The following is a 57,671-nucleotide window of genomic DNA, read 5'->3' as shown; positions in this document are numbered from 1 at the left end:
TGAGAAATAATGCGCTGGCGCCGATATAAAACGCCCAGGTAACCGTAGGAGCGACTTCGCCTTTGGGGGCCGTATTTTCCAGGCCGATAATATTGGTGAGCACAAACGGCAGTATAGAGCCGATTACCGCGCCGATATTAATCAGCAGTGCCTGAATGGAGTAGCCGAGTGTGCGCTGCTCATTGGGTACCATATCCGCAACCAACGCGCGGAAGGGTTGCATGGTCACATTAAATGCGCCGTCCATTAACGCCAGCATCAGTCCACCAAATAACATGGGAGTGATGAATGCAACAAAGAGCGATGCGTTGGGCATTAATAACATGCCGGTTGCGGCAGCAATTGCGCCGCCGAGAATGTAAGGGCGACGACGGCCAACACGGTTCCAGGTGCGATCCGAGGCGGCGCCGACGATGGGTTGTACCAGCAAACCCATAATGGGTGCGGCGAGCCAGAAGAGTGAGAGCGAATGCAAATCAGCACCAAGATCGGAGAGCACGCGGCTGACGTTGGCGTTTTGCAGTGCAAATCCGAGTTGCACCCCTAAGAAGCCGAAACTGACGTTCCAGACTTGCCAGAAAGGAAGGGTAGGTTGTTTCATCGTGTATCGCCTTTGTTAGCGTTAATTTTGTTGTTATTACTGATGTTTATTTTTTTGCGTTGCTATTTTTATTTAAAAGCAAATCCCGTTTTCAATAATATTGAAAACGGGATTCTTGTTTTTACTCATATCCAGGCAGTGCCTGGATATGAGGATAATTGAAGAAATTATTTTACATAGCGCGCTTCAGTGCTCGCATTTCTGTCCCAGACTTTGCCATCGCTATAGCTGCGTAATAATTTCACGTATTCCGCGTGGGTCCAGGCGAGTGGTGTTGCGCCGTTGGTGCCTTCGCCGATTTGATAATTATAGGTGGCATTACTGCCGACACCATCCCAAACTTGCTCAGGTAACATCATGCCTTGGTTGGCAAACAGTTCCATGGCTTTTACATAGGTGTTGCGCAGTTTTTCTATATCGGAGCCGCCTTTGGTTTTTGCCAATTGCAATTCATAGTGACCGCGTTCCCCGGTAAAAATTGGCCATACACGTCCGCGCCCCTGGCTGGAGTTATTAGCTTCCATATAGCCCAAGCCGGTTGCCATATCTTCACCGTAGCCATCGATACCGTAACGGCGCCAGCCGGGAAAACTGCCTTCAATGCCGGGGAAGGTAAATTCGTATTTGGTGCGCAATAAATCCGGCAGTTTTACGTTGTCATATTCAGGCAAGGTTTCGAGAATTTTTGCATCGTTTGCGGCGCGCACACCATAGCGCACCAATTCCAAAAATCCGCCATCGATGACTTGCGATTCATCGGCAATGACTTGTGCGTTACTGGTACCCAGCGCTGAGTGATCATTTGGGTCTTCATTGGCGTTAATGCGCAGATAATAACTGCCATTGCCTTGTTCACCTGTGAGCGAACCTGCGGTAGTGTAAGTGCGGGCTTCCAGATCGCTGGCATATTTATCGGCGGCGGCGAAATATTTTGTTGCGCCTTCGGTGTCACCTGCCTGTGTTGCTATGTCGCCCGCAGAAACCAGCCCGGCAATAACAGCGGCGATAGTGGAGGGCGAATAACCCTGTTGTTCTTCCCAGCGCTCTTGCTGCGTGTAGGGTGGTTTGATGCTGGTATCATTCCACATAATTTTGACGGCACCGCCATTCACCAAAAAATCCGCTGCAGGTTTCAGCATTTTTTGATACCAGCTGGAAATATCCGCATCGCTCAAAATGCCCTCTTTCCATAAACGCCAGCCGAGCATAATGGGCATACCGGTTTGGTCGAGTTGCACACCTACCCATTCCGGCTCGCCATCCACGTGAGTTTTTTGCAAAAACCAACCGGGTGTGCCGCTATAACCGGCAATTTTTTCGCTCGCTTGCACTTGTTGTAAATACTCAAAGGCAATGCGCGGTGATTGGGTGTCGCCCAGTGCGAGCATTGCCATGGCGACTTGATAAAAATCGCGCGGCCATACGGCTTTGTAGCCTGTTGCCGATTTTTCTGCGGGCTTGGTGTCGCCCCAGGGGTTGGAAAGTGATGCGATAAATGCACCAGCGTGGGTTTTATCTTCTTGAGCTTTCAACACCATGGCGCTGGTGTAAAGTAATTTACCGTTATCCGTTGCGGTGGTGGATAATTTTTCCAGCGCGGGGAGTGATTGTAAAAAATCCTGCCAGCCAATCGCAGCGCCCTCGCCGTTGTAATGCGCGAGTACTTTGTCATAGCCGGTGGCGAGGGTTTTCTCGGCAGCGGCGGTACTTTCTGTTGGGCTTTTACCAAAACCCAACACCAAATCCCACTGCGCGTTTTCACCATTTTTTACGGCAGGCATTTGCAATGCAAAGGCGACATTGCCTTTGTCTGCACCAGTCGTCGAATAGGTTTTGGTGAGCTCACCCGTTTGTTTTACTTCGCTAATACCATCGGAAATTCCCTCAAAACCTACTGCGCTTTGCACTGCTGCTACACTGGTTTTTAATGACATGCTGCTATTGCCATCGGTTGCGGTCCACACACCGTCGCTGAAATTGGCGCTGTCATTACTGCCGGTATTGGCGATGGCGGGATTCACATAAATGTAAGGGATTATGCCATCGGTAAATGCGCGGAAAACAACGCGCATCATTAAGCTTTGTGAATCGGGATCAGTAAAAATATGTTTTTCAATTTCATATTTTCCGTCTTTATCTTTATTCACGATTTTGTAGGCGAGGGATTGCGGGCGGCCCAGCGCATCGGTTTTTAAATATTCAATGGTTGAAATAGTGTCTTTCTTTTCTTCATCGAGAAACGTATCGCCCTTGATAAAAAATTGCAGCTCCTGCAATTGCGCTTCGTGAATCAATCCATACATGGTTTCGGTAAGGACACCCTGCGCAACAGAAAACCAGACTTTTGAAATGGCGCCACTTGCGCCCGAGTCACTGTAAGCGCCATTGGTATATTGTTCAAAGGAAGTGCCAATACCGGTCTTGCCAGCATAGGCCCATACCGATGGGGCACCGGGCGCGCCGGGCGCGACTGAATCGGCGGGAGCACTAGAGCTTGTCGATGAGTGATCTGAACAGGCGGATAACAACAGGCTGCTGATAATCAGCGTTAATAGATTTTTTTTCATGACAAGTCTCTCGTGTTTTATGCCGGTGGCGGGTGTTAAGTGACAGCTAGTTGAGTTATTTATATTGTTAACTTACTTGTCATGGCTGTTTGTGCGGCGATGTAGCGCATTGATATAAGCACTAACCGTCATAGCAGAAATGACTATTTCGTCACCTTAGGCCTTGACTAGAATCAACTCAAGTGCGTGCATACGTATTCAGCCTGCATACGTATTCAGCCTGCATACGTATTCAGCCTGCATACGTATGCAGGAAAGAGTAGTTCAGGTTTTTTCAGTCTGCGTGAATAATTGGTGGTTTATGAATACGTATTCTATGGTTTTTGCAATGCAAAAAACTGGCTTGGCGACTTGCATACGTATGTAGTCACTTGGCGAAAAAATATTGCTCGCGTATGTTGTTGCTATGTAAGTTACTACGCAATACGAACATCGCAGTTCTCGTTTTAGTGCTGTAGTTGTTTTTATAGCAACTCCGGTGTTCATGAGATCAATAACAAGAGATTCAATCAGATGACAACAACTCCCTGGTGGCGCGGTGCGGTGGTATATCAGGTATATCCACGCAGTATGATGGACGCCAACAATGATGGCATAGGTGATATCCCCGGTATTATCAGCAAACTCGACTACATCGCGAGCCTTGGGGTGGATGCGATTTGGGTGTCGCCATTTTTTAAATCGCCGATGAAAGATTTTGGTTACGACATCAGTGATTACCGCGATATAGATCCAATTTTTGGCACGCTTGCCGACTTTGATGAATTGATTGCTAAAGCGCATGCGCGTGGTATTAAAATTATTATCGACCAGGTGTTGAGCCACACCTCTGACCAGCACGCCTGGTTTTTGGAAAGCCGTGAATCGCGCGACAATCCTAAATCTGACTGGTATGTGTGGGTTGATCCCAATCCCGATGGCACGCCACCGAATAATTGGCTGTCCATTTTTGGCGGCTCAGCCTGGGAGTGGGAGCCGCGTCGCTGCCAATATTTTTTACATAATTTTTTAAAATCCCAACCCGATGTAAATTTCCACTGTGCCGCTGTGCGCCAGCAAATATTGGATGAAGTGGAATTCTGGTTAAAGCGCGGTGTGGATGGCCTGCGTCTGGACGCAATTAATTTCTGCTTCCACGATAAAGAATTGCGCTCCAACCCGGTAAAACCCGAGGATGAGCGCAAAGGGCGCGGCTTCTCATTGGATAATCCCTACGCCTTCCAAAAACATGTTTACGACAATACCCGCCCGGAAAATATTGCGTTTTTGGAAAATTTACGTGCCTTGATGGATCGCTATCCAGGCACAGTGACCCTCGGTGAAATTTCTGCCGACGACTCGCTCAAAACCATGGCGGAATACACTGCCGGTAATTCGCGTTTGCACATGGCGTATAGTTTTGAATTGTTAGTGGATAAATTATCTGGCTCCTATATTCGCGAAACTGTGGAGACGCTGGAGAAAAATTTATCGGAAGGCTGGCCTTGCTGGGCGATTGGCAACCACGATGTGCGCCGTTTTATGTCGCGCTGGGGCGGAAAAGAACAGTCACCGCAATTAGCTAAAACACTCAATGCACTTTTATTATCACTGCGCGGCAGTGTGTGCAGTTATCAAGGTGAAGAATTGGGTTTAACCGAAGCGGAAATTGCGCAGCATGAATTGCAAGATCCCTACGGCATTACCTTCTGGCCGCGTTTTAAAGGTCGCGATGGCTGCCGTACACCTATGCCATGGAATCACACAGAAGCGCATGCCGGTTTTTCGCAAGCACAAACCTGGCTGCCAATTCCCGCTGCACACAAAGAGCGTGCAGTTAGCCTGCAGGAAGATGATAAGAGTTCAATACTGAATGCGTATCGGACCTTTATGCACTGGCGTAAACAACAACCCTGTTTGCGTTTAGGCGACATTCAGTTCGTTGCGGCAGCGGAGGATTATTTGGTATTTACCCGCAGTTTTGGTAACGAAAAATTGCTTTGTGCATTTAACTTTTCCGCGAATGCACAAACTATTTCACTCGATGGCAGCTACCATTTGGAAAAAATGGAAGGTCACGGTTGCCATTCAGTGGTTACCCAAAGTAACAATTTGTTAGTGCCGGGTTATGCCACAGTAATTTCCCGCGTGGTCTAGTGTTTGTTTTGTCTTTAGTTGTTCTCCTTGTCGTTAGTCTCGCTTGATAGAGGGCTTTATGCCCTCTTTTTTTAATTTCCATTTCAGTTTTTTCGTTCAGCTTCGTTATTGCTATCTGCACTTTAAACATTTTTGTTTATTTGATTTTCGTTTTTGAAACGTTGGATTGAAAAAATTAATCAACTAGGCTTATGCGGGAGGCAGGGAAATAAAGAATCATTGCAGAGTGAAAAGTAAATGCATACGTATGCTGTGTTTTGAATACGTATGCATTCTATTGTGAGAGGTGCTCCCTAAGGCCTACTATCATTTTAGCGACAGAACCCTCTGTACAGCGTATAGATAAGTTGTTGTACGCATAATGTTAAAAATAAAAGATAGCTTCGCGGAGAGAAAATCATGAAGAAACACAAGTTTAACCACATGCTGGCATTAGCGACCACTATGGCGCTGGTGTCTGGCTCGCAGACGGTGTATGCGCAGCAAGCAGCGGCAGAAGTGGAAGAAATTACCGTTACCGGTTATCGTGCTACTGTATTAAATTCTATTGATACCAAGCGCCAATCTGACGTAGTTGCTGACGTTGTTGATGCATCTGCGGTGGGTTCATTGCCACAAGTATCGATTGCTGACGCCTTGGGTCGTATCCCTGGTGTAACTACCGTGCGCGATTCCGGTCAATCATCGCAATTGAATATTCGCGGTATGAATGGCGACTTTATTCAAACTACATTGAATGGCCGCGAGCAAGCGACTACCAGTTCTTACACTGAAAGCTTGCGTTGGATGTCATTCGACCAATATCCCGCTGAATTAATTAGTCAGGCGGCGGTATATAAATCACCTAAAGCATCGCACATTGAAGGCGGTGTTGCGGCAGTTGTTGAACTCAAAACCGTTAACCCATTGCAAGCAGCGAAAGAGCATAACTTCAATGCTGGCGTACGTTTGTCGCATAACGATGATGCGACTGGCGATACCGGTGGTGAGCGTTATAGCCTCTCTTACCAAGGCAAATTTTTGGATGACACTTTCGGTGTGGCGCTGGGTTATTCCAGCCTGACGCAACCGAACAACTTTGACGGTTCGCGCGCCGCAGCCGATGGCCAGATTGGTTATGCTTCGGCCAATTCTGATTTTGCCCGCGCCTATCAATTCCAAACCGGTTACGGCGATGACCAGCGCGATGCATTTATGCTGACCACTGTGTTCCAACCAAACGATTTTTTCAAAGCGCAATTGGATTATTTTAAATCCGAATTTGAATCCGAAGATAAACGCCACGGTGTGACCGTAGGTGGTTTGTCGAATGCCACTGCCACCAATGGTGTGATCAGTATTGGTAATCCGAAAACCACCGGTGATTCTTCCCCCTGGATTGAAGCACGTACCGAAGACCAATCCACCAATGCTGATTCAGACAGCCTGGGCTTGAATCTGGAATTTAATCTTACCGATACCACCACGCTCACACTGGATTACACCGACAGCAAAGGCGATAAAACGCGTAAAGATCGTTTGGCGTCCATGCACGCCTATCAATTCGGTACCGCCACTGGCAACTTGAATGGTGCAAGCGTGACGGGTGCAACTTGGGAAGAGTTGGCTGGCCAAACTATTTCCATCACCGAGAACGGTGAAAAAACGCCGACGATTTCATTCAACAATCCTGACTTGCTGACCAGTTCCAATATGCGTTTGTCGCGCTACGAAGAATATCCACATGTTTACACCGACGAAGTGGAAAGTTTCAAAGCCGATCTGAAACAAGAACTGGAAATGCCGTTGATCAAATCTGTCGAAGCAGGCGTGCGTGTTTCCGAGCGTGTGTTTGATTCACGTCGCGGTACCTTCCTTTACGGTGCGCGCGATGGTCAATTCCGTTATGTCGATGGCAATGGCAACTGGCAATCTTACTGCGCTGACAATATCACCGAACCTTTCCTCGAGTGTCAGCCACAAGAAATTGATGGCTTTGTTTCTGTAGGTTCAGTTGATGGTGCACCAGATCACTTCGTTGTGAACATGCAAGGCTTGGCCGATGATCTTTTTGGCCCGGGTAATTATCAAGGTAAGCAAATATTCAGTCGCGATTGGACGTTTGTAGAGTCAGGTGCACTGGAAGAAAAAACCGAGGCATTCTACTTAATGGCCAATTTGGAAACCGCATTGGGCAGCGTTCCAGTGACCGGTAATATCGGTGTGCGTTATGTGAAATCCGATGTGAAATCCAAAGGTGTACAAAACGTCGGCGCTGGTAATGGCGAGCCAATTACCGATGATGTTGGTGTTACCCAAACCAACTACAAATACGTTGAGTACGGTCCTGAGTTTAGCGATACCCTGCCAAGCTTGAACCTGAATTTTGAATTGAGCGATAACGATGTATTGCGTTTTGCTGCGGCAAAAGTAATGGGCCGTCCGCCTGCTGGTCAATTAAAAGGTGGCGCAGGTTCCTGGAACGGTGGTGATCGCGGCGGCAACCAATACAACGTGTGGACCAAAGGTTCTCCATATCTGGATCCATTCCGCGCTAACCAACTTGATTTGTCTTACGAGCATTATTTTGACAATGGCGGTGCAGTGACTATTGCAGGCTTCTGGAAAGATATCGAAAGTCTGGTAGAAAATATTTCCTACAATCCAGCCATTCAACGCGACAGCAACGGCAACCCGGTGTTGGATGCAAATGGCCAGGTTGTTGTTACCGAAGACACACTGCCGATTTTCCAGGCAAATGGCTTGGAAATTCCAGCGGGTATGGTTGCAGGTACTTACCAAACTGCGGTGAACAACGAGAAGGGCGGTTATATTCGCGGTTTGGAATTGGCCGGTACTTATACCTTCGATACATTGCCCGGAATTTTTTCTGGCTTAGGTACCACAGCAAGCTATTCTTTCACTCAAAGTGAAATGGAAATTACCGGTGGCTCGCTGTTTACCGACAAGCTGTCATTGCCTGGTCTTTCTGAGAATGTGTGGTCGTTGACGGCATTCTGGGACATCGGCCAATTCAGCACTAACCTCAATATGCGTTATCGCGATGAGTATGTGTTGAATATGCCTGTACCCGGCAGTTCTACACCGGTGCTTGGCCAAGCCTACACCACTATGGATTATCAAGCGTCCTACGCGTTCGACAATGGTGTAGATGTGGTGTTTGAAATCACTAACCTGACGGATGAACCAGTGGTGTTGTCCTACGGCCAGGAAGGTCGTTTGGGCGAGTACAAAACCTTTGGTCGTCAGTACTATGTTGGTGTGAACTACAAGTTCTAACAGTCTGCAGTAACACTGGGAATTCCCAGCGGCAATCAGGAACCGCCCGTCGAGCCCACTTGACGGGCGGTTTTTTACTAAATGGCAGTGATGGATAGGTGTTGTTATGAATGGCAAACGTGTGTTGATTTTGGGTGGCGGTACGGCGGGTTGGATTACGGCGAATCTAATGGCGACCCATTGGCAAGACAAAGGCTTTGACATCACGTTGGTGGAATCACCGGACATCGGCATCATCGGTGTGGGCGAAGGCTCAACACCACCGTTAAAACATTTTATGGATGTGATTGGTGTTGATGAGCGCGAGTGGATGGCCGAATGCAAAGCCACTTACAAAACCGGCATCACCTTTAAAGACTGGTCAATCAAACCGGGATTCACCGACTATTTCCATCCGTTTTTATCGCAGCCCGATCAATTTAGCGCCCCCGCTTTTTTTCACAACAGCCATTTGCGTCGCAATGGTGTTGATCTGGAAGGTCATCCCAATCACTTTTTTTTAGCAACAGAATTAGCGCGGCAAAAATTAGCGCCTATTGCACCGCCCAATTTTCCGTTTGAAATTAATTACGGCTACCACTTTGATTCCTCGCTGCTGGGAAAATTTTTAGCCAGAGTCGCTGCGCGTAAAGGCGTGAAATATATTCAAGCGACTTTGCAGGAAGTGGTGTTGGGCGATGATGGCAGCATCAATTCACTTAAGATGCGCGATGGACAACAACTGAGTGCCGATATTTATGTTGACTGCACCGGCTTTAACAGCGAGTTGTTGCAAAAAGCGCTCAAGGTGCCGTTTATCAGTTGTGCTGATATCTTGTTTAATGATTCAGCCGTGGTATTCCCAACGCCCCAACAAGAGCAGATTGAAGTACAAACAATGGCGACTGCGTTGAAATACGGTTGGGCATGGAAAATTCCACTCACACACCGCAATGGTAACGGTTATGTCTATAGCTCGCGTTTTTGCGATAAAGACAAAGCAGAAACTGAATTCCGCACACATTTGAATTTATTGGATTCCGATATAGAAGCGCGGCATTTGAAATTCAAAGTGGGGCGCGTCGCAGAGCAATGGCATAAAAACTGTTTAGCCGTTGGCTTGGCGCAGGGTTTTATTGAGCCACTTGAAGCAACTGCATTGGATATGGTGCAAGAAACCGTTGCGCGTTTTATTGAGGCCTACAACAACGGCAATTACAGCGACCAATATCGTCAGGAGTTTAATAATCGCATTAATTTACGCTTTGATGCAGTGCGCGATTACATCGTCTGCCATTACCGCATTTCTTCGCGCACAGATACGGATTACTGGATTGAAAATGGCCGCAATGAAAAAATTTCCAATTCCTTGCGCTCTATTTTGACGAGTTGGATGCAGGGTAAAAACATTACCGATGAGTTGGAGCGCCAAAAGCTCGATGCCTATTTCCCCAATGTATCCTGGAGCTGCCTGTTAGCGGGCAAAGGTATTTATCCAACCCAGGCGCAATTAAAACCGGGCAACGAATTGGCGCACCAATACGATCTGAACAATATTCATCGCTATATCCAGGGCTGCGCGCTGAATTTCAAGCCGCATATGGAGCAATTGGCCATGCTGGAAAAGGCAGCGATCAAAGCTGCATGATCAAGTAAGAGAAAAGAGCATGAACATAATAATTAAGGACCATTTCCCTATGCATAAACCTTCTCTTTCTGGATTGCTGGTTCTGCTCTGTACATTGCTATTTTCCTATCCGGTAGTGGCGGAGGGCAACAGTGCAGTAGAAGAAAATCGCCATGCGATCAAACATTTCGAACCCGCCAATTGGTGGGTGGGTATGAACTACCATCAGGTAGAGTTGATGGTGCACGGCGATAATATCAGCGCAACGCAACCGCAGATTAATTATCCCGGCGTGCAGATCCTTTCCGTTGTGAAAACGGATAACCCCAATTATTTATTTGTCACTATCGATATTGCCGCGCATACCAAACCTGGAAAATTTCCCATTGAATTTCAGCATGATGGAAAAATCCAAAGCCGTTTTGAATATGAATTACTTGCGCGCGGAAAAAATTCTGCACAGCGACAAGGTTTTTCAGCGAAAGATGCCATTTATTTAATTACCCCGGACCGCTTCGCGAATGGTGATACTAAAAACGATGCCGTTGCCGGATTAACCGAGCAGCCAGATCGGACGTTTAAAGGCGGCCGTCACGGTGGTGATATTGCCGGAATTGCGCAACATCTGGATTACATCGCGAATATGGGTTTTACCCAGATATGGCCCAACCCGCTGACTGAAAATAATCAGCCGCAATATTCCTATCACGGGTATGCCGCGACCAATTTGTATTTAACCGATGCGCGCTACGGCACCAATGAGGAATTCAAGCGCTTTGTCGCCAAGGCCAAACAAAAAGGTATGGGGGTGATCCAGGACATAGTGCTCAACCACATAGGTTCAAAGCATTGGTGGATGAATGATATGCCCGCAAAAGATTGGCTGAATTTTCCCGCTGAGTTTATTGCCACCAATCATCGCCGTACTACAGTGCAAGACCCCTACGCTGACCCTCAGGATAAAGAATTATTTGTCAGTGGTTGGTTTGTGAAGTCTATGCCTGATCTAAACCAGCGCAATCCACAGCTGGCGAATTATTTAATCCAGAATAGTTTGTGGTGGATTGAATACGCAGGTTTGAGCGGCATCCGCGAAGATACTTACGGTTATGCCGATGAACAATTTTTATCGCGCTGGGCAAAAGCGATCATGGATGAATATCCCAATTTTAATATTGTCGGTGAAGAGTGGAGCACCAACCCGGCAGTCGTTGCCCACTGGCAGCGCGGAAAAGAAAACAAAAGCGGCCATGTATCTCATATGCCGAGTGTAATGGATTTTCCAATCCACGAAACTCTACGCCAGGTACTACTGGAAGATGAGTCTTGGGATACGGGTTTTGTTCGGCTGTATGAAATGCTGGCCAATGATTTTGTATATGCCGATCCGTTTAATCTGGTTGTCTTTCCTGAAAATCACGATACCGCGCGCATCTACTCTGTATTAAATGAAGATCTCGACCTGTTCAAAATGGCAATGGTGTATACCGCTACCATGCGCGGGATCCCGCAATTTTATTATGGTTCGGAAGTATTGCTGACCAGCCCTAAAGAACGCGATGACGGTGCCGTGCGCGCGGATATGCCGGGTGGTTGGAAGGGCGATACCAAAAATGCATTTACCGGTACAGGATTAACTGCCAAAGAAAAAGAAAGTCAGCAGTTTATAAAAACACTGCTGAATTGGCGAAAAAATTCCGAGGTTATCCATCGCGGTAAGTTGCGCCACTATGCGCCGCAAAATGGTGTTTATGTATATGTACGCTACGTGGATGATAAAGCAGTAATGGTATTGCTCAATAAAAATAAGCAAGCGGTAACACATCCTTTACTCGCCTATCGAGCATTCCTGGATGGCAAGAAAAAAGCAGTTGATGTGCTCAATAAGCGCGAGGTGGATATTACCAAGCCATTGTCGCTTGCCGAAAAATCGTCGCTGATTATTGAGCTGCAATAGAATTGTTTTTACAACCCGTGGCGGTCAGCGTGCTGGCCGCTCTTAATTCCTCGTTCCCAAGTTCCGCTTGGGGACGCCCATCACTCCAACGCGTGAATATCAAATGAAAATCTTCTTGTTGGTAACCTTGATGTGCGTGGCTGTCATTGGCTGCACGCAAGTCGATAAAAACAAACATGTAAAATCCACTGCATCCGGGCAAGGTAAACCTGTTGTCTACCAAATCTTTACCCGCCTTTATGGCAACACCAATAGCACCAATAAACCCTGGGGCACCATTGAAGAAAATGGGGTGGGGAAATTTAATGATATTAATGAGGACGCGCTTAAATCGATTAAAGAATTAGGCGTAACCCACGTGTGGTACACCGGTGTGCCACACCATGCGGTGATCCGCGATTACACTGCCTACGGTATTAGCAATGATGATCCGGATGTAGTGAAAGGCCGCGCTGGTTCACCTTATGCAGTAAAAGATTATTACAACGTAAATCCCGACCTTGCCGAGAATCCCGCCAATCGTTTGCAAGAATTTGAAGCCTTGATTGCGCGCACCCATGCGCAGGGCATGAAAGTGATTATCGATATAGTGCCCAATCATGTGGCGCGTTCTTACCACTCATTAGGTAAACCTGCCGGTGTCGAAGATTTTGGTGCACGAGATAACACGCGTGTTGAATATGCGCGCGATAATAATTTTTATTATGTGGTGGGGGAGAATTTTAAAGTACCTGCTCCTCAAAATAATTATCGTCCGTTGGGTGGTGAAGTTCATCCACTTAGCGATGGCAAGTTTGTAGAAGCCCCCGCGAAATGGACTGGCAATGGCTCACGTCTCGCTCAGCCGAAATTTGATGACTGGTATGAAACGGTAAAAATTAATTATGGCGTTCGCGCAGATGGCAGCAAAGATTTTCCTGAGCTGCCTGCTGGCTATGCGCAAAAAAGTGTCATTGCCCACGCGCAATTCTGGCAGGGAAAATCGGTGCCGGATTCCTGGATTAAATTCCGCCAGATCGCCGAGTATTGGTTGGCTAAGGGTGTAGATGGTTTTCGCTTTGACATGGCGGAGATGGTACCAGTGGAATTTTGGAGCTATTTAAATTCTTCGATCAAACAAAAGAATCCTAATGCATTTTTATTGGCGGAGGTCTACAACCCGCAGGAATACCGCAATTATATCCGCTTGGGAAAAATGGATTATCTCTACGACAAAGTGGAAATGTACGATAGTTTAAAAGCGATTATGCAAGGTAAAGCCACGACGGATGTGATCGCCAGTGTGCAGGCACGCATGAGTGACATAGATGAACATATGTTGCACTTTTTGGAAAACCACGACGAGCAGCGCATTGCCAGCCCGGAATTTGCCGGTAGCGCTGAAAAAGCCAAACCGGCGATGGTGGTCTCGGCATTAATCAGTCGCTCGCCTACGATGGTGTATTTTGGTCAAGAAGTGGGGGAGGCGGGTGCACTGGAATCCGGTTTTGGCGATCCATCGCGCACTACCATTTTTGATTACGCGGGTGTGCCGGCGCACCAGCGTTTTATGAATGGCGGAAAATTTGATGGCGGTTTGTTATCGGCTAAAGAAAAAGAGCTGCGCGGGTTTTATCAACAACTATTAAACCTCTCACTGCAGCAGTCCGGTTTTGCGGGTAAATATTTGGAATTGCATACTCACAATCTCGCCCGGGCAAAGGGATATGATGACAAGGTGTTTTCTTTTGCCCGTTGGGATAAGCAACAGCGATGGCTAATTGTCAGCAACTTCAGCGCAATCGAGGCGCGCCAATTTGAGCTGCAGCTGCCTGTAGCACTGATGAAAGCCTGGGGCCTGCAACAGGGCAATTACATGATTGAGTCTCGCTTGGGCAAGCAAGCGAAACAGTTCAGTTTGCAGGTCAAGGGTGCTGCGGCCAGTGTAAGTTTAGGCTTGGCTCCTTTGGAGTCTCTGGTGCTGCAGTTAGCGGTTGACTAGCGGGTATTGCAGCGGATAAAAAATTTATTTTTTTAATAACATTGAATTCATAGCACGATTTTTTTTATCGTTACATCAACTAGCTTTGCTACATTGTTAATACTAATGAATGCGCCTAAGAGCACATCTTGGCGCATTTTTTTTGCTCTCAATAAAAAAGTGTTACTTTTCTTCATGTTTTTTGCTTTTGCATACGTATGCAATTTGCAGAATTCCCCGCCTGATTTTTTGCATACGTATGTAGTTTGCGAATTGAAAACCCCCTCCATAGACTAAGCTTTGAGCTAGAAATTTTTTAATAGTCATAACAGAAAAATTCTTTTTTTATTTTTTCAGGGTAACTATGCCCCGCATGTTGGCGTGCATTTTTTTGCGGCCAGTACGCTGTTTTCCATTCAGGTTCCTGCTTTCACATTGTAAAAATAATTAATTGGGAGATAGTCAAGATGTTCAACTCACGAACTTTCAGTGCACGGCAAAGGTTGGGGCTAATTGCTCTGGCGTTTGGCGTGTTGTCATTCAGTGGTTGCGGTGGTGGCGGTAGTGGTACAGATAATTCTGTCGCAGAGCTGCCTGCGTGCCGCGATCCATTAGTGATCCGCGCAGATGGCACCTGCGGCGCTGCACTTCCACCCGTGGAATTACCGGCTTGCCCGGATGGCACTGTGCGCAATGCTGCAGGCGAGTGTGTAGTGCCCGATTTTCCATTGCCAACCCGGATGCCGGGCGCCAATGAAGTGGTCATCTACGTTAACAGCGAAGAAAAAGATTTTTCCGGTTACAACCTGCATCTTTGGCAGAGTTGCGGCAATGGCTGGGGTGACAGCATAGTGGATGGTAAGGGCACGACTTACCCGATTCCCACCACTTGGCCGAATGGTCCCCATGTCACCAGTCAGGATTCCGGTAGTGTGGGTATTACACACGACCCCTATTACGGCGCATTCTTTGTCATTCCAACGAGTGCACTGGGTAGCTGTGGTAATTTTATTATCAAAACCCCCGGTGGCGCCGCGCAGACGGGCGACCTGCAAATCAACATCAAGCGCGATGGTTCCGGCCAGTTCGATCGCATGGGTTGGGTGATTATCAACTCGGCCAACATGCGCAACAGCCGCTTCAGCACGCTGCCTATCTGTATCAATGATGTGTGCACCCTGGAGCGCCCACTGCTGAGTATTAGCGATGTGGAGGCTCATTGGATCAGCGCGCGCACCATTATCTGGAACCGCGAATTTTCGGCGAGCAAAAAGGTGGAGCTGTATAACTCTACCGCTGGTGGCATGGCGCCAGCGGCGGACGGCAAATTGACCGGCGGCAGTCTGCTGGCGCAGTTGGGTGCCGGACGCCCTATGACCGATGATGAACGCGCACTGGTGCCGCATCTGGCCAATTACATTGCATACGATCTGCCGACATCCGTCAGCCTGGATGCCATCAAAGCCGCGCTGAAAGATGAGCTGATTATTATTGGCCGCTACGATTCGGTTGAGGAAGCCGGTACTATTGAGCGCGGTCGCGGTACTCGCATCCAGGTTGCCAAAGCGCTGGATGATCTTTACACCAAAGGCAGTAATGACGCTGATGAAGCGAAATTGGGTGTGAGTTACAGCTCAGGTGTGGGCGTGTCTGTGTGGGCGCCAACGGCGCAGGAAGTGGATCTGCGCATTTATTCCGGTGACCCGCTCAAACTGGCTGATTCCAAGCCCATGAACTGGAACGCGGCCACAGGTATTTGGACTTACACCGGCACAGCTACCGAGCTAGACCGCAAGTACTACCGTTTCCGCATCAAGGGTTACAGCCCTGTATCCAAAAAAGTGCAGCGTCTGGAAGTGACTGACCCTTACTCCATCTCCTTGTCTACCAATGGCCGTCATTCGCAGTTCGTCAATCTGAACGATAGTGATCTCAAGCCCGCTGGTTGGGATGGCCACATGGTGCCCACAGTTGCGGCGCCGGAGATGATCAATATCTACGAAACCCATATCCGCGACTTTAGTGCCAACGACCAAAGCACCTCTGCGGTTTACCGCGGCAAGTACATGGCGTTTACCCAATCGGGCACTGCACCGGTTAACCATCTGCAAGAATTGGTGGATGCGGGTATGACCCATATCCACTTCTTGCCGAGCAACGATAGCTCCAGTATCAAAGAGAGCAGCGACGAGCAGGTGAATCTGGATAGCTACATCTTTGAGCTGTGCCAAAAAGTGACTAACCCCGATAGTGTTGATGCCTGTGATGGTTCGGAAAGCAACGCATCAACCCTGCGTGAAGTGTTGGAAAGCTATGACCCTACCAGCGACAAAGCGCGCAAGCTCATGGCTGCCATTGGCGATCTGGATGCGTTCAACTGGGGTTACGACCCGCAGCATTTCAATGCGCCGGAAGGTAGTTATGCGAGCGATCCTATGGGCTTTGCTCGCATCAAAGAAATGCGCGCCATGAACATGGCATTGCACAACATGGGCTTGCGCGTGGTGATGGATGTGGTTTACCCGCACACCATTTCCTCTGGCCTTGATGTTGCCAACTCCGTCTTCGACAAAGTGGTTCCCGGTTACTACTACCGCACTAACCCTGCTACTGCGCTGGCTGAGCAGGGCACAGGTGCAGGCCCTGATACCGCGACCGAAAACCGCATGATGGGCAAGTTCGTGCAGGATTCAGTCGTGCAATGGGCCGAGGCCTACAAGGTCGATGGCTTCCGTTTTGACCAATCCGGTTTTATGCCCAAGTCAGTGCTGGTCGATGCCTACAACGCGGTAAAAGCCGTAGATGAAGACAGCTACTTCTACGCCGAAGCTTGGACACCGGGCGGCGGCACCTCGGGCGACCGAATTGTTGAGCGCTCAACCCAGGAGGCTTTGGCCGGTACCGGCATAGGTACGTTCAATGACCGTATGCGCAACCCATTGCAACAGCTTGCCTTGATCAAAGGTGAAGGGGTGGATGCAGTGCGCGTAGGCCTTGCGGGCAACCTCAAGAACTTCAAACTGAAAACCAAATCCGGCGCTATCGTGAAGGCTGAGGCGGTGGGTGCTTACAACCTCGACCCGCAAGAAGCCATCAACTACGTGGAAAAACACGATAACGAAGCCCTCTGGGATTGGATCCATCGCCCCAATGCGCTGCCTGCTAATACCAGCCGCGAAAATCGGGTGCGTATCCACAACCTGACCCTGAGCCTGCCAGTGCTCAGCCAGGGCGTACCTTTCTTCCAAATGGGTAGCGACCTGCTGCGCTCCAAGTCCATGTCGCCCAACAGCTACAACGCAGGCGATTGGTTCAATGCGGTGGATTTCACTAAACAAAGCAACAACTGGGGTGTGGGTCTGCCGCCAGAACTGCGCGATGGCATCACCGATACCTATGTGCTCAGCCAGTTTGCCGATAGCCAATCCAAGCCGCTGCCAGCTGATATCGCTATGGCCGGTGAGGTATTCCAGGAGTTCCTCAGTATCGCCAGCAGCAGTCCGCTGTTCAGCCTGCAAACCGAGCAAGAAGTTTTGGACCGCGTCGGTTTCCACGATGGTGGCAAAACCCAGGTGGCAGGCTTGATTGTGATGAGTATTGACGATGGCGCAGGCACAGTCGCCGGCACCGATTCAACGGCGCGCGCCGACCTCGATCCTGCCAACGACGCACTGGTAGTCGTGGTTAACGGCAGTAACCAAACCCAGGTAGCGATGGTACCTACCGCGACCGGTTTTAGCCTGCACAGCACCCAGAAAGCCTCGGCCGATGCAACCGTGAAAGCGGCGAGTTTTGCTGAAGCGACCGGTAATGCGACCGGTGGTAGCTTCAGTGTGCCTGCCTATACAACGGCGGTATTTGTGAAAGCCCAAGCGGGCGCGCAAGGTGCTGGTTTGTCTGCCTCGGCTAGTTTGGGAGCAGCAGTTCCTGTGCCTTATGGCGATACCGCAGTCTATGTGCGCGGTGGTGTGTCAGCAGCTGGTTGGGACGCAACGGCCGCTAACCGTATGGCCTACGAAGGCGGCGGTGTCTACTCGGTACTCCTGAATGTGCCCGCGGGCAACCACGAGTTCAAAATTGCCGAGGCTAACTGGAGCAGTCCGAACCTGGGTTCCAATGCGACGTTGGTACCGGGCGGTTCTATCACTCTGACGCAGGGCAGCAACGACAACATCCATCTTAATGTTGCGACAGCCGGTATCTACCGCTTTGAGTTGGATGCTTCGTCCAGCACTACTGCGCCAACCCTCAAGGTGACCAACCCGGATACCTTCGGTGCAGTGCCTGTGTATCTGCGCGGCACCGTGACTGCATCAGGTTGGGATGCCAACGCAGGCAATCAGTTGGTATATCAGGGCAACAGCCTTTATGCGGTGACCTCGGCCATGGTTCCCGGTGACTACATGTTCAAGGTGGCATCGAGCGATTGGAGCACCTTCAACATGGGTAGCAATACCCCGGCGCAGTTGGGCCAGCCCCAGATTCTGACCCAAGGCAGCAATGACAATGTGCCGCTGACCATCACCAAAGCGGCGACCTACCGCTTTGAGGTCAACACGCGCAATGCCGATGCGCCCACCGTGCGGGTGTATGAGGATGACCTGTTCGCCGCAACGCCTATTTACGTGCGGGGCACCATCACCCCGTCCGGTTGGGATGCTAATGCAGGCAACCGCTTGACCTATGCCGGTGCCGGTCTTTACACCCTGACCGTCAACGTGGCTATGGGTAGTTACCAGTTCAAAATCGCCGAAACCAACTGGAGCAACCCGAATCTGGGTGGCACGGGCGCCGCTGTCGGGGAGGCAGCTGCATTAACCCAAGGCTCCAATGACAACCTGGCCATCACCATTCCTGTGACCGGTACTTACCGTTTTACGGTGGATACCACCCAGGCGGACGCCATCACAGTGCGGGTGGATCTGGTCGAGTAATAGCAGTGCCCCCAAGGGCATTTAGGAAGCGCTGCGCCCGGTGTGAGGGCGCAGCCCATAAAAAAACGCTATCCCTAACGGTTGAGAAGAACACGATGAAAACATTTAACGTAAAGCCTATGGCCCTGGTGATATCCAGCCTCGCCGTGGCAGGTATTTCACCCGCGCTGCTGGCGCAAGAGCAGACCAAACCCGAGATCGAAGTGGAAGAGGTGATGGTCACCGGCTACGCCCGTTCGATCCAGAACAGTTTGGATACCAAACGCAACGCCGACACCGTAGTGCAGGCTATCTCCGCTGCTGATCTGGGTGGTCTCCCGGATGTGTCCATCGCCGATGCACTCGGCCGGGTGCCCGGTATTACGGTGACCCGTTCCGGCGGACAAGCGGGCACCATTCAGGTTCGCGGCATGGGTGAAGGCTTTGTCTTTTCCACCCTCAATGGCCGCGAGCAGGTGTCGCCCAACGGTACCCGCGCCATGGAGTTCAGCCAGTTCCCCTCGGAGTTGATCCAGTCGGTAGAAGTGTATATGTCACCCAAAGCATCGCTGATTGAAGGTGGTGTGGCAGGTACAGTGGAATTGAAAACGGCTAACCCGCTGGAAATGACCGAAGACCAGAAACTTGTGGTCGGCGTGCGCGGCAGTTTTAACGATCAGGCGAGTGATATTTACGGCGCCGAGCCTTATGGTTCACGCCTTTCGCTCTCGTTCCAGAAAAAGCTGTTGGACGGCACCCTCGGCGTGGCACTGGGTTACGCCAAGCTCGTACAGCCGCGTGCAGCCGCCCGCTTTGAGCACTACAACTACGAAACCGCCCCCTTCGATCTAATGAGCGAGGACGGTCTGAACACCCAGGTGGTGGATGAAAATTTCAATCCCCAACCAGTGGCGGAGCGTCCATCCAGTGTGCAGATCAGCAACGGTTTTGAACTGCTGCAGACAGGCGGTGAGGAGACCCGCGATGGCTATGTGGCTGCTGTCCAGTTCGAGCCTAATGAAAATCTGACGATCAAGTCCGACCTGTTTTACTCCGAGTTCACCTCCGACAGTTATTCGCGCGGCTTCCGTATTCAGCCGCTGCGCAGTGCCGATGTCAGCAGTGTTGTGCTGTGGAACAACCAGGCTGTAGTTGGCGGTGAATTCAAGATGGCCGACGACAACGCCGATGCTTTCGATTTTCACTTAGTCAGCAACGATGTGACCCAAACCAACGAGCTGCTCTCCGGCGGCTTGAATGTACAGTGGAAGCAAGATGCCTGGACCATCGCCGGTGACCTGTCGCGCTCCGACGCCTCGGGTGTGCAGGCAGATGGCGTAGTGCGTGCGCATCTCTACCGCGCCAAAGAAGATCCGGCACCGGGTTTTGACCCCTACGAGCGCGATCCCGACCAATCCATGGCCTATCTGCTGGACGGCATCAATCTTCCTACCGTAAGCCTGAGCCGTGATTACGCTGCCTACGACGCCAACGGTGTCAGTAACCTGCGCTTGAGCCGCTACGAGCGCTATCCGCGCATCAACGACGATCTGATTGACGCCGCGCGTCTGGATTTGAAATACGAGTTTGACGACCTGTTTATAAGCTCCCTAGAGGCGGGTGTAAGGGCATCCGAGCGCAACCATACAGACCGCCGTCAAGTGTTCGTTTACGGTGATGGCGCCAACAACACGATCACGTCGGACTGGTCCCTGCCTATCACAGTCGATACTTCCGATGTGGTGAACTGGAAGGGCGATTTCTCCCGTTTCCCATCCTTCCTGGCGATTGATGGCGACGAAATTATGCGCTCTGCGCACAACGTCGGTTTGGTGCTGGGGCCAGTGCCTGAGGCCACCATAGAAAACCCCAATCCGCAGGCCGTACCTCGTTCAATTGAGCCAGCCGCGCGCTGGGGCGAAGGGCGTGATTGGTCGATGAAGCAGAGTTCCAATATCGACGAAAACATCACCTCTTATTATTTGCAGGCCAATCTTTCTACCAGCCTGTTGGGGCGTGACCTCACCGGTAATATCGGTGTGCGCCACGTAGAGACTGACCAATCGAGCATCGCATTGGTCAATGTGAATGGAGATGTTGAGCGCGGTGCGACTGAAATTTGCGATGAGCTGGGCGATTGTCGCAGCAACTTCGCCTACCAAAAACTCGGCGCCAAATACAGCGACACCCTGCCATCGCTAAACCTGAACTTCGCCCTGACCGACGAAGACCAGCTGCGTTTGGCTCTGGCGCGTGTGTTGTCGCGCCCGCCCATCAACCGCTTGGCGGCTCCGGATTCCGAAGGCACCATCACCACTGGCTCGGATAATGTCCCGCGCTTTAACTACGGCTCCAACACCTCTCCCTACCTGACACCGTTTATTGCAGATCAGGTTGATCTCTCCTACGAGCATTACATGGAAGAGACCAACGGTGCCTTTGTGATTGCCGGTTATCACCGCGACATCAAATCCTTTATTCAGGACGTAACCTTCGAGCAGTTTGATTTCCGCGCCGCCGGCTTTGATATTCCCGATAGCGCAGAGATTTTGGTCGGAGGCGTACCAACGGAAGTAGAGGTGGAGAACGGTACCTATTCCACCTCTATCAACAATCAGGAAGGCGGATTTATTCGCGGGATTGAAGTCTCCTACACCCAGACGTTCAACTTCCTGCCGGATGTATGGTCAGGCTTGGGGGTGAGCACCAGCTACTCCTGGACGGACAGCGAGATCAGTGTGGTCAATCCGGTCGAGGCGGGCATAACCGCGGATGCAGCACTGCCATTCCCTGGATTAGTAGAGAACTCGGCTAACTTCACCGTTTTCTACAGCTACGGTGGTTTTGAAACGCGCCTGTCTACCACCTTCCAGGATTCGTTTGTCGGCGAGACACGCAACATCAACTTGCAACCGATCATCTATGCACCGGAAACGCTGCTGGATTATCAAGCTGCCTACAAGTTCGATAACGGTTTGGACCTGGTGTTCTCCATCAGCAACCTCACCAACGAACCCAATAGAAGTTATATGTTTGATGAAGAGTTAACTCGCACCTTGCAGTGGTTTGGCCGCACTTACTACCTGGGGGCTAACTACTCGTTTTAATGTTTTAGTTCAGGTGTTTTTCGTGAAAGCCGCACATGAAAATGTGCGGCTTTTTTTTGCCTAATTTGGATTCGGTGGGATTAATCCATATGAACGGACGCGTGTATGATCCGGAACTGGGCCGCTTTATGAGCGCCGATCCGTTTGTGCAAGCGCCCTATAATTCGCAGAGTTACAACCGCTATTCGTATGTGTTCAATAATCCGCTGAGTTTTACGGATCCGAGTGGGTATAAGTGTTATGAAGTTACTGTTGGCAGTCAGACCGCCGGAGGAGCAGAAGGAAGCGATAAAAATCAGTATGACTCACAAAATCAGACTATCTCTACTGGTGGTAGTTTGTGTGGATGGGATGCATATTATTTTTCTCAAGATTGGTTAAATAATATGGAGCGGTATTTGCAGGCTGCTTCCCCGTATATGGTTCCCCAGTACGCCAGACAATCGATGGAATTCAACTCAGCTGTGTTAGGTGTACCCAACACACTTGATTTAATGGATGCACAGGCCGCAGAGTCAGCGCAAGAAATTTCTGATGAACTTCAGGCCAGTGGGCATGCAACAATAGCAACACTTGCGGGAATTGTTGTGCTGACATATGGAGATAAAAACAAAAAGAAACATGCTGAAGCGTTGTCTACCGATGAAAAAGCGGTTCGTGATGCTACTGGTAAAGGAAATAACATAACAGTGAAGACTCAAAAAGAAGCAGAGAGAATTTTGGAAAAAGTGAGGCCGAATATACCGTGGAATTACACCTATGGACCTAAAACAAAAACGAACAAGCAGGTTCATCCTGTTGATGGCAGTGGTAACGCTCCAGGCCTTGATTATGAGTTGCCCCATATTAAATGGCGTGATTGGTCCGATGGAAAATCATCTGGAGTAGAAGGTCATATTTATTTTGAATCAGTGAATGGGGGGGTCTAATTTATGGATTTTACATTTCTTGGGGAAATTATTTCTGACGAGAGTAGGGTAGAGTTTCGTAGGAAACTTGTTGGAAAATTATCTAAACATTTTTTTATGGATCGAGGTGAATCTATACCAATATCTTGTCGCATCAACTCTTCAGAGTTGGCAAATGACTTGGAAAAAAAATGGTTTCATGAGGGGCGGCGGCATATTGTGTACATGGAAAACTACGATGTTATGATTCTTTCGAAGGTAGATGATTTTTTGACGTTTCTAGCGAACCGCGAACCATGGCAAGATTACGATGTTTGCATCTTTGATGAGGAAATAACTTTTTGCGTGGCGTTGACACACAACGAAGAAATAAAGGTGGTTCATGCTTTGTAACACTTAACAAAATTGGGTGCTGCTTCCTAGTGAATTTTTTGCAGTGCCTCCCTCAACCCCGGTAAACCCAATGCCGGGGTTTTATTTTTAGTGTTCAGGAAAGTTATTACCACCACTAAAATCCCCCCACAAAAACGCCTATAAATTTAATCTGTAGTTTGTAGCCTGAACCGACCAGTGGGCGGATCTATGCTGCCAATCCGACTATACTCATCTACCTGTACTGCTTATCCCCGAAAAGGAACTCCTATGCGTTATCCCAACTTCCCGCCTATTGCCTACTTCGCTGCGTTGATGCTGGCGCCGACATGGGTGTATGCCCACGCCGAGCATGATAAGGTGCGTTATGTCGCCGAGACGGGGAAAGACGAAGGGCGGTGTGACCAGATCAGCGCGCCCTGCCAAACCATCGCCTATGCCGCGAAACAGGCGGGCAAGGGCGACCAGATTCAGATGGCGGAAGGGCGCTATGAAATTACCGATCTGGATTCGATATTTTATCTCTCATCCAATGTGGTTCCCGTCACTGGCAGCTATCAAAAAAAGACTTTCCAAAAACCGGCCGCGCCTGCCACTAACAGCATTCTGGTGGGCGTGCCCGCTGAGTTCGCGCAGGGTTTGGCTGAGCAAGGGTTTCAGGTCATTAGCGATACCAAAGGCCTTAACCGCAGTGAGCAAGATTATCTGAATGCCAAACAATCGCAGTTAACGGCGATGGCAAGTGCGCAAGCAGAAGTGCCCTGTGTGGCGGGTAAAGCGGGTGAATTTAGTTGCAATAATTTAGGGCTGCTTGCGCATGTGCCGCTTGCTACCCTGGGCAATAACAATTCGCGCGGCAATGATATTTGGGGGCATTTTGATCTCAATGACAATCGTGAATATGCGTTGGTCGGTTTGACGAATGGTGTGAGTATTGTTGAAGTGACTGATCCGGTGAATCCGCGTGTAGTGAGTTATATCGCCAGCCAAAATACCATCTGGCGCGATCTGGCAACTTATCAATATTACGATGACACGCGTCGCCGTTGGATGAGTTATGCCTACATCAGTGCCGATGCAGCATCGGTAGGTACAATGATTCTGGATTTGAATGAGTTGCCAAATAAAGTGACCCATGTGGCTAGTGAAACCACTGACACCAGTGCACACAATATTTATATCAGTAACGTCGACTACTCTACCGGTGTTGTACTCACCAAGCGCACGCCTTATTTGCATCTTGCCGGCAGCAATAGACAGGGCGGTGCATTTAATAGTTATTCGTTGACTAATCCTTTATCGCCGCAAGCAGTTTATAAACATCCGGCCAATTCGCGCGATTGGTACAGCCATGACATTACCTCACTGTGGATTATGGATGCGCGGCGCGAGCAGTGCATCGATAAAAATAATGACTGCGATCTGGTGATTGACTACAACGAAAATGAAGTCTTGTTGTGGGACAAAACCGATAGCGCCAAACCCTTTAATTTGGCGCGCAGCACTTATCAATATGTGTCTTATGTGCACTCGGGTTGGTGGACAGAAGACCGGCAATTTTATTCAGTGCACGATGAATTGGATGAGCAGCGCTACAATTTAAATACGCGTGTGCGTTTTTTTGAACTCAACAATTTACGTGCGCCCGAATTGGCAGGCGAGTATATCGGGCCGACGCCAGCTGTTGATCACAATGGGTATACCCGTGGCAACCGCTACTATTTTTCCAATTACGAGCGCGGCTTGGTTGTGCTGGATATTTCGGATCCGCGCAATCCGGTTGAGGCGGGTTTTTTTGATACCTATCCCATTGCGAATTCCGCTTCGTTTAATGGTGCCTGGAGTACCTACCCATTTTTACCGAGTGGCAATATTTTAATTGGTGATATTAATAGCGGTTTGTATGTCATTCGCGATAACACCGCCAAAGCGCAGGGCAGCGTAAAATTTTCCAGCGCGCGCGTTGCCGCAAAAGAGGATGAGGTATTGCGCGTGACATTGCAGCGAATGGGTGGCAGCACAGGTGCGGTGAATGTGTTTTATGAGGCTCAACCGGGCAATGCAACTGCTCAGGATTTCACTTCCATCGCTGGCAGTATTAGCTGGCTCGACGGTGATGCCAGCGAAAAAATAATTGAGATTCCGATTGCAGCTGATGTTTCAGGCAATGAATTTACCGAAACTTTTTTTGTGCGCCTCTACAATCCGCGCAATGGGCTTATGTTGGCGTCGCCCAATCTTCTTGTTGTGGATATCGCCGATAAACCGGATGAGCCGGTGACAGTCAGTTCGTCGTCCGTTAATACATCCAGCTCTGCTGCTGCAGTTGAGCCTAAAAAATCGGGCAGTGGCAGTGGTTCGGTACCGCTGTTGATTCTGGGATTGCTCGGCTTATTGGCTGTTAATACACGTTATTCTTTCGCGGTAAATGCTCATGGCAATTGAAATCGAACGTAAATTTTTAGTGGTGGGTGATGCATGGCGCACTGCGCCCCCGGTGTTTTATTCGCAGGGCTACTTGAATCGCGATAAGGCCCGCACGGTGCGGGTGCGGATTGCCGGGGAAGAGGCTTTTCTAACCATTAAAGGAACTTCTGTTGGTGCGCGCCGTGCGGAATTTGAATATCCGATACCGGTTTGGGATGCGCGCGAATTATTGGCACTGTGTGAGCAGCCACTGATTGAGAAAAATCGCCGCAAAATCTTGCATGAAGGGTTTGTCTGGGAGGTCGATGAGTTTTTGGGTGAGAACCTTGGTCTTGTGGTCGCAGAGATAGAATTACCTTCGGAGGATAGTGTTTTCGCCAAACCGGATTGGGTGGGTGAGGAGGTGACTGAGGATGCTCGCTACTTCAACTCCAACCTTTCCTGCACCCCATTCAATCGCTGGTAAATAGCTATTTGCTATTAGGTGTATCAGGTCAATTTTCTTTGATAATGATTATCGCTTGCTTAGTATGGCTACATCGGCTGATCGCGAAGAGTTTGATTAGCCACCCTATTAGCAAGCGAGGATTCCATCATGGCAAAGACCGCAACATTTGCAGCAGTTCACTTCACCGTCGCCTTTTCAGTAGGCTACGCCCTGACCGGTAGTGTAGTTATCGGCGGTACTATGGCGCTGGTGGAACCGGCTATAAACACGGTTGCCTTCTACTTTCACGAGCTTGGCTGGAAGAAATTTGAGGAGAATAAGGCGGTATTAGAAGAGGCGCTGGCCAACAGCGTTTAGATGGCGACCCACAATAAAAAACGGCCAGTAACTTTTGCTAGTTACTGGCCGTTTTTTTATCAATATGTAATCAGGGGTTCTGGCTCTCGTCGTTGTCGGCCGCTTCCGCTGCCTGATTGCGTTCTTCGCTGCGTTTTTTGAGCATCCGGCCAAAAAACAACCCCGATTCGAATAGCATCCACATGGGAACGGCGAGCATGGTTTGGGAGAACACATCCGGTGGCGTCAGCAGCATGCCCACTACGAAACAAGCCACAATAATGTAGCGGCGTTTTTCTGCCAGGCCTTCTGGTGTAACTATGCCTGAGTGAATCAGGAGCACTGTTGCGACCGGAATTTCAAACGCAAAACCGAATGCAAAAAACATGTGCAACACCAAATCCAAATATTTGGTGATGTCGGTCATCGCACTCACACCCTCAAGCTCTATGCCCATGGTGAAATTAAACAGCATAGGAAGCACAAGGAAATAGGCGAAGGCCATTCCGGCGAAGAATAAGATTACGCTTGAGATCAGCAGGGGCGCGGCAAGTTGTTGTTCGTGTTTATAGAGCCCGGGGGCTATAAATGACCACACCTGAAAAAGGATAAAGGGCACAGCCAGCAGCAGCGCCAGATAAAACGTTAACTTGAGTGGTGTCAAAAAGGGCGAGATCACATCAGTCGCGATCATGTTTGTGCCCTCGGGCAACACCGCGAGCAGGGGCGCCGACACCACACCGTAAATATCAGTGGCGAATGGAAAAAGGCAAACAAATACGGCCAGCAAAAAATAGACAGTGTGCAGCAAGCGATTGCGCAGCTCTATCAGGTGATGAACCAGCGGTTGTTCTTTATCTTTTTGATCGTTCATGAGCGACTTAGTGGCCTGTTCCAGATTGCGCGGACGTATTGGCAGCCTGATGTGTGGTGGTCGGTGTTGTACCTGCAACGGCTGCACTGCCAGTGCTGGCAACAGTCGTGCTGCTTGTTGTGGATGCAGCAGGGGTTGGTTGTTGTGCCGTAGCGGGAGTGACCAGCTTGCTGCGCTCTGCGGCAGATTCATCTCCGTGAGCGTGATCAGGTAACTCGTCGGGTGGGCCGTAGTCGGATGCTTGCCGGCGCGCTTCGGCATTGGCATCTTCATACTGCTTAACATCAAGAAGCGTTTGTTCGAATTTGATTCGTGCTTCTTCGATATTTTGCATGACTTCTTCATTGTGCAGTTGACGACGAATATCATCCGCACCGATTTGCCGCTCAATTTCGTTGCGGGTATCGCGCAAGCTGCGCTTGAGGCGTCCAATCCAAAGCCCTGCGGAGCGCACGGCACCTGGCAACTGCTCTGGCCCAATCACGACCAGAGCTACCACCAGACATACCAGCAGTTCGGTAAAACCTATATCAAACACGGCTTACACCTTGGTGTTGTTTTGATCAACTTTGTCGCCGGTTGGCGCAGCTGTCGCTGCAGTGTTTTTCTGGTCCAGGTTTTTTGAATCAAGCGCTTTCTGCGCTTCCTCTTCTTCTTTTTTGGTCTCGTCACTGCTCATTGAGTTTTTGAAACCTTTGATCATGCTGCCGAGATCGCCACCCAGTGTGCGCAAACGCTTGGTGCCGAATAACATGACCACAATGGCCAATACGATAAGGAGTTGCCAAATACTAATGCCGCTAAGACCCATGATGATTTCCTCGCAAAAAAATAGATAAAGGTTGTTATTCCTGAGTGCGCGCTGCTTTTTCGTCGTGACCTGAAACGTTAAAACGACGCGCTAGCTCCTTCAAAACTGCATCGGCATCGGTGCCGAGGTGCGACAACATTACCAGGCTATGAAACCACAAATCGGCGGTTTCGTAGATCAGGTCGGTATTGTCGCCACTGGCCTGTGCATCCTTTGCTGCCAAAATCGTTTCGGTGCATTCCTCACCGACTTTTTCCAAAATCTTATTCAGCCCTTTTTGATGCAGGCTGGCAACGTAGGATGTCTCAGCGCCCGCATTATTTTTACGCGCCTCGAGAATTTCCGTCAGTTGTTGGAGAATATCGTTACTCATGAACAGCTCATTTCACTAATAAGGGTTGGCAATCTTAGCGGTAAATATCCGCCGGATCTTTTAATACCGGCTCCACCGTCTGCCATTCGCCGTCTTTTAACACGCGATAAAAACAGGATTCACGACCAGTGTGACAAGCGATACCGCCCAGTTGTTCAACCTGTAGAACAACCACGTCTTCGTCGCAATCGAGGCGGATTTCATGCAATTTCTGGATGTGGCCAGAGGTCTCGCCTTTGTGCCACAACTGGTTGCGCGAGCGCGACCAGTAGACAGCTTCACCGCGGTCGGCCGAGAGTTGGAGGGATTCGCGATTCATCCAGGCCATCATCAAAATCCGGCCAGTTTTGGCATCTTGCGCGATGGCGGGAACCAAGCCATCAGCATTCCAATTAACGGTGTCTAACCAACTACTCATAAATTGCTCTGTAGAATCTTACGTCATATTTTGTGCGCGCAATGCTTTTATTAGGTTAGCGCGCAAATGTTGCAAGTTGACGGTACCGATGACGGCACTGGTTACCCCGGGATGAGCGTAGGCAAAATTCAGCGCGCTCTGGATGGGGTCTTGTTCTTGATCTCGTTCGAGATCCTGGTGTTCAGCGGAGCCTTGTGTTTCCTTCTGAACGGGAGGCGCATCATGGCAGATATGACCGCTGGCGAGAACCTTTTTTAGCAAAACTGCCGCACCTTGTAACGCAGATTTTGCGATTACCGGCTCTTCGTCGGTGTAATTCGCATGGTACATCAGCATCACAGCATCACATACCTCAGCCGCAAGCAGCCCTCCCTCGAGGGTTTTGCTGGAAATGCCGAGGGCGCGAATCCATCCTTCTTGCTTAAGTTGCTGCAAAGTTTGCAGGGCACCGCTGTTGCACAGGATATCCAGATCATTGCCATCGGAGTGAATCATCACTAAATCGAGATAGTCGGTGCGCAAGCGGCGCAGGGAGCGCTCGACACTCATGCGGGTGTGTTTGGGGCTGAAATCAAAGTGGGATCGGCCTTCATCTGAGAATTTATCCTCCGTGAACTCTTCGCCGACTTTGGTGGAGATAACCCAGTCTTTGCGCTCCTTGCGCAGCAGGTCGCCGAGGCGCTCCTCGCTGTAGCCATAGGAGGGGGCGGTATCAACAAAGTTGACCCCCATATCGCGCGCGCCATTGAGTAATTCACGCAATTGCTCATCGCTGGGTAGAGCAAACGGTTGTGGGTATTTCAGGCTCTGGGTGCGGCCAAATTTGACCGTCCCCAGACCAAAAGTGCTGATGTCTATGTCGGTACGCCCGAGGCGTTTACGCGGCATCATTAATTGTCATCCTCTTCATCTGGCTCACGAAAACGCAGCGCAAGCAGTTCCTCAGCGCTTATCGCTGGCGGAAATGCCAGTTCCCATGGGGTTTTGGCGAGGGAGGCGTAGGGCAGATAATTATGCAGGTTGATAGTACTTGCTGAGGGAGTTATGCCCGCGTCTTCCACTAACGCCAGCACTTGATTGGCGAGGTTGGGCGCCAGCGTGAGTTTGGTTGGCCAGCCGACGAGCAGGTTCACAGCACCATCTGCGGGTGCGATAAACGCGTTGTCGGGGCGCACCAGCCCGGGTTGCAATGGCTCGGCGCGTGCGATGGGTAGGGTTGCCCATTCAGCGCCATCCAGATTTACCCAGGGAATCAGGTCTTCCAGTTCCTGCTTGGCCAGCTCGATTAGCGCTTCTGGTGCCATGTCGGCACCTTTTTCCGCGAGGTTGCCGCCCAGATACCACACATGCGCACCATCTGGCAGGCGGTGGCTGGAGATCGTCAAGCGCGGAGTGGTCTCGCGACCGAGGCAATGACCGTAAAAATCAAAGGGGTACAGATGCTTGACCATGACTTGTTGTAGCGGGCGCAGTTGCATCGCCGGGCTTTCCAGCCCCAACTGTTCTAGCAATTCCGCGTTGCCTTTGCCCGCAGTAAAGATAAAGCGCTGCGCATGTATCTCGATGGGGCGGTCCAGTGTATCAATCCGTAGGCTCACCAATCCCGCCGCAGTCTGGTGCAATTGGGTTTTCGACCAATCGATCTGGAAGCAGTGCCCCTCAATGTTGTGAGCAAGATTAGCGACCAGGCTGGGCGCATCGATCACAAGGTCTTCCAGCCGATAAAGGCTGCCTGAAAAAGCCTTGTTGCGCAGCAGTGGCGGGCGGCGATCCGGGTGTACCGGCTCGACCCGGCCGCGGGTGATTTTGCTGGCGAGAAAGCCGGTCAGCTTGCTACCCAGATCATCACCCGACCACATAAAAAAGTGGTCACTGAGAATACGTGTATGGCGCAAATCAACATCGCCTTCACCACACAGGCAGGCGCGCCAGTGTTTGGGCATTTCGGCGATGGCTTCGGAGGCGCCGGTCAGCGCACCGGCGAGCGTGTATTTCATGCCGCCGTGGATCATGCCCTGTGAGGCGAGGGTTTGGTCGCTGCCGAGCGCTTTGGCTTCAAATAATGCGATGCTGAACCCGGCACTTTTGGCGCGGTTGGCCAGCCAGAGCCCGGCAACGCCGCCGCCGATAATGGCCAGATCGAGATGGATGCTAAGCGGGGCTTGGCTCATGGGTAGTGCGATTCCGTCAATGGCTAAGGCGCTGATTCAAAAGGGGCGCGCAGTATAAGTCTTTCGCGCTCGAATTACCCTTGCAGTGGCAGCGGGTTCTACTGCTAATATGCACAAAAATTTTACGGGTATGCAGAGCGCAATGTCATTCAAGTTATTGTTAACCGATGTAACTTCCCCGCTAGGCAAAGCGCTGGAACACGAGTTGGAGCGCGAGCCGTTCAAGCTGCTGGTGCCCGCTGCGGCCGAATTGGATTGGTCTGATGTGCAGAGTCTGAAAACCTACCTGCAAAAACACCAGCCGGATTTGATAGTGAATTGCCGCGGCTGGGAAGAGGCCTTTTACTCGGGGGGCCAGGCTGCACTTATCAACACTGCCCGCGAATTGGCACAGGCTTGCGCCGAAGTACAGATCCCCCTGATCCACCTCTCCAGCTATACCGTGTTCGGCGGCGATGGCAAAGGGACGCACAGTGAAAAAGACCCGGTCGCGCCGCTCAATGACTCCGGGCGGGCATTTGCTGAGGCGGAACAGGTAATTGCAGCGTCGGTGCCCAAACATATCATTTTGCGTTTGAGTTGGGTGATTGGCGCTTATGGGGATAATTTGCTCACACGTCTGCTCAGTTCATTTCTCGCTGGTGCGTCTGTTACCGTCAATCGCCGTTTGCGCGGAGCTCCTACGGCGCTCTCTGATGCCGCGCGTGTCGCTGTCGCCATGAGCAAACAAATCTATTGCGGCGCGGACAATTGGGGAGTTATGCATTACTGCAGCAGTGATGCCTGCACTGAAGACGAATTCGCCGAACAGTTGTTGCAATTGCTTATCCAACAACAACTGCTTACCGCCGAACCCAGTATAAGTCTGGTCGATAGCGACCCCACCGACGAACCCCTCAGTGCCATCCTCGGCTGTCGCCGCGCGCGCGATTACTTTGGCATCCAGGCACGTTCGTGGCGTCCGAGTTTATTGCCGCTAGTAAAACAGTGGCTGCATAACCGCGAGCAGATAAAAGCGGCGCAGTAGTTTTGATCCTCCAATAGAAAAAACCGCGAGGCGCTAGTGCGGCTCGCGGTTTTTGTTTTTTTACGGTGGGTAATTAAACGCGCTGCACTTTAGATTCGTTGAAAAACCAGTGTCGCGTTAGTGCCGCCGAAACCAAAGCTGTTGGACATGACGCGGTTCAGTTTCACATCGTCCTGACGCTTAAGCACTATCGGCATGCCTTCGGCTTCGGGGTCAACTGTTTCGATGTTGGCTGACGCGCAGATAAAGTTATGCTCCATCATCAGCAGGCTGTAAATCGCCTCTTGTACGCCGGTTGCGCCGAGGCTGTGGCCGGTGAGGGATTTGGTAGAGCTGATGGCGGGGATGCTAGCGCCAAAGGTCTCTTTAATAGCGCGCAATTCAGCTAAATCGCCCACTGGGGTAGAGGTACCGTGGGAGTTGATGTAGTCAATATCGCCATCAACCGTTGCCAGTGCTTGTTTCATGCAACGCACAGCGCCTTCGCCTGACGGTGCAACCATGTCATAGCCATCGGAGGTTGCGCCGTAGCCGACGATTTCAGCGTAAATTTTTGCACCGCGCGCTTTGGCGTGTTCGTACTCTTCGATCACCAAACAGCCGCCGCCGCCCGCGATCACAAAGCCATCGCGATTAGCATCATATGCACGTGAGGCCTGGTCAGGGGTTTCGTTGTATTTGGTAGACAGTGCACCCATCGCATCGAACAGGGCGGTTAAGGTCCAATGTTCTTCTTCGCCGCCACCGGCGAAAACGATGTCTTGTTTGCCGAGCTGGATTTGCTCCAGGGCCACACCGATACAGTGGGCGCTGGTCGCACAGGCAGAGGAAATCGAGTAGTTAACTCCTTTGATTTTGAACGGCGTCGCCAAACAAGCAGACGTGGTGCTGCCCATAGTCTGTGTTACGCGATAAGGACCAACACGCTTCAATCCTTTTTCGCGCAAAATATCTGCCGCTTCCACCAGATTTTTGGAGGAGGCGCCGCCTGAACCCATGATGATGCCAGTGCGATCGTTGGATACCAGATCTTCACTTAAACCAGAGTCAGCAATAGCCTGTTCCATGGAAAGATAGGCATAGGCCGCCGCATCGCCCATAAAACGCAGCACTTTGCGATCGATTAGCTCGGCCAGATTGATATCGATGGAGCCTGCAACATGGCTGCGAAAGCCCATTTCTTTGTATGCTTCCTGAAATTTGATACCGGAACGGCCAGCGCGCAATGCATCCAACACGGCATTTTTATCATTGCCCAGGCAGGACACAATTCCCATACCGGTAACAACAACGCGTTTCATAGGCTACCTCTTTCGTATTTAGCAACAGCGCCGGGCAACTAGTTTGCTTATGGCGTGCTTAAATCGGACGTGGTTAAAAAGGCGAGCATTATGCCATAAGCAGTCAAGCGCTCACCCGTTATCATTATTGTGGACAGTTAAAAGCTGTCAGTGTTCTGGAACAGGCCAACGCGCAGGTCGTGGGCGAAATAAATATCCTTGCCATCGCAGGAAACGCGGCCATCGGCGATGCCCATAATCAGCTTGCGTTCGATCACACGCTTCAAATTGATGTGGTAAGTGATTTTCTTGGCGGTCGGCAAGATTTGGCCAGTGAACTTGACCTCGCCACAGCCTAGTGCGCGGCCGCGGCCGGGATTGCCTTTCCAGCCGAGGAAAAAGCCAACCAATTGCCACATGGCATCCAGGCCCAGGCAGCCGGGCATTACCGGATCACCTGGGAAGTGGCAGTCAAAGAACCACAAGTCAGGGCTGATATCCAACTCGGCAATAATCTCACCTTTACCGAACTCACCGCCGGTTTGGGCGATGTGCACTACGCGATCCAGCATTAACATATTGGGCTTGGGCAATTGTGCGTTGCCTGGGCCGAACAATTTGCCGTCGCCACAGAGGAGCAGGTCTTCGCGGCTGTAGGAGCTTTTAGGTTCAAAGGTCATGGATTTTACTCTGCTAGTGATCATCGAGCACGGGCAAGGCCCGCGCAAAAGTGCGCCATTCTAACCGCTGTGGCTCAGTTGTCCAGTTAGACGGGCGCCAGTTGCATGTGTTGCTGGCATTGATTATTGGTAATTAGTTAGAAGCTGCGTGCCAGTGAGAACTCGGCTAATTGCTTCATTGCGGTGGTGTAAGTGTTGTCTGGCAATTGTTGCAATTGGATGAGCGCCTGCTGCACTTGTTGCTGTGCTGCCTCCAGCGTGTAGGCCATGCCACCGGTGGCATGGACGATCTCCAAGACGGCGGGCAGCAGGCTCGCATCACCGGTGCGGATGGCGTTGGCGATGGTGTCGGCCTGCGCGGGAGTGCCGGTACGCATGGCGTGAATCAGGGGCAGGGTGGGCTTGCCTTCGGCCAAATCATCGCCGACATTTTTCCCTAAGGTGGCGGCATCGCCGGTGTAATCCAATGCATCGTCTACCAGTTGGAAGGCGACGCCGACATGACGGCCATACAGCCGCAATGCCTCGCGTTGCATGGGTGTTGCACCACATTGCACGGCGGCGACTTCACAAGCGGCAGCGAAGAGAATGGCGGTTTTTTTGTCGATGACGCGGAAGTAGTTTTCTTCATTGACATTCGGGTCTTTGGCATTCACCAGTTGCTGTACTTCACCTTCGGCAATGATATTGGTGGTATCGCTCAGGATCGCCATCACGTCCATGCTGCCAATGCCGACCATCATCTGGAAGGCACGCGAGTAGAGGAAATCGCCCACTAGCACGCTGGGCGCATTGCCCCATTGGGCGTTGGCGGTCGGGCGGCCGCGGCGCAGGTTGGACATATCGACCACGTCGTCATGTAGCAGGGTGGCGGTGTGGATAAATTCGATAATGGCCGCGAGCGATAGATGATCTTTCCCCTTGTAGCCCAGCGCATTGGCGGTGAGCAGGACCAGCAGCGGGCGCAAGCGTTTACCGCCGGCTTCCACCAGATAGTGGCCGATATTTTCAACCAGACCGACATCCGAGTGGAGCTTGTCGATGATGAGTTGGTTGACTGCGCTGAAGTCGTCTTTAACGGCCTGGTGGAATGGCAACATGGTAGTTTCTTATTTATCTAGGGTGGATTTGTTATTGGCGTCAGGGCATTTATCCGAACTGACTAAATGGCAGGCGGCAATGCTAGCAGTGAAGGCTAGAGAGTCAAGGAAAAGCTGGCGCGCAAAGCGCATCAAACCAGGTTACTTGCAGTGGGTACCGGCTCTTACAGGCCAATGCGCAATAATTCTGCGAACCCAGTGTCCACTGGTGAAATTGCCATTCATCGCCATCCTCATTAAGCACCGCTGCAATCTGCGCGTTGATATTATCGTCCGCAAGATCAAACGAGATCTTCTCCAGTCCGGCCGAAATCCCTGTCCCCATTGCTTTAAAGAAGGCTTCTTTTAAGGTCCACAGACGATAAAAGTAATCGCTTTGCGCTACACCAGGCAGTGTTTGTAGCCGGGCAAATTCATGGGGGTGGTAATAGTTTTCGGCGATGCCAATTAAATCGCGCGTAGTGCCAACCGCTTCGATATCTATACCGATAAGTTCAGCGTTAGCAACTGCCAACATCGCCCAGTGTCCGCTATGGCTCAGGCTGAAGTGAATATTGCTCCGCGGCAGGTAAGGTTTGCCTTTATCGGTGCGCAAAAACTCCACCATCTTCGGTGGTAGGTTGGAGTAGCGTGCCAGCACTTTGCGCAGCAGCCAGCGGCTTGCGATGTAACTCTCTTTGCCGCGCACAAATTTCTGGGCCCGCTCGCGCTCGGCGCTGCTCATAACACGCTCGGCATCTGTGTAATGGTCGGCGGTAAATCGGCGGATATCCAGGCAATAAATATGTATATCTTGTGCGCCCAATCCGTAGCCTTGCTCAGGTTGACTAAAGGCGGGTGCTGGCAATGGTGTTAACGATAAGATCATAAAAGCAATTTGGTCGGCGATGAATGCGCCCATAATACGCGTTTTACCGCATCGATTTGCGGTTACGTCACACCAGCTTTGCGCCGCCTCGATAAATCAGCGACAATTCGCGCCCTCAAAAAAACCAAACCCATTTTGGAGTTGCTATGCAAATCACTGCCGACAAAGTAGTCAGCTTTCATTACCGCCTGAGCGAAACTGGCGGTGAGTTGCTGGAATCATCCTACGATACAGAACCAACCCTGTACCTCCATGGCCATAAGGGTTTGCTTGCCGCATTGGAAGAGGCGCTGGAAGGTAAAAAGGCGGGTGATAAAACCACCATCAGCCTTACCCCAGAGCAGGGTTATGGCGTGCGTCAGGAAGGTGCGGTTCAGCGCATTCCCATCAAACATCTGCACGGCCATGAAAAACTCAAAAATAAACTCAAGCCTGGCATGAAGGTCGCGGTGAATACCCAGCATGGCCCATGGGATGCCATTGTATTAAAAGTCGGCAAATTCAATGTGGATATCGACAGCAACCATCCACTCGCCGGTAAAAACCTCGACTTTGAATTGGAAGTTGTTGAAGTGCGCGATGCCACCGCTGAAGAGCTGGCGCACGGCCATGCCCACGGCGTTGGTGGCCATCACCACGATTGATCCTGAGTAATCGCTCATCCAAAAGCCCGCACGTGTTGCGGGCTTTTTTATTGGGGGATGGTATGGCAATGCGTCTTTGTTGAGAATTGTAAATCGAAAGGCAACGTTGTCAGGTTTTGATTGCGGCTTTAGGTGTCGCTCGGTTATTGTGTTTTTCTTACAACAAAATCAACCATAACAACGACACCCATCAGGGTTACAACGGGCAATCACATGAATAAACCAACCAGCAACGCTAGCCGCGTTTTATCGATCGACGTCTTCCGCGGCATTATTATTTTCACCATGGTTTTTGTTAACGAGCTAGCTGGCATCGCCGATGTACCGCAGTGGATGAAACACTTGCCCGCAAATGTGGATGGCATGACGTTTGTCGATCTGGTATTTCCCGCGTTTTTATTTATTGTCGGTATGTCCATTCCCTTTGCGATCCAGGCGCGCGCGAACAAAGGTGATTCTGCGCTGGAAATTTTTAAACATATCGCCCTGCGTAGTTTGGGTTTGATAGTGATTGGTGTGTTTATGGTGAATGCCGAATCCGGTTATGACGCGGCGGCAATGGGCATCTCTATGCCATTGTGGACGCTGTTGATGTTTATCTACGTTTTATTAATTTGGTCGAATTATCCCAAAACACTTTCACCTGCGATTTCACTGGGCGCAAAACTGATTGGTGTTGCCGGCTTGGTGATGCTCTGGTGGATGTACAAAGGCCCTAATGATACCGGCATGACCACCCAGTGGTGGGGCATCCTTGGTTTGATCGGTTGGGCATATTTAATTGCGGGCTCTTTATTTTTAATCACCCGGCAGTTTGCATCTCCTGCGACACAATTTTTCACTCTCGCGTTAGTCGCACTTGCATTGATCGGATTATTTTTTGCGCTGGATAAAACCGCTTTGGCATCGGTTCCGGTATTGCAAACCCTGGCTGCAGCTAATGGCAACCACACTCATGCGGCGATTGTGTTGGCGGGCGTGATCCTCTCGCAATTATTTTATTTGCCAGCTTTTGCAGCGAGTAGATTTAAAAATTATTTGGTTTTTACTAGCGTCATTGTGCTACTCGCATTTGCAAGCTGGCAGGTTTCACCTATCTCCAAAATTTGGGCAACCCCCAGCTGGGCATTATTCAGTGTGTTCTTTTGCTGCGTGATTTTTGGTGCGGTCTATTGGTTAGTGGATGTCAAACAGCAGCGTGCCTGGACGGCATTCTTTGAGCCCTCCGCAACCAATCCTTTATTGGTTTATATATTGCCCTACATTGTTTTATCACTGTGCGGAATTTTGGGTTTCTATCTTCGCCCTGAATTTTTTAACGCGGGTCTAGCGGGCATTTTATGGAGCCTGGGCTTTGCGTGCGTGATTATGGTGATAGGTGCAGGGCTTACGCGTATGGGATTGCGCGTTAAGTTATAGCTATTCAAATGCTGCGAAGTAACAATAGCTTCGCAGCTCGTTTTGCACCCAGGCTATTCACTACCGCATTCGACACGCTGCATATCAACAACACCAACGCAACACTACCAGAACGTAAGCCAGTAACTTATCTCCTAATCGACGCAATCAACTGCTGAACTGTCTGTTACAGTGTTTGTGTCGCATATTTCCCGGTTTTTGGATTATATTGGTGCAAAAATATTAATTGCAGATCGCAAAAATTATTGAAATGCACGATTAATTTTCATTGAATACATTTTGTAACAAATTGGTAGGCATCTCCATGTTAACTTTATTTTACGTTAATTCAGTGCGCCGCCATTTGATGGTTTGCTTTTAGCGCAAGGAATTTATTTGGTTATTTTTTGATATAAATTTTGTGATTTTTTGCACAATTGTCATCTTGGAAAACATATTGTCGTCTTAATTTTCTTTTTAAGTGGTGCTCTCTCTTGTGATTGATATTTTTACTGAGTAGGATGCGAGCCAATTCGGGGTAGGAAGTTTTTCCCCAAAAAAAGAATGGTAATAGGAAAGTATTTAACCTAAAGGAATGGTGAAGGAACGTGAATCCAGGTACATTTTGTATCCCGGTAACGATGTGCATTATTGTTAATGCCACATCTGTTGTTGGCACTAAGATCCCCCCATATTCAACTTTTGTTGATCCCTTTGTTAGTTTTCGAACTATCCAAAATACTCTCCTATTAAATTTTCCTGGCGAATTGATGATCATGTTGCGCATGTTTTCATCTTTTTTAGCTTGCTGCCGCCTGTTTTTTTTCTCGGCTGATACAGTTTTTTTTGCTTAAGTGTTGGCTGTTTTAATCCGGGTAAAGCGTTTATGCGTGTTGGAAGTTTGTGCTGGATGTAAGTGCTTTTTCTCATTTTACCGTAGTTAAAAATTAATGATTCTCTTCATTGTTAAAGGAAAATATCATGAAAACTTCGATTACTCATGCTTATGTTTTGACTGAAGTTACCAGCACCTTGGCTGATGTGTTGGGTGTGGAGGCAGAAGACATTTCTCAATCAAGTGAGATGGTGAATGATCTGGGTGCTGAATCTCTGGATTTTGTGGAGTTTAATGCGAATCTGGAGAAAAAATTTAATCTGAGCTTGCCAAAAAAAGGTGCGCTTTTTCAGGCAGGAAAAATCTCTGGGAACCTGGAGCAATTTTACGGTGTAAAAACTGGCTTGACTCCCGATGGGATAGATCTTTTGTCGCACTCATTGTCACGTTATGCCCATCTGCAACCAGGCATGATGATTGGCGATATTTTTAACGCTACTCAAGTCATTAATATTGCCAACCTCTGCTACAGCTTGCTTACCCATTATTTGCCGTCTGCATGTCCTGAGTGCGGTCATTCGCATGCGAAATTATCACCGATTGGAAAATTGCAGTGTGAGAATTGCAGTGTGTTGATTCGTCCATTACAAGGTGATGAAGCGGAAGAAAAAGGTCTGCGGTCTTATCTTGATGCCAGTGTCTTAGAGGTTGCGTAAGTCATCATGGCTAACAAAGTGGTAGTAACAGGGATTGGTCTTATTTGCGGTCAAGCCATGTCTGCAAATGAATTGTTTGAGCGCATCAGCCAATGCCAATCATCGGTGCGCAAAAATGAAAAGTTGGCAGCTTACGGTGTTACCAATTCTGCCTGCTCATTTATTGATGAGCAGGTGTTGGCTGCACTGGATGTTCAGTGTCGCGCACAAGGCTTACCGCAGCTTTCTGCTCCCGCTTTGTTGGCTATTTATGCGGCTGCACAGGCAATTGAAAATGCGGATATAAATGTAAAAAGTATTGAGCGTAAGGGTCTTTTTTTGGCCTGCAATAAACAATCGCTTGAAGCAGAACATCTGTTGGGTCTGGCGAAGCATTTTGACCCAACTACCGGGAAGGTAGATCTGGATATGTTTATGGAAATGCAGCGCCATGAAAAGCAATCCTATTTTCATAAGCGTCAGGATATGGCCGCGTTGGTTTTGGCTGAGCGTTATGAATTTGATGATGTAGTCATGACGCCAGGCGATGCCTGCGCCGCTGGTGGTATCGCCGTAGGAACGGGATATCGATATATCGCGCAGGGTGAATTGGATGTTGCGCTGGTTGGTGCAACAGAAGCCATGTGCAATTACATGCCGATGTTGTCTTTCTCAATATTAGGTGCACTGGCACCGCAGTCGGGTGAAGATCCTGCTTCTATCAGTCGTCCTTTTGATAGAGCGCGCAGTGGTTTTGTAATGGGCGATGGTAGTGCATTCCTGATGCTTGAATCCGAGCAGCACGCACAAGCGCGCGGTGCAAAAATTTTGGGTTATGTAAGCGGCTTTGCTAAACAAACAGAGTCCTGGCGGATTACCTCCAGCCCTAAAGATGGCTCCGATTACGCACGCTGTATGAGTGATGCTATCGCCGATGCCGGGCTATCCATTAATGACATCGACCATATCAATGCACACGGTACTTCTACCGAGCAAAACGACAGTTGTGAAAGTGCCGCAATTAAAAAATTATTTGGCGAACTTACAGCGTCTATACCCGTAACCTCCAATAAATCGGCGATCGGGCATTCACTCGCCGCCAGCGGAGCGATTGAAGCCGCCTTATCAATAATTTCGCTCCAGCAACAACTCTTGTTGCCGACGTTGAATTTTTGCGAGAGCGATGAAGATACGGCGGGAATTAATGTCGTGCAGCAGGCGACACCGTCCAAAATAAAACACATTTTGTCTAATTCGTTTGGTTTTGGTGGCGAGAACTCGGTACTTATTTTAAGTGCAGTAGCAGAGTGAAGGATCATGATTAAAACAGAAAGTAAAAAAGCGCCAGTATTTGTAGAGCAAGGTTCGGTTTATTGCAGTGCAGGCAATAATGTGAACTCGCTTTGGCAAGCTCTGGCAAACGGCCAACAAAATTTGACTGCACTTCCTTGTCCCGCTTATGACGCTTGGCCTTGGTCCCAGGTGTTTCTGGTGGAAGAACCGGGTGCGAGTGAGTTGGGTGTAGACAGAAAAATTCTGCGCACTATGGAAAAGCAAGCCAAAATGGCACTCTATGGTGCTGCCCTCGCTGTTCAGCAGGTTGAAACTCTGGCAAACAAATCAATTAGCAGCGCTAAAAAAGGTTTGTATTTAGCGCTGCCAACTGTTGATGAGTCTGTTCCGCCTTGGTCGTTGTTGGAAACATTGCATGAGGTTTCTGCAACACCCGCACAACCGATAGAGTTATCGTCAAGTGAATTTCTACAGCGTGAAATTCCCGCCTTTTTTGGTTTATCAACGCTTAACAGCAACGCTTGTGCACACATTTCCGCTTGTTTCGATTTAACCGGTGCGATGGGAGCATATTCACCATTTGCAGATGCAGCATTTCAAGCCCTGATTGATGCAACAGGTGCAGTTGCCCAAGGCGAAAATAGTGTTGCCTTGGTTGGTGGTGTTAGCCCCAAGGTAAATCCGCAATTGTTATTGCAATACGAACATTGGGGTTGGGATAAGTTGCCCGCACTCATTCCCGCAGAAGGTTCGTCGTTTGTTGTGTTGACGGCGAATAAAAATCCGGACGCAGTTTGTGTTAATGGTTTTGCGCGCGGTTTTATTTGTAATAGCGCTGAGGCTTTAGAGGCCTATCAACAACTGCTAGCGCAAGCGCTCACCAATGCCAATATCACCGCAGCGGATATTGATTGGTTTCTACCTTTTGCAACCGGTAGTAAAGATATTCAAGCGCTGTTCGCCCTTGGTGCAAAAGAATCATTGCCAATATTGTCGAGTGAATCTTGCATGGGGTTTTCAGGCGCTGCTGGTCCATTGATTAATCTCAATTTAGCGCTTCACGGTCTGCAACAACAAAAATACTTGGTTAACACACCCAACAATATTAACGCTCAAGAAAATGCGGGTGCTCTGCGTCATGTTGCATTGAGTGCTGCAGGTCCTGAGGGACAATATCTCGTAGTGATTCTATCCAGGGAGGTCATATGAATATGCGAGTTGTAGTAACCGGTTTGGGCGTAGTGGGGCGCTTGGGTTTTGAGTGGCAGGATTTTTGGGCAGCATTACTTGCCGGACAATCAGCGATTGTTCCTTGGCAACCGGAAAATATTGAAGACTTTCCCGTGCGTTATGCCGCTCCTGTCGATAATGCGCAATTTGCTTCGTATTTTTCTGCGCAGTTATCCGCACAACCGCCGATGGAAAGGCGCAGCCAATTCGGGCTTATGGCGGCGCATCAAGCCATGAATGATGCTGGTTTATTAGGGAAAGCAGGATTGAATATGGGCGTAGCGGTTGGTTCGGGGATTCCCGAGCGCTACACACCGGACATGTTATTGGCGATGGGAGATAGTGGCCCTGACTGGCAAACGCTTTACGCAAAGCGCGAGCAATTAAATCCTGCTATGCGCAGCGGCAACGATCAGCTCGCTGCATTAATTGCGCGCGCGCATGGTGCCAATGGCCCGGTACAAAATTTCAGCACCGCCTGCGCGGGTGCCGCTCATGCAATCGGTAGTAGCTTCCGAATGATTCGCAACAGAGAAATTAATTGCATGATCGCTGGCGGTGCAGATTCGGTATTAAATTTAATGACTATGGTGGGGCTTAACTTATTGGGGGCTCCTTCAGTTTCTGAAGATTACGGCGATAAATTATGTCGCCCATTTGATGAGGGTCGCTCCGGTTTTGTAGCTGCAGAGGGCGGTGCTTTTGTTGTGCTTGAAAGCCTTGATCATGCACTTGCACGCGGTGCACACATCTATGGAGAGGTAGTGGGTTTCGGTAGTTCAATGGACGCTTACCGTGTTACTGCACCTCATCCCGAAGGTAAGGGCGCTGCGTTATCAATGCATAAAGCCCTGGTTGATGCCGGCCTTGATGCGGACGATATTAATTACATCAACGCACACGGGACATCAACACCGCTGAACGATACGGCGGAAACTTTTGCCATTAAAACAGTATTCGCAAAAGATCAGCACTATCAAAAATTGGCAGTGAGTGCGACTAAATCGCAAATTGGACATTGGATTGCAGCAGCTGGTGCGCCTGAGTTTATTGCGACATTGCTTGCGACGCAGCAAGGAATAGTTCCGCCAACGCTTAATCTCGAAAATCCTGATCCACTTTGTGATTTGGATTATGTACCGCATAAAGCACGTGCTGTAACGATTAACGCGGCGCTCTCAAATTCCTTTGGTTTTGGTGGTCTCAATACATCATTGGTGGTAAAGCCTTACAAGGAGGATCATCATGGCTAATGTTTCGACGGATATTTTTATTACGGGTGCTGGTTGCCTATTGCCAGGTTGTAATAACCCCGCAGATTTATGGCAGCGGCTGCTGGAAAAAAAATGTGCAACTGTGCCCTACACAAGTGAAGACATAACTACTCAAATAATTTCCTGGTTTGGCCACATCAGTCCGGATCAGGCAGCTACGGCACTTGCTGCTGTACCTTTTAAATTGCGTCGTTATGCTACACCCGCTTCGCAATGGGGAATCAAGGCGACTGTTGATGCATTAACTAACGCGCAATTGGATCTAGCCTGTATTGCTCCCGAGCGGATCGGCTTGTTTACCGCACAAGGTGATTACAGTTATCCCTCGCTGCCGTCATTCACGGCGGGTGTCGGTAAGGCGATTGAGCAAAATAATTTGAATTTGCCCGCATTAACAAACGAATTTTTAAATAATCGCGGCATGGATGCATTCTTGTCTATCAAGGGGCTTTCAAATAATTCCCTGGCAATTGCGAGTCTTGCGTTTGGTACGCGTGGCGATTGTGGCGCTTATGTACAAAATAAAAGCGCAACTATTGCCGCGTTACGCAGTGCGGTGATGAGTTTGCGTTACGGTTACAGCGATGTTGCTTTGGTTATCTGTACGGGCACTTACAATGAAGCGCTTACATTAACTGAGCTTTATCAGCAAAATTTATTGTCTCCTGCCCAACAAGGCGCAGCATCCCAGCGGCCATTTGACCAACAGGCAGACGGATCAATTTTAGGTGAGGGTGCCATTGCTTTGATTTTGGAGACGCGTGCCCATGCGCAAAAACGCAATGTGGCCGGATTGGCCAAAATCGATGGTATCGGCAACAAAACCGCATTTTCAACCGTGGATCAGCACAATAACTATCATCACTGCGCGCAAAAATTGTTGCAAAAAGCCGGGCTGGAGTTAGATTCCGTTGATGCCATAGTTGCGACCGGAGCCGGTGGTAAAAAGGCCGACCAGCAAGAAGTAGTACAACTTGAACAGCTGTTGAATGGCAAGGCTATTCCTGTCACTTGTGCGTCGGCGATTACCGGCAATTTACCTGCCTGTCCCCTGGATATGTTGACCGCACTACAAATGCTGCAGCACCAAAAAATCCCGGCGATCGCTAACCTCACTAATCCCATCGGCCACCAGTTGCATTTGGTGCAAAAGGAATCGCTAACGCAACCTGTACAGAGAGTATTAACGCTGAACCGCTGTTACACCGGGTTCAACTCCGCCGTGGTTTTATCATCTCCCTCTTATCAATAGTGCCGCGCCATGTCTAATTATCAACATTACGTAAAAAATCACTTGTCCCAACTAATGTCTACCTTGGGCTTAAATATTTCCTATACCCGTGCTGAAGGGGATTATTTATATTATCGCGATGCACAGGGCGATGAAGTGCCTGTGCTGGATTTACTGGGCGGTTATGGTTCCTTGATCTTTGGTCACAATCACCCACAGATTGTTGCGCGCGCAAAACAATTATTGGACCAGCAAGTTCCTGTGCATGCTCAATTTTCACTGCGTGAAGGCAGCGGTGAATTGGCTAAAAAATTGAATCAGGTTATGCAGCGTGAGCTAAATAGTGATGAAGAGTTTGCAGTAACTTTTGCTAATAGTGGAGCTGAGGCGATAGAGGCAGCGATCAAACATGCAGAATTAGAACGCGTGTTAAAGTTGCAGGATTTATTGGATGAAGTAACCCTCAATATTGAATCTGTGCAGCATTCTATCCGCGTAGGCGAGGCAAAAATTCCGGAGCATATTTATCGTCATACCAGTATTCGCGAGCAAGTATTTGATGTACGCAATTTCGAAGAGTTGATCGTTGGTCTAATTAATTACAATACCGAGCAGCTGGTTAAACGCCCAATCTTTTTAGTGCTGGAAAAATCTTTTCACGGAAAATTGATTGGCAGTGTGCAGTTGACCTACAACAAAAATTTCAGAAGGCCATTTCAATATTTTGGTTTGAATACCCGTTTTATCTCTCCTAATGACCCTGCGCAGTTAGATCGGGTATTGCAAGAAGAGCGAGTGGTTATTTTTGATCTCGCCGTGAATAACGGTGAGGTGGCAATTGTCGAGCGCGATATTCCCATTTTTTGTGCCTTCCTGATTGAACCTATTCAAGGCGAAGGCGGCGTAAACCTGTTAAACAAAGAGTTTGCACAACAGGTTCGTAAAACCTGTAATCAGTTGGATTGCCCGTTAATTATTGATGAAATCCAATCAGGTATGGGGCGCAGTGGCACTTTTCTAGCCAGTACGCAAATTCCCGTGAAGGGGGATTATTACACTTTCTCAAAATCCCTGGGCGGCGGCATTGCAAAAGTATCGGCAACCCTGATAAAGAAGAGCCGTCTACGTAAAGAATTTAGTTTGGTGCACAGCTCTACCTTTGCAGAGGATGACTATTCTTCTGGTATCGCTTTGACAGTACTGAATATGTTGGATGATGTGCAGCTCAATGCCTACAAAAAAATTAATTCCAGTAGTACGGCCTTGCGTGAAGCGCTTATTGGTGTACAACAGAAGTTCCCTGATGTAATTCGCGATGTGCGGGGTTTGGGGCTTTTTCTTGGTGTTGAGTTTTTTGAACAAAAAAATGCTAGTTCAATTTTATTTCGCGGTGCTTCGTATAACGATTCATTTGGCTATTTGCTTGCGGGTTATTTACTGCATGAGGAGCGTATCCGCATTGCTCCTCCAGGTAGCGCGCCTAATGTATTACGTATAGAGCCGTCGCTGTTTTTAACTGAAACGCAAATCAGTCATATTGCAGAAGCTTTTGCTCGTCTGTGCCAAATCATCCAGTGTCAGGATGCGTTGCATTTAGCTTTCCCCCTGACGCAGTCAAAACGCGGTAAACCGCGCGTGTCGATTGATAATCATCATCAGGATTTTACTGCTAAGGCAGCCTCTCATGCTGGACTTTCATTAACTCGCCCTGTGCGCAAAGTCGCCTTTATCAATCATTTAATTTCGCCGGAATTATTGGCAGAAGTTGATCCTTCATTGCAGCATTTGAACAGTGAAGAGTTGCGCAATTTTATCGAGCGTATGGAACCCAACAAAAAAACTGCGCCTTTCCCGCCTGTGCGGATTCAATCGCCTTTAGGGGTTGCAGTGGATTTCTATCTGTATCCCCTATGCGTTAGTTCGCATCAAATGGTGAACTACCTTAACGACGGCAATCTTGATGGTATTCGCGATGATATTCAGGATCGTATTCTGGCAGCGCAGGAGGAAGGCTGCGAAATTGCCGGTTTAGGCATGTACACCTCCATTGTTACTAACAACTGCACCTCGTTAAAAATTCCTGATATGACGCTAACCTCGGGCAATGCATTGACGATTGGCATGGCATTGGAAGCAATCGAGCAGGCTATAGCTGACCAACGGATTGCTATAGATGATATGACCGTTGTTGTAGTTGGTGCCGCTGGAAATATCGCCTCAACCTATGCATCACTGTTAAGCGAAAAATGCACGCGATTAATTCTACTCGGTAGTGAACGTAGCGGTTCGCTCAATCGCCTGCAGCAAACGGTGTACACGATTTATGAAGACACTTGGCAGGAAATCAACAGCAAGCCATTCAATCAGCTTGGTGCACTGGCGAAAAAACTCATCCAGGAGCCAATTATTCAGGAGTGGATTGAGTGTAAAAATGCACCGGTAAAAGTAATTGGAAAAACGATCGCCAATGCAATTGCGGAGCGTCACGGTGCAGATCCCTACGTCACGATTTCTACCGATCTCACGCTGGTTAAACAAGGCAATATCGTGCTCTGTTCTGCAAACAGTGCAGAGCCATTCTTGGGCGCTGACGATTTTGGGATGAATGCGATTATTTGCGATATCGCTGTACCAAACAATGTGCAAGCCAATATTGTTCAGCAGCGGCCCGATATCATTTACCAACAAGGTGGCATTGTCGCGACTCCAAATGGTGAGAGCTTGCATCCTACTGCGCGAGCGTTTTTAGGGGCGGGGCAGTTATTTGCGTGTATGGCAGAGACCGTCATTCTTGGATTGGCTGGAATCAACCAACACTATTCCTATGGTGCGATTTCCAAACAGCAAGTGCGTGAAATTCTTGCGTTGGCAAAAGCGCATGGATTCTCTCTGGCAAGTTATAAAAAGGGAAACTCTTTGTAACGCCAGGCAGACAATTTTTAACAATATTTTTTACATTAAAGGAATGCAGAATGACTGAACTGAATAATCAGGTGGCAATTGTCACTGGTGCAAGCCGTGGTATTGGTCGTGAAATTGCAATTCAATTGGCGCAACAGGGTTGCGATATTGCTATCAATTATCGCACTGACGAAGCCGGGGCGCTAAAAACAGCTCAATTAGTGGAGGCGCTTGGTCGTAAAACCTTGCTGGTACCTGCCGATGTCGCCAGTTTTTCGGCCTGCTCACAAATGGTCGATGCGGTCATGGATAAATTCAATCGTGTGGATGTTTTAGTGAACAATGCGGGTATCGCACGCGATAGTTTATTGATGAGCATAGAGCCTGAAGATATAGCTGCAGTTATCAATACCAATCTCTACGGCGTTATATATCCAACGAAAGCAGTTGCACTTCACATGATGCGCCAGCGATACGGGCGCATTATCAATATCTCCTCATCCGCTGCGAGCAAACCCGGAAAAGGCCAAAGTATTTATGCGGCTGCCAAAGGTGCAGTTGAAGCTTTTACCAAGGCGATGGCGGTAGAATTGGCGCCACGCAATATATTAGTTAACGCGGTTGCTCCAGGGGTAGTTGTGACGGACATGTCTGAACATATTCGCGAGCTGGGCGATGAAGAAATTAAAGCACGTTTATTATTAAAACGTTATGCCGAACCTCAAGAGGTTGCCGATCTGGTTGTGTGGCTGGCAAGGCCACAAAATCAGTATATGACCGGTGAGGTATTGCACCTCGACGGTGGATTGAAAATGGCATAACCGTTTAATGAGTTAATGTACGAATTTTAATTTTAATCTACGAGCACAAAGGATATGAGTTTCAATCAAAAAACGGCCATCGTTACCGGAGCCGCCGCTGGTATAGGTGCCGCAACTGCAAAATTACTCTGTGAGCGAAATATCACCGCGATTATTTTGTTGGATATTGCTGCTGACACTTTGCAACAATTTGCTGATGAGTTAACGCAGTTGTATCCACGTACGCAGATACTTACCTGTGTAGCCAATATTGCCGATAACAATTCTCTACGTGAATGTTTGCAGCCATTGCTCACGCGTCTTGAACGTGTTGATGTTTTGGTAAATAGCGCTGGTGTGGCCGATGAAAATGATCCGGATGAAATCGACATCTGGCATAAGGTGTTGGGAGTCAACTTACATGGCACTTATCACACCACCATAGAGTCATTGACCTATATGCCTGATGGTGGGCGCATTATTAACGTGTCGTCGATTCTTGGTCGTGCGGGTAATGTGCGCAATACCGCCTATTGCACGTCCAAACATGCGCTGCTGGGTTTCACTAAAAGTCTTGCACTGGACGTTGCCCCACGAAAAATCACTGTAAATGCTGTCTTGCCTGCTTGGGTTGACACACCCATGTTGCGCAATGAAATTGCGCTGAATGCAGAAAAAATTGGGGTTGATCCAGAGCAAATGCTGCGCAATGCCAAAAAGAAAATTCCACTTAAGCGCCTAACTAAAAGCGAGGATGTTGCAAACTTGATTCTATTTTTGGCCTCAAATGAGGCGAGCAGTATTACCGCTCAAAGCTTTACTATCGATGGTGGTTTTACATGTGGTGTTTAAGAGCGTTAGTCGCAAGTATTACAAGTTTGTCGTTATCGATAAATGCGCAAGAGATCGAGTGGGATGCTGCTGTCGGGCTAAATCTCGCTGCACATATCGACGGTGCAGAACCAGACTTCAGTGAGCAGGGCGGTGACTTTATCCTCAAGTTTACGCAGGATACTGCTCAGTACTCTCTCACGGGTGAGGGGCGTGCACGTTGGAATGATGCTTACAACAGTAGCGAATACAGCGAGTCAGCGCGCGATGCCTATGAGTGGAGCGCCGATTGGCGAGAGCTCTACATCGCAAAAGACATTCATGATTGGAATATCAGCTTCGGTTTACAACAAGTAGTCTGGGGTAAGGCCGATAACCTGCGTGTGGTCGATCTGGTAAACCCGCTGGATTACCGCGATTTTGTCTTGCCGGATTTAAATGATTATCGCAAACCGGTTTTGATGTTGAAGGGTGAATATTATTTGGCTGATTGGTCTCTGCAAACACTATATATCCCGTTTTTTGAACCTAACGATTTTGCTAAGCCGGGCAGCGAATACGAATACACAACGCTTGATCCTGCACTGCTTCAAATGTTTACCCTGCTACCAGAGGACCAACCCGGCCGCAGTTTTAATAATGGTGAGTTCGGGATGCAGCTCGCACGCAGTTCTTCCGGAATTGATCTCAATTTTTTTGCGTTGTATGGCTGGGATGATAATCCCGTGTATCGACAAATGTATGCGTTAGATGATGAGAGCAACATTATCGCCAATTTGCAGCCTGAATATCACCGTCAAACAATGCTTGGTGCTGCATCTGCATACGCACTGGGAAACGGTTTTGTATTGCGCTCTGAAGTGGCAGTAATTCCTGACAGCATTTATATGCTTGGAATTCTTGATGCAGCGGGTGGGCTGATCGAACAGACAACCGTTAATGCGTTAGTGGGAATTGATTATAGCTGGCGCGATTGGTTGTTTTCCGCTCAGGCTAATGATCGTTACATTGATAACTGGAACTCAGAGCTTAGTGTCATGGAACATCAACCATTAGTCACTTTCTCCGCCACTGGTCAATCCTTTTCCGGCCGTTTGGATTCGCGTATTGCAATCGCACGCTTTATTGAAGAGAGCAATGAACAGCTATTGCAAATAAGAACTACCTGGCGCCCCGACGATCGCTGGGCCTACTCGCTCGGTGCAGATTGGTTTAGCGGTGTTGTCGGCGGCGTATTTGGCCAATTTGAAAGCAAAGACCGTGTCTGGCTAAAAGTGCAGCGCAATTTTTAATTTAATTAATTTTTTTCATATCGTGTGATTCACAAAGGAGATGGTAATGTTTTCCCGAAAATTAGTTGGCATCGGCATGTTACTGATGATTTCATCAGTTGCGCATACGGCTGAATTAACCGCTGATGACATATTAAGTAAGGTACGTAACCGCGCTGATGGTGCTGATAACTACGCCAAAGCCAGCTTGGTATTAAAAGAAAAAAATGGGTCAGCACGTACACGCAATCTATTATTTCTGCAAAAAGATTACGGTAAAGATGACAAGCTCACCTTGAGTTTCACTGAGCCTGCCGATGTGAAAGGTGTGGTTTTGCAAAGTATTAATTACGACGAAGCCGCTGCCAGAGAAGACGATCAATGGATGTATTTGCCCGCCTTTCGTCAGGTGCGCCGTATTGCCGCTACTGATAAACGTGGATCTTTTATGGGTAGCCAATTTTCCTATATCGATTTGGATAAATTACGCATTACAGATTACCAACAAAAAATCCTTGGTGAAGAAACCATAAATGAACGCGCCAGTTATCTGATTGAACGAATTCCTGCGTCGCTGGAGGTGATTAACCGCACCGGTTACCACAAAATTCATGTGTGGGTCGATAAAGAATCGTTTGTAGTGATAAAGCAAGTGTATTTCGATGCGAAAGGAATTCCGTTTAAAGAGTTTCAGGCGAAAAAAATGGAAATTATTCAAAACATCTGGACGGTCACCCACAGTGAAATGCGTGATTTGGTAAATAGCCGCGCATCAGATCTTATTTTTAGTGATGTTAGCTATGACGTAGGTTTGGATGACGTCTTGTTTCAACAAAATATTATGAAGACAGGAGTGAAAAGTGGAAACCTACCTAAAATTCGTTGATCGCTGGGCTAAGGCGATTTTATTAATACTGTTTTCAATAACAGTATTTTTTGCTGCTCAGTTAGGTAATTTAACCAATGACAGCAACCCTTATTTGTTGCCAGAGACACATCCTGCACGAAAATCTATTCTGGATATGCAGCAAGAATTTAGCGGTACGTTTGATGCCGCCATGATTGTGATTCACAACGAGCAGGATATTTTTAATCGTATCACCTTGGATGCGGTTTACGAGCTGACCCAGTCATCGCGCAAGCTGATGCTTGCCACCCAAAGCGATGCTGATTATCTCAGTGCACTGGCTGGCAAGTATGGTGAGGCCAATTCCGAATTTAAAAAATTGGCTACTGACATCCTTAAAGATGGTTTTGCACAAAGTGATTTTTTTGCTGCAGATCAACTAATGGCGCTGAGTAAAACCCTGCCTTTGTCGCACGCTGAAAAAGCATTTGTTAATTATTTGCCACGTCGGTTGAACCCGATTAAAGAGATGGCAGGCTTGGCAGCGTCGGACAATATTATTACCCAGGATGGTACGCTTAAAATTTTCAAGAGCCTGCACGACAAAATCGTTCCTGCCGAGCAAATCAAACAGGAAGTGATGGGCAATGAGCTAATGCTCAACAGCGTGTATTCTGCTGATAATAAATCCACCATGATCACGGTTGAATTATTTATTAAACAAGATGATGCCGACGGCCAGGTGCGCGCTTATGAAGCAATTAAGCATTTGGTCGATGACTATCGCGCTCGTCACCCTGAATTTAAGGATGATGTTTACATTGCAGGCGTACCTATTTTTATTGCGGAGCAAAAAAAGTTAACCGATAACGATTTGGCGACTTTGCTCCCAATGGTCTTGCTCATCGTCGGGGGCATTCTGGTCGTTTTTTTTCGCAGGCCAATGGGATTTGTACTGCCTATGCTAAATGTGGTGATGTGTACAATCTGGACTCTGGGCATGATGAGTTTATTTCGTGTACCTATGGATTTAGTCACCAGCGCGTTGCCCGTGTTCCTGATTACTATTTGCGGTGCTGATGCTATTCATATGATGAATGAATACTACACCCAACATAATTCTGGCCTGCCCCCGAAAGAAGCTGTTAAGAAATCCCTGCGAGCTATGTTCTCACCGATTGTATTAACCACTGTTACCACGGTTGCCGGGTTCCTATTTTCTACATCGACCAATATCTCCAGTATTCAATCGTTCGGCATTTTTATGGCGGTAGGTTTGTTTTCCGCCCAAATAATTTCCTTATTGTTGATTCCTGCCTGGTTAAATCTCACCAAAGCAAAAAGCAAAATTGGTTCACCCAAAGCATCCGGACGGGAACGCCTGGGTTCGGCACTTGAGGCGTTTTTCGGTAGTTTGATCAAACATCGTAAGGCATCACTGCTTACTTTTACGTTAGTTATGTTTGGACTGGGCTTCATGGCGACCAAAATTGTGGTTGAGGATGCGGGGTCGGATTATTTCTCTGCGACGAATGAATTCCGGAAATCCGATGAGTTTGTCAATTCGCACATAGCCGGTACAAGCCCTGGCTGGGTGGAGATTGCCGGTAGCGAGCCAAACGCAATGTTGAATACGGACACGGTAGCCTTTATCGATAAGTTGGATAAATTTTTATTGACTCAGGAAAATGTTACTTACACCTATTCGATTGCAACTTATATCAAGCGCATGAACCTTGCATTGCATGATATGAATCCGGAATTTAATCGCTTGCCTAATCGTACCGAAACAGTGACTTCGATAGATCCTGAGACCAATCAGGAAATTAGTGAGACAATTAACGGTGATGATTTGGTATCGCAATTAGTTCTGCTTTATGAAAATGGCGGTGGTAGCGATCTAAATAACGTACTGACTCGCGATTTTTCCAAGGCTGCAGTTTTATTTACTATGAATACAACGCGTGCTACTGAATATCAAACCTTGTTGAATAATCTGGATGCGTGGCTTGCGCAGAACAAACCGGCAAATGTGCACGTTCAAGTGGCGGGTACGCCGGTGATTTGGACCGGCGTGTTACACGAAATTATTAAAGGCCAGTTCACCAGTTTTGTGTTGGCTTTCAGCTCGATCTGTGTGGTGCTTATGCTGTGGATGCGCTCGCCTAAACTGGGTCTGCTTACGGCATTACCACTGGCAGCTACTATGGTTAGCTATTACGGCATTATGGCAATTCTAGGAATTGAGTTGAATATTGGCACTGCGCTGATTTCATTTATTGTGGTTGGTATTGTGGATTATTCCGTGCATTACTTGCATCGGGTGAAAGACCATTTGGCAACGACAAATGCCAGTATTGATGAATCCCTTTTGTATGCAATTCGCCACTCAGGATCGTCAATTGTTTTTAACGTTGCGTTGTTCTCCTTGGGCTTTCTCACTTTATTGTTATCGCAATTCAAACCCATTGCTTACTTAGGCGGCTTGGTCGCACTGGCGCTTACTATCAGTGGTTTTATGTCTATTTTTCTTATCTCCATGTTGGCGCCTTGGTTTATGCGCAAGGAAAAACCACCTGTACCCAATCCAACTTATGAAGCAGGTAATGTCAACGCAGGTGAGTATTCATGAAAAAAAATATTGTGGTGATTGTTGGTCATCCAGATTCAAATAGTTACTGCGCTTCATTAGCCGAAAATTACGTAAAAGTCGCAGCAGAAAAGGGGCACGACGTAAAACTGTTTAAGTTAGGAGATGCCAATTTTGATCCAATACTCCACCACGGACATAACCAGCGGCAGGAGTTGGAGCCGGATCTGGTGACTATACGTGAAGCAATACTCTGGGCTTCGCACTTGGTATTTGTTTATCCCATTTGGTGGGGGTCTATACCCGCCCTGTTAAAAGGTTTTTTTGATAGAACATTTTTGCCGGGATACGCGTTTAGCTATCGCAAGAATTCTGTGTGGTGGGACAGATTGTTAGCAGGAAGAAGTGCCCATTTGATTGTCACTATGGACACGCCGCCTTGGTACTACCGCTGGATCTACAAAATGCCAGGGCACAATCAGATGAAAATTACCATTCTTGAATGGTGTGGCATCAAGCCAATAAAAATCAGTTCTTTCGGACCTCTGCGCGGATCAAGCCCGGAGCAACGCGAGAAGTGGACGCAAGCGGTGATTAAGCACGCAAGGAAAGTGTAATCACTTAAATTTAATTTTTTATAATCAATAGCCAAGGCAGGGTTTTGACATGCGTATCTCCAAAAAAGTTAAGGCTGTATTTAATACAGCAGTAGTTCCCGTTTTATTATCAGTTTTTGCTCCATTTAATGTTGCTTCGGCAAATTCATCTTTTGTTGCATTTGAAAGCGGACAGGTACGGCCATTGGCTATGTCTGCTGATAAGTCCCTCGTTTTCGCAGTGAATACTCCAGACAATCGTTTGGAAATTTTGCGTGTAGAGGATGATCGCTTGACTCTACTTCATTCGGTTCCTGTAGGTATGGAGCCGGTCGCTGTGGCTGTGCGCAACAAGAAAGAGGTTTGGGTAGTAAATCATCTATCCGACAGTATCAGTATTGTGAGCCTTGATGATCATAGTCCGCGTGTAGTAAAAACCTTATTGGTTGGCGATGAACCGCGCGATTTGGTCTTTGCCGGGAAAAATAAAAGCCGTGCGTTTATCACCACCGCACACAGAGGACAAAACTCTCCGATTGATCCGCAGTTGAAAACGGCCGGTATTGGTCGTGCAGACGTTTGGGTATTTGATGTTAATGACACGGGTAACGGTATTGGCGGTAAGCCACTGACTATTTTAAATTTGTTCGGTGATACACCGCGTGCTCTTGCTGTTAATAAAGATGGCTCACGTGTTTATGCCGCGGTATTTAATTCGGGCAACCAGACGACGGTGCTGCAAGGCGATCTTCCCAATGGTGGGTTGGCAAAACCTTCACCTCACATGACTACCGCGGGTGAGCCAGCGGTGCCAACAGGCTTAATCGTAAAATTTAACGGTCAAGATTGGCTTGATGCAGGCAATCCATTAACGGGGGAGGCTCCAAAAAAATGGAATGATCGCGTGCGTTTTTCGCTGCCTGATAACGATGTGTTTGTTATTGATGCGAATGTAAAAATACCTGAAAAAATTACTGAGTATAAAGGTGTTGGTACAACATTATTTAATATGGTTGTAAATCCTAAAAGTAATAACCTTTATATTTCCAACACCGATGCACGTAATCATATTCGCTTTGAAGGTCCAGGCACGAATTCAACAACAGTGCGCGGTAATTTTGTGCAAAGCAGAATTACTGTCATTGAGGATGGTGTCGTGAAACCTCGATATTTGAATAAGCATATTAAATCCTATGATAAAGATATAGGCACCGATGCCGAGCGTGCTTTAAGTATCGCCACTCCGCTTGAAATGGTGATATCAGATAGCGGCAAAACATTGTATGTGGCAGGGTTTGGCTCACAAAAAATTGGTGTTTATAAAACTAACGCATTGGATCGGGATTCATTTACTCCTAGTGCAGATGCCCAAATCCAATTGAGCGGTGGAGGGCCTAGCGGTTTGGTTCTGGATGACGCTAATAATCGTCTATTTGTGATGACCCGTTTTGATAATTCGGTGACGATGATTAACACCAAAAATCAACGCGAAGTTGCCAAATTAGCCCTGTTTAATCCCGAGCCTGATTCCATTGTTAACGGCAGGGCATTTTTGTACGACGCCAATCTAACGTCCAGTCGCGGCGATTCATCCTGTGCTGGGTGCCACATTTTTGGTGATATGGACCATCTTGCTTGGGATCTTGGCAATCCGGATAGTTTTACTAAAAGTAACCCGGCACGTTATGTTCCACTATTTGAAATGTTTCCCGAATTTACCAAACCTTTTTTCAATCCGATGAAAGGGCCTATGACCACCCAAAGTCTACGTGGTATGGCGGGCAACGGACCTATGCATTGGCGGGGTGATCGCACCGGCGAAACCCGAGACGCTGATGAGTCTATTGAAGAGCAATCCTACGAGGATTTTAATGTAGCGTTTACCGGCTTGTTGGGTAGGGCAGAGCCATTAACCGATGAGCAGATGCAGAAATTTACCGACTTTTCTTTACAGTTAACTTATCCACCAAGCCCCATTCGCCGTCTCGATAATGCTTTAACAGCATCTCAATCCGCTGGTGAAAATACCTTCTTTAATTTTTTAAGTACGGGCCCGGGGTTGATGAGCTGTAATGACTGCCATACCGTCGATTACGCTAGCGGAAAATTTGGTTCATCAAGTTTAATGGCAGTGGAAGGTGATGGTTTGGCAGAAAATTTCAAGACACCACATTTACGTAATCTTTATCAAAAGGTGGGTATGTTTGGCAGTACTGGCAACCCGCAAGATGGCTACGAACATACTGGCGAACAAATTCGCGGTTTTGGTTATCAGGGTGATGGAACTATTGATACCGTAAGTCAATTTCTTACACTCGAATTTAATTTATTTCAATTCGAGACACCTGAAGATCGCGAAAATGTTGTTGATTACGTCTTGGGAATGGTGGGTGAGATGGCTCCGATTGTTGGTCAGCAATTAACGCTTGACCACAAAAATTATATGCGTCCAGCTAGCCGCGAAAGGCTGGAGTTATTGATGGCGCGTGCTTTTGTAAAAACCCCGCGTCCGGAATGTGATTTGATTGTGAAAGGTCATGTTTTCGGTAAATCATTTGCGGCAGTTATGAATGATGATGGTAATTTTATTGCTGACAAAGCACGGGCTAAACCAATAAATGCGAGTGCTATCTATCAACTGGCTGCAATTCGTGGCAATACCTTAACCTTTACCTGTGCACCACCAGGTACGGGTTTACGGATGGGGATTGATCGCGATGAGGATGGTGTGCTGGATGGTGATGAGTGGAAGACTAACTAACTAAACTTAAATCGTGATCAAACAATGCCAGCTGTAACAGCAGCTGGCATTGTTAAGAGTTTATCATTCAATGATGCTGTTAAGCCGTCGCCTCGCTGCGCGGCCAAGTCGGTTTCGCGCTATACCAAAATTCCGGTTTTAACCCAATCAAACGATAAATCCCTTGCGGTAAATCCAGTTTCACATTGTCGATATTGCGCGTTACCTGTGCGTGGCTAATCGCACCTTGCACATACTGTTGCATCAGGCGCGCAA

The 57,671-nt window shown here is 48.6% G+C and carries 42 protein-coding genes (2 of these 42 running past the window's edge); 28 read left to right on the top strand and 14 right to left on the bottom strand.

The window, feature by feature from the left end; all coding sequences use genetic code 11:
* Nucleotides 1-601: the start of an MFS transporter gene (locus tag J2X05_RS13205; RefSeq protein ID WP_310073179.1), read on the bottom strand. Its footprint begins 866 nt before the window's first position; 601 of the gene's 1,467 nt are visible here — the first part of the coding sequence; its start codon is at nucleotides 599-601; its stop codon lies off the left edge, out of view.
* 167 nt (nucleotides 602-768) lie between these two features.
* Nucleotides 769-3,168 carry a glucan 1,4-alpha-glucosidase gene (locus J2X05_RS13200; protein ID WP_310073177.1) on the bottom strand — a complete coding sequence of 800 codons (2,400 nt, stop codon included), beginning with the start codon at nucleotides 3,166-3,168 and terminating at the stop codon, nucleotides 769-771.
* A 513-nt stretch (nucleotides 3,169-3,681) separates the two neighbouring features.
* Between J2X05_RS13200 and J2X05_RS13195 the strand changes: the two genes are divergently transcribed.
* From J2X05_RS13195 to J2X05_RS13140, 12 genes are all read left to right on the top strand, one after another.
* On the top strand, nucleotides 3,682-5,304 hold the full coding sequence (locus tag J2X05_RS13195) for an alpha-glucosidase family protein (protein WP_310073175.1): 1,623 nt from the start codon (nucleotides 3,682-3,684) through the stop codon (nucleotides 5,302-5,304).
* 399 nt (nucleotides 5,305-5,703) lie between these two features.
* The gene (locus J2X05_RS13190; RefSeq protein WP_310073173.1) at nucleotides 5,704-8,583 is read left to right on the top strand and encodes a TonB-dependent receptor; all 2,880 of its coding nucleotides are present in this window, start codon (nucleotides 5,704-5,706) and stop codon (nucleotides 8,581-8,583) included.
* Nucleotides 8,584-8,689: 106 nt separating this feature from the next.
* The gene (locus J2X05_RS13185; protein WP_310073171.1) at nucleotides 8,690-10,210 is read left to right on the top strand and encodes a tryptophan halogenase family protein; all 1,521 of its coding nucleotides are present in this window, start codon (nucleotides 8,690-8,692) and stop codon (nucleotides 10,208-10,210) included.
* 19 nt (nucleotides 10,211-10,229) lie between these two features.
* Nucleotides 10,230-12,146: a glycoside hydrolase family 13 protein gene (locus J2X05_RS13180; protein WP_310073170.1), complete on the top strand. Its 1,917-nt coding sequence runs from the start codon at nucleotides 10,230-10,232 to the stop codon at nucleotides 12,144-12,146.
* A 103-nt stretch (nucleotides 12,147-12,249) separates the two neighbouring features.
* Nucleotides 12,250-14,127 carry an alpha-amylase family glycosyl hydrolase gene (locus J2X05_RS13175; protein ID WP_310073169.1) on the top strand — a complete coding sequence of 626 codons (1,878 nt, stop codon included), beginning with the start codon at nucleotides 12,250-12,252 and terminating at the stop codon, nucleotides 14,125-14,127.
* 446 nt (nucleotides 14,128-14,573) lie between these two features.
* Nucleotides 14,574-19,040, top strand: a complete 4,467-nt coding sequence (locus tag J2X05_RS13170; protein WP_310073166.1) for an alpha-1,6-glucosidase domain-containing protein — start codon at nucleotides 14,574-14,576, stop codon at nucleotides 19,038-19,040.
* A 95-nt stretch (nucleotides 19,041-19,135) separates the two neighbouring features.
* On the top strand, nucleotides 19,136-22,126 hold the full coding sequence (locus J2X05_RS13165) for a TonB-dependent receptor (protein ID WP_310073164.1): 2,991 nt from the start codon (nucleotides 19,136-19,138) through the stop codon (nucleotides 22,124-22,126).
* Between the two features lie 35 nt (nucleotides 22,127-22,161).
* Nucleotides 22,162-23,055 (top strand): RHS repeat-associated core domain-containing protein, encoded by an 894-nt coding sequence (locus tag J2X05_RS13160; RefSeq protein WP_310073162.1) that lies wholly within the window; start codon nucleotides 22,162-22,164, stop codon nucleotides 23,053-23,055.
* A gap of 3 nt (nucleotides 23,056-23,058) precedes the next feature.
* Nucleotides 23,059-23,427 (top strand): hypothetical protein, encoded by a 369-nt coding sequence (locus J2X05_RS13155; protein ID WP_310073161.1) that lies wholly within the window; start codon nucleotides 23,059-23,061, stop codon nucleotides 23,425-23,427.
* A gap of 249 nt (nucleotides 23,428-23,676) precedes the next feature.
* Complete coding sequence (locus tag J2X05_RS13150) at nucleotides 23,677-25,851, top strand: choice-of-anchor B family protein (RefSeq protein ID WP_310073159.1); 2,175 nt, start codon at nucleotides 23,677-23,679, stop codon at nucleotides 25,849-25,851.
* Nucleotides 25,841-26,299 carry a CYTH domain-containing protein gene (locus tag J2X05_RS13145; RefSeq protein ID WP_310073158.1) on the top strand — a complete coding sequence of 153 codons (459 nt, stop codon included), beginning with the start codon at nucleotides 25,841-25,843 and terminating at the stop codon, nucleotides 26,297-26,299. Before J2X05_RS13150 ends, J2X05_RS13145 begins: the two co-directional genes overlap by 11 nt.
* Nucleotides 26,300-26,428: 129 nt before the next feature.
* Nucleotides 26,429-26,638 (top strand): DUF2061 domain-containing protein, encoded by a 210-nt coding sequence (locus J2X05_RS13140; protein ID WP_310073156.1) that lies wholly within the window; start codon nucleotides 26,429-26,431, stop codon nucleotides 26,636-26,638.
* Between the two features lie 70 nt (nucleotides 26,639-26,708).
* On the opposite strand, the gene tatC is transcribed toward J2X05_RS13140, so the two are convergent.
* From tatC to J2X05_RS13105, 7 genes are read right to left on the bottom strand one after another with little or no spacing between them, the layout of a single operon-like run.
* Nucleotides 26,709-27,491: a twin-arginine translocase subunit TatC gene (tatC, locus tag J2X05_RS13135; RefSeq protein ID WP_310073153.1), complete on the bottom strand. Its 783-nt coding sequence runs from the start codon at nucleotides 27,489-27,491 to the stop codon at nucleotides 26,709-26,711.
* Between the two features lie 7 nt (nucleotides 27,492-27,498).
* The gene (gene tatB / locus J2X05_RS13130; RefSeq protein WP_310073152.1) at nucleotides 27,499-28,029 is read right to left on the bottom strand and encodes a Sec-independent protein translocase protein TatB; all 531 of its coding nucleotides are present in this window, start codon (nucleotides 28,027-28,029) and stop codon (nucleotides 27,499-27,501) included.
* Nucleotides 28,030-28,032: 3 nt separating this feature from the next.
* A complete protein-coding gene (tatA, locus tag J2X05_RS13125; RefSeq protein WP_310073150.1) occupies nucleotides 28,033-28,302 on the bottom strand; it encodes a twin-arginine translocase TatA/TatE family subunit in 270 nt (89 codons plus the stop codon).
* 34 nt (nucleotides 28,303-28,336) lie between these two features.
* Entirely contained in the window at nucleotides 28,337-28,675 is a 339-nt protein-coding gene (locus J2X05_RS13120) for a phosphoribosyl-ATP diphosphatase (protein ID WP_310073148.1), read from the bottom strand.
* 34 nt (nucleotides 28,676-28,709) lie between these two features.
* A complete protein-coding gene (hisI, locus tag J2X05_RS13115) occupies nucleotides 28,710-29,093 on the bottom strand; it encodes a phosphoribosyl-AMP cyclohydrolase (protein WP_310073146.1) in 384 nt (127 codons plus the stop codon).
* A gap of 18 nt (nucleotides 29,094-29,111) precedes the next feature.
* The gene (locus J2X05_RS13110; RefSeq protein WP_310073144.1) at nucleotides 29,112-29,984 is read right to left on the bottom strand and encodes an aldo/keto reductase; all 873 of its coding nucleotides are present in this window, start codon (nucleotides 29,982-29,984) and stop codon (nucleotides 29,112-29,114) included.
* Nucleotides 29,984-31,264, bottom strand: a complete 1,281-nt coding sequence (locus J2X05_RS13105; protein WP_310073141.1) for an FAD-dependent oxidoreductase — start codon at nucleotides 31,262-31,264, stop codon at nucleotides 29,984-29,986. The genes J2X05_RS13110 and J2X05_RS13105 overlap by 1 nt, the downstream gene beginning before the upstream one ends.
* Before the next feature lie 142 nt (nucleotides 31,265-31,406).
* On the opposite strand from J2X05_RS13105, the gene J2X05_RS13100 reads away from it, so the two are divergent.
* Nucleotides 31,407-32,291, top strand: a complete 885-nt coding sequence (locus J2X05_RS13100; protein WP_310073139.1) for an SDR family oxidoreductase — start codon at nucleotides 31,407-31,409, stop codon at nucleotides 32,289-32,291.
* 89 nt (nucleotides 32,292-32,380) lie between these two features.
* Here the strand turns inward: J2X05_RS13100 and fabB are convergent, their stop codons facing one another.
* The 4 genes from fabB to J2X05_RS13080 all read right to left on the bottom strand — a co-directional run bounded on the left by fabB (nucleotide 32,381) and on the right by J2X05_RS13080 (nucleotide 36,219).
* Nucleotides 32,381-33,592 (bottom strand): beta-ketoacyl-ACP synthase I, encoded by a 1,212-nt coding sequence (fabB, locus tag J2X05_RS13095; RefSeq protein WP_310073138.1) that lies wholly within the window; start codon nucleotides 33,590-33,592, stop codon nucleotides 32,381-32,383.
* Between the two features lie 137 nt (nucleotides 33,593-33,729).
* Nucleotides 33,730-34,251: a 3-hydroxyacyl-[acyl-carrier-protein] dehydratase FabA gene (gene fabA, locus J2X05_RS13090; RefSeq protein ID WP_310073136.1), complete on the bottom strand. Its 522-nt coding sequence runs from the start codon at nucleotides 34,249-34,251 to the stop codon at nucleotides 33,730-33,732.
* A 137-nt stretch (nucleotides 34,252-34,388) separates the two neighbouring features.
* Nucleotides 34,389-35,351 (bottom strand): polyprenyl synthetase family protein, encoded by a 963-nt coding sequence (locus J2X05_RS13085; RefSeq protein WP_310073134.1) that lies wholly within the window; start codon nucleotides 35,349-35,351, stop codon nucleotides 34,389-34,391.
* Between the two features lie 103 nt (nucleotides 35,352-35,454).
* Nucleotides 35,455-36,219 carry a 4'-phosphopantetheinyl transferase family protein gene (locus tag J2X05_RS13080; protein ID WP_310073131.1) on the bottom strand — a complete coding sequence of 255 codons (765 nt, stop codon included), beginning with the start codon at nucleotides 36,217-36,219 and terminating at the stop codon, nucleotides 35,455-35,457.
* Between the two features lie 146 nt (nucleotides 36,220-36,365).
* Between J2X05_RS13080 and J2X05_RS13075 the strand changes: the two genes are divergently transcribed.
* The 15 genes from J2X05_RS13075 to J2X05_RS13005 all read left to right on the top strand — a co-directional run bounded on the left by J2X05_RS13075 (nucleotide 36,366) and on the right by J2X05_RS13005 (nucleotide 57,416).
* Nucleotides 36,366-36,863 (top strand): FKBP-type peptidyl-prolyl cis-trans isomerase, encoded by a 498-nt coding sequence (locus J2X05_RS13075; RefSeq protein WP_310073129.1) that lies wholly within the window; start codon nucleotides 36,366-36,368, stop codon nucleotides 36,861-36,863.
* Nucleotides 36,864-37,076: 213 nt separating this feature from the next.
* Nucleotides 37,077-38,282: a DUF5009 domain-containing protein gene (locus J2X05_RS13070; RefSeq protein WP_310073127.1), complete on the top strand. Its 1,206-nt coding sequence runs from the start codon at nucleotides 37,077-37,079 to the stop codon at nucleotides 38,280-38,282.
* Nucleotides 38,283-39,242: 960 nt separating this feature from the next.
* A complete protein-coding gene (locus J2X05_RS13065) occupies nucleotides 39,243-39,812 on the top strand; it encodes a phosphopantetheine-binding protein (RefSeq protein WP_310073125.1) in 570 nt (189 codons plus the stop codon).
* Between the two features lie 6 nt (nucleotides 39,813-39,818).
* On the top strand, nucleotides 39,819-41,102 hold the full coding sequence (locus J2X05_RS13060) for a beta-ketoacyl-[acyl-carrier-protein] synthase family protein (RefSeq protein ID WP_310073124.1): 1,284 nt from the start codon (nucleotides 39,819-39,821) through the stop codon (nucleotides 41,100-41,102).
* A gap of 6 nt (nucleotides 41,103-41,108) precedes the next feature.
* Nucleotides 41,109-42,293, top strand: coding sequence for a beta-ketoacyl synthase N-terminal-like domain-containing protein (locus J2X05_RS13055; RefSeq protein ID WP_310073121.1), 1,185 nt, complete (start codon nucleotides 41,109-41,111; stop codon nucleotides 42,291-42,293).
* Entirely contained in the window at nucleotides 42,290-43,567 is a 1,278-nt protein-coding gene (locus J2X05_RS13050; RefSeq protein WP_310073120.1) for a beta-ketoacyl-[acyl-carrier-protein] synthase family protein, read from the top strand. The genes J2X05_RS13055 and J2X05_RS13050 overlap by 4 nt, the downstream gene beginning before the upstream one ends.
* Nucleotides 43,560-44,840: a beta-ketoacyl synthase N-terminal-like domain-containing protein gene (locus J2X05_RS13045; protein WP_310073119.1), complete on the top strand. Its 1,281-nt coding sequence runs from the start codon at nucleotides 43,560-43,562 to the stop codon at nucleotides 44,838-44,840. The genes J2X05_RS13050 and J2X05_RS13045 overlap by 8 nt, the downstream gene beginning before the upstream one ends.
* A 9-nt stretch (nucleotides 44,841-44,849) precedes the next feature.
* The gene (locus J2X05_RS13040; RefSeq protein ID WP_310073118.1) at nucleotides 44,850-47,741 is read left to right on the top strand and encodes an aminotransferase class III-fold pyridoxal phosphate-dependent enzyme; all 2,892 of its coding nucleotides are present in this window, start codon (nucleotides 44,850-44,852) and stop codon (nucleotides 47,739-47,741) included.
* Nucleotides 47,742-47,791: 50 nt separating this feature from the next.
* The gene (locus tag J2X05_RS13035) at nucleotides 47,792-48,541 is read left to right on the top strand and encodes a 3-oxoacyl-ACP reductase family protein (protein WP_310073117.1); all 750 of its coding nucleotides are present in this window, start codon (nucleotides 47,792-47,794) and stop codon (nucleotides 48,539-48,541) included.
* Between the two features lie 54 nt (nucleotides 48,542-48,595).
* The gene (locus J2X05_RS13030; protein ID WP_310073116.1) at nucleotides 48,596-49,372 is read left to right on the top strand and encodes an SDR family NAD(P)-dependent oxidoreductase; all 777 of its coding nucleotides are present in this window, start codon (nucleotides 48,596-48,598) and stop codon (nucleotides 49,370-49,372) included.
* Nucleotides 49,360-50,643 carry a DUF1302 domain-containing protein gene (locus J2X05_RS13025; RefSeq protein WP_310073113.1) on the top strand — a complete coding sequence of 428 codons (1,284 nt, stop codon included), beginning with the start codon at nucleotides 49,360-49,362 and terminating at the stop codon, nucleotides 50,641-50,643. Before J2X05_RS13030 ends, J2X05_RS13025 begins: the two co-directional genes overlap by 13 nt.
* A 46-nt stretch (nucleotides 50,644-50,689) precedes the next feature.
* A complete protein-coding gene (locus tag J2X05_RS13020) occupies nucleotides 50,690-51,508 on the top strand; it encodes an outer membrane lipoprotein-sorting protein (protein ID WP_310073111.1) in 819 nt (272 codons plus the stop codon).
* Nucleotides 51,483-54,101, top strand: a complete 2,619-nt coding sequence (locus J2X05_RS13015; RefSeq protein ID WP_310073108.1) for an efflux RND transporter permease subunit — start codon at nucleotides 51,483-51,485, stop codon at nucleotides 54,099-54,101. The genes J2X05_RS13020 and J2X05_RS13015 overlap by 26 nt, the downstream gene beginning before the upstream one ends.
* On the top strand, nucleotides 54,098-54,676 hold the full coding sequence (locus J2X05_RS13010) for an NAD(P)H-dependent oxidoreductase (protein WP_310073106.1): 579 nt from the start codon (nucleotides 54,098-54,100) through the stop codon (nucleotides 54,674-54,676). The genes J2X05_RS13015 and J2X05_RS13010 overlap by 4 nt, the downstream gene beginning before the upstream one ends.
* A gap of 49 nt (nucleotides 54,677-54,725) precedes the next feature.
* Nucleotides 54,726-57,416, top strand: a complete 2,691-nt coding sequence (locus J2X05_RS13005) for a YncE family protein (RefSeq protein ID WP_310073104.1) — start codon at nucleotides 54,726-54,728, stop codon at nucleotides 57,414-57,416.
* Nucleotides 57,417-57,495: 79 nt separating this feature from the next.
* Here J2X05_RS13005 and J2X05_RS13000 read toward each other — a convergent pair whose 3' ends face one another.
* Nucleotides 57,496-57,671: the 3' end of a TetR/AcrR family transcriptional regulator gene (locus J2X05_RS13000; RefSeq protein ID WP_310073102.1), read on the bottom strand. The gene runs 475 nt beyond the window's last position; 176 of the gene's 651 nt are visible here — the last part of the coding sequence; its start codon lies beyond the right edge, outside the window; its stop codon occupies nucleotides 57,496-57,498.

It is taken from the genome of Cellvibrio fibrivorans (assembly GCF_031457055.1).
GTDB classification, from domain to species: Bacteria; Pseudomonadota; Gammaproteobacteria; order Pseudomonadales; family Cellvibrionaceae; genus Cellvibrio; species Cellvibrio fibrivorans.
The sequence above is the reverse complement of the archived record's forward strand: the minus strand, read 5'-3'. Positions and strand labels throughout refer to the sequence as shown.

Coding starts and splice junctions, on each gene's coding strand:
- J2X05_RS13200 (WP_310073177.1), bottom strand. CDS start 3,168: ATGAAAAAAAATCTATTAACGCTGATTATCAGCAGCCTGTTGTTATCC.
- J2X05_RS13195 (WP_310073175.1), top strand. CDS start 3,682: ATGACAACAACTCCCTGGTGGCGCGGTGCGGTGGTATATCAGGTATAT.
- J2X05_RS13190 (WP_310073173.1), top strand. CDS start 5,704: ATGAAGAAACACAAGTTTAACCACATGCTGGCATTAGCGACCACTATG.
- J2X05_RS13185 (WP_310073171.1), top strand. CDS start 8,690: ATGAATGGCAAACGTGTGTTGATTTTGGGTGGCGGTACGGCGGGTTGG.
- J2X05_RS13180 (WP_310073170.1), top strand. CDS start 10,230: ATGAACATAATAATTAAGGACCATTTCCCTATGCATAAACCTTCTCTT.
- J2X05_RS13175 (WP_310073169.1), top strand. CDS start 12,250: ATGAAAATCTTCTTGTTGGTAACCTTGATGTGCGTGGCTGTCATTGGC.
- J2X05_RS13170 (WP_310073166.1), top strand. CDS start 14,574: ATGTTCAACTCACGAACTTTCAGTGCACGGCAAAGGTTGGGGCTAATT.
- J2X05_RS13165 (WP_310073164.1), top strand. CDS start 19,136: ATGAAAACATTTAACGTAAAGCCTATGGCCCTGGTGATATCCAGCCTC.
- J2X05_RS13160 (WP_310073162.1), top strand. CDS start 22,162: ATGAAAATGTGCGGCTTTTTTTTGCCTAATTTGGATTCGGTGGGATTA.
- J2X05_RS13155 (WP_310073161.1), top strand. CDS start 23,059: ATGGATTTTACATTTCTTGGGGAAATTATTTCTGACGAGAGTAGGGTA.
- J2X05_RS13150 (WP_310073159.1), top strand. CDS start 23,677: ATGCGTTATCCCAACTTCCCGCCTATTGCCTACTTCGCTGCGTTGATG.
- J2X05_RS13145 (WP_310073158.1), top strand. CDS start 25,841: ATGGCAATTGAAATCGAACGTAAATTTTTAGTGGTGGGTGATGCATGG.
- J2X05_RS13140 (WP_310073156.1), top strand. CDS start 26,429: ATGGCAAAGACCGCAACATTTGCAGCAGTTCACTTCACCGTCGCCTTT.
- tatC (WP_310073153.1), bottom strand. CDS start 27,491: ATGAACGATCAAAAAGATAAAGAACAACCGCTGGTTCATCACCTGATA.
- tatA (WP_310073150.1), bottom strand. CDS start 28,302: ATGGGTCTTAGCGGCATTAGTATTTGGCAACTCCTTATCGTATTGGCC.
- J2X05_RS13120 (WP_310073148.1), bottom strand. CDS start 28,675: ATGAGTAACGATATTCTCCAACAACTGACGGAAATTCTCGAGGCGCGT.
- hisI (WP_310073146.1), bottom strand. CDS start 29,093: ATGAGTAGTTGGTTAGACACCGTTAATTGGAATGCTGATGGCTTGGTT.
- J2X05_RS13110 (WP_310073144.1), bottom strand. CDS start 29,984: ATGATGCCGCGTAAACGCCTCGGGCGTACCGACATAGACATCAGCACT.
- J2X05_RS13105 (WP_310073141.1), bottom strand. CDS start 31,264: ATGAGCCAAGCCCCGCTTAGCATCCATCTCGATCTGGCCATTATCGGC.
- J2X05_RS13100 (WP_310073139.1), top strand. CDS start 31,407: ATGTCATTCAAGTTATTGTTAACCGATGTAACTTCCCCGCTAGGCAAA.
- fabB (WP_310073138.1), bottom strand. CDS start 33,592: ATGAAACGCGTTGTTGTTACCGGTATGGGAATTGTGTCCTGCCTGGGC.
- fabA (WP_310073136.1), bottom strand. CDS start 34,251: ATGACCTTTGAACCTAAAAGCTCCTACAGCCGCGAAGACCTGCTCCTC.
- J2X05_RS13085 (WP_310073134.1), bottom strand. CDS start 35,351: ATGTTGCCATTCCACCAGGCCGTTAAAGACGACTTCAGCGCAGTCAAC.
- J2X05_RS13080 (WP_310073131.1), bottom strand. CDS start 36,219: ATGATCTTATCGTTAACACCATTGCCAGCACCCGCCTTTAGTCAACCT.
- J2X05_RS13075 (WP_310073129.1), top strand. CDS start 36,366: ATGCAAATCACTGCCGACAAAGTAGTCAGCTTTCATTACCGCCTGAGC.
- J2X05_RS13070 (WP_310073127.1), top strand. CDS start 37,077: ATGAATAAACCAACCAGCAACGCTAGCCGCGTTTTATCGATCGACGTC.
- J2X05_RS13065 (WP_310073125.1), top strand. CDS start 39,243: ATGAAAACTTCGATTACTCATGCTTATGTTTTGACTGAAGTTACCAGC.
- J2X05_RS13060 (WP_310073124.1), top strand. CDS start 39,819: ATGGCTAACAAAGTGGTAGTAACAGGGATTGGTCTTATTTGCGGTCAA.
- J2X05_RS13055 (WP_310073121.1), top strand. CDS start 41,109: ATGATTAAAACAGAAAGTAAAAAAGCGCCAGTATTTGTAGAGCAAGGT.
- J2X05_RS13050 (WP_310073120.1), top strand. CDS start 42,290: ATGAATATGCGAGTTGTAGTAACCGGTTTGGGCGTAGTGGGGCGCTTG.
- J2X05_RS13045 (WP_310073119.1), top strand. CDS start 43,560: ATGGCTAATGTTTCGACGGATATTTTTATTACGGGTGCTGGTTGCCTA.
- J2X05_RS13040 (WP_310073118.1), top strand. CDS start 44,850: ATGTCTAATTATCAACATTACGTAAAAAATCACTTGTCCCAACTAATG.
- J2X05_RS13035 (WP_310073117.1), top strand. CDS start 47,792: ATGACTGAACTGAATAATCAGGTGGCAATTGTCACTGGTGCAAGCCGT.
- J2X05_RS13030 (WP_310073116.1), top strand. CDS start 48,596: ATGAGTTTCAATCAAAAAACGGCCATCGTTACCGGAGCCGCCGCTGGT.
- J2X05_RS13025 (WP_310073113.1), top strand. CDS start 49,360: ATGTGGTGTTTAAGAGCGTTAGTCGCAAGTATTACAAGTTTGTCGTTA.
- J2X05_RS13020 (WP_310073111.1), top strand. CDS start 50,690: ATGTTTTCCCGAAAATTAGTTGGCATCGGCATGTTACTGATGATTTCA.
- J2X05_RS13010 (WP_310073106.1), top strand. CDS start 54,098: ATGAAAAAAAATATTGTGGTGATTGTTGGTCATCCAGATTCAAATAGT.
- J2X05_RS13005 (WP_310073104.1), top strand. CDS start 54,726: ATGCGTATCTCCAAAAAAGTTAAGGCTGTATTTAATACAGCAGTAGTT.